This is a genomic window from Phyllobacterium sp. YR531, assembly GCF_000282595.1.
GTDB lineage: Bacteria > Pseudomonadota > Alphaproteobacteria > Rhizobiales > Rhizobiaceae > Phyllobacterium.
This window is the reverse complement of sequence record NZ_AKIZ01000038.1, coordinates 113,849-169,638: the sequence shown is the minus strand read 5'-3', so window position 1 is coordinate 169,638 and position 55,790 is coordinate 113,849. Positions and strand designations below refer to the sequence as shown.

General features: G+C 52.5%; 62 protein-coding genes (2 of these 62 running past the window's edge). 29 read left to right on the top strand and 33 right to left on the bottom strand.

The annotated features are described in order from the left end of the window. The 9 genes from PMI41_RS22275 to panB all read left to right on the top strand — a co-directional run. Window positions 1-1,182, top strand: the 3' portion of a protein-coding gene (locus PMI41_RS22275; protein WP_008128646.1) for a PTS sugar transporter subunit IIC. It extends 222 nt beyond the left edge of the window; only the last 1,182 of its 1,404 coding nucleotides appear in the window; its start codon lies beyond the left edge, outside the window; it ends in the stop codon at window positions 1,180-1,182. Between the two features lie 23 nt (window positions 1,183-1,205). Next, the gene (locus PMI41_RS22270; protein WP_008128644.1) at window positions 1,206-1,667 is read left to right on the top strand and encodes a PTS sugar transporter subunit IIA; all 462 of its coding nucleotides are present in this window, start codon (window positions 1,206-1,208) and stop codon (window positions 1,665-1,667) included. A gap of 28 nt (window positions 1,668-1,695) precedes the next feature. Then, window positions 1,696-1,983, top strand: coding sequence for a PTS sugar transporter subunit IIB (locus tag PMI41_RS22265; RefSeq protein ID WP_008128642.1), 288 nt, complete (start codon window positions 1,696-1,698; stop codon window positions 1,981-1,983). A 121-nt stretch (window positions 1,984-2,104) separates the two neighbouring features. Continuing rightward, complete coding sequence (locus PMI41_RS22260; protein WP_193372109.1) at window positions 2,105-3,283, top strand: cellulase family glycosylhydrolase; 1,179 nt, start codon at window positions 2,105-2,107, stop codon at window positions 3,281-3,283. 569 nt (window positions 3,284-3,852) lie between these two features. After that, window positions 3,853-4,935 carry a quinolinate synthase NadA gene (gene nadA / locus PMI41_RS22255; RefSeq protein WP_008128636.1) on the top strand — a complete coding sequence of 361 codons (1,083 nt, stop codon included), beginning with the start codon at window positions 3,853-3,855 and terminating at the stop codon, window positions 4,933-4,935. 17 nt (window positions 4,936-4,952) lie between these two features. Beyond that, window positions 4,953-6,512 (top strand): L-aspartate oxidase, encoded by a 1,560-nt coding sequence (locus PMI41_RS22250; RefSeq protein WP_008128634.1) that lies wholly within the window; start codon window positions 4,953-4,955, stop codon window positions 6,510-6,512. Next, on the top strand, window positions 6,512-7,381 hold the full coding sequence (gene nadC / locus PMI41_RS22245; protein ID WP_008128632.1) for a carboxylating nicotinate-nucleotide diphosphorylase: 870 nt from the start codon (window positions 6,512-6,514) through the stop codon (window positions 7,379-7,381). The genes PMI41_RS22250 and nadC overlap by 1 nt, the downstream gene beginning before the upstream one ends. Continuing rightward, window positions 7,378-8,223, top strand: coding sequence for a pantoate--beta-alanine ligase (gene panC / locus PMI41_RS22240; RefSeq protein ID WP_008128631.1), 846 nt, complete (start codon window positions 7,378-7,380; stop codon window positions 8,221-8,223). Before nadC ends, panC begins: the two co-directional genes overlap by 4 nt. Before the next feature lie 19 nt (window positions 8,224-8,242). Next, window positions 8,243-9,058, top strand: a complete 816-nt coding sequence (gene panB, locus PMI41_RS22235) for a 3-methyl-2-oxobutanoate hydroxymethyltransferase (RefSeq protein ID WP_008128629.1) — start codon at window positions 8,243-8,245, stop codon at window positions 9,056-9,058. Between the two features lie 4 nt (window positions 9,059-9,062). Here the strand turns inward: panB and PMI41_RS22230 are convergent, their stop codons facing one another. The 5 genes from PMI41_RS22230 to purC form a co-directional block, all read right to left on the bottom strand. Further along, window positions 9,063-9,479: a hypothetical protein gene (locus tag PMI41_RS22230; protein ID WP_008128627.1), complete on the bottom strand. Its 417-nt coding sequence runs from the start codon at window positions 9,477-9,479 to the stop codon at window positions 9,063-9,065. 64 nt (window positions 9,480-9,543) lie between these two features. Continuing rightward, a complete protein-coding gene (locus tag PMI41_RS22225; RefSeq protein ID WP_008128626.1) occupies window positions 9,544-10,203 on the bottom strand; it encodes a glutathione S-transferase family protein in 660 nt (219 codons plus the stop codon). A gap of 79 nt (window positions 10,204-10,282) precedes the next feature. Next, window positions 10,283-10,951, bottom strand: coding sequence for a phosphoribosylformylglycinamidine synthase subunit PurQ (gene purQ, locus PMI41_RS22220; RefSeq protein WP_008128623.1), 669 nt, complete (start codon window positions 10,949-10,951; stop codon window positions 10,283-10,285). Next, entirely contained in the window at window positions 10,952-11,191 is a 240-nt protein-coding gene (gene purS / locus PMI41_RS22215) for a phosphoribosylformylglycinamidine synthase subunit PurS (protein ID WP_008128621.1), read from the bottom strand. Window positions 11,192-11,213: 22 nt separating this feature from the next. Next, the gene (gene purC / locus PMI41_RS22210) at window positions 11,214-11,978 is read right to left on the bottom strand and encodes a phosphoribosylaminoimidazolesuccinocarboxamide synthase (protein WP_008128619.1); all 765 of its coding nucleotides are present in this window, start codon (window positions 11,976-11,978) and stop codon (window positions 11,214-11,216) included. A gap of 302 nt (window positions 11,979-12,280) precedes the next feature. Here purC and PMI41_RS22205 point away from each other — a divergent pair, with 302 nt between their 5' ends. From PMI41_RS22205 to PMI41_RS22195, 3 genes are all read left to right on the top strand, one after another. Beyond that, entirely contained in the window at window positions 12,281-12,601 is a 321-nt protein-coding gene (locus PMI41_RS22205) for a DUF1476 domain-containing protein (protein WP_008128617.1), read from the top strand. A 157-nt stretch (window positions 12,602-12,758) separates the two neighbouring features. Next, window positions 12,759-13,523, top strand: a complete 765-nt coding sequence (locus PMI41_RS22200) for an aldolase/citrate lyase family protein (protein WP_008128616.1) — start codon at window positions 12,759-12,761, stop codon at window positions 13,521-13,523. 8 nt (window positions 13,524-13,531) lie between these two features. Beyond that, the gene (locus PMI41_RS22195) at window positions 13,532-13,981 is read left to right on the top strand and encodes a DCC1-like thiol-disulfide oxidoreductase family protein (protein WP_008128615.1); all 450 of its coding nucleotides are present in this window, start codon (window positions 13,532-13,534) and stop codon (window positions 13,979-13,981) included. Window positions 13,982-14,513: 532 nt separating this feature from the next. On the opposite strand, the gene PMI41_RS22185 is transcribed toward PMI41_RS22195, so the two are convergent. Further along, entirely contained in the window at window positions 14,514-15,062 is a 549-nt protein-coding gene (locus PMI41_RS22185; RefSeq protein ID WP_008128613.1) for an alpha/beta hydrolase, read from the bottom strand. A 266-nt stretch (window positions 15,063-15,328) separates the two neighbouring features. Between PMI41_RS22185 and PMI41_RS22180 the strand changes: the two genes are divergently transcribed. After that, complete coding sequence (locus PMI41_RS22180; RefSeq protein WP_052025964.1) at window positions 15,329-16,132, top strand: VOC family protein; 804 nt, start codon at window positions 15,329-15,331, stop codon at window positions 16,130-16,132. Window positions 16,133-16,440: 308 nt separating this feature from the next. Here PMI41_RS22180 and PMI41_RS22170 read toward each other — a convergent pair whose 3' ends face one another. From PMI41_RS22170 to PMI41_RS22145, 6 genes are all read right to left on the bottom strand, one after another. Next, window positions 16,441-18,465 (bottom strand): EAL domain-containing protein, encoded by a 2,025-nt coding sequence (locus tag PMI41_RS22170; protein ID WP_008128609.1) that lies wholly within the window; start codon window positions 18,463-18,465, stop codon window positions 16,441-16,443. 228 nt (window positions 18,466-18,693) lie between these two features. Further along, on the bottom strand, window positions 18,694-19,212 hold the full coding sequence (locus tag PMI41_RS22165) for a cupin domain-containing protein (RefSeq protein ID WP_008128606.1): 519 nt from the start codon (window positions 19,210-19,212) through the stop codon (window positions 18,694-18,696). Window positions 19,213-19,221: 9 nt separating this feature from the next. Beyond that, window positions 19,222-20,175, bottom strand: coding sequence for a hypothetical protein (locus tag PMI41_RS22160; RefSeq protein ID WP_008128604.1), 954 nt, complete (start codon window positions 20,173-20,175; stop codon window positions 19,222-19,224). Further along, window positions 20,172-20,693: a tyrosine phosphatase family protein gene (locus PMI41_RS22155; RefSeq protein WP_008128602.1), complete on the bottom strand. Its 522-nt coding sequence runs from the start codon at window positions 20,691-20,693 to the stop codon at window positions 20,172-20,174. Before PMI41_RS22155 ends, PMI41_RS22160 begins: the two co-directional genes overlap by 4 nt. Window positions 20,694-20,696: 3 nt before the next feature. After that, window positions 20,697-21,335 (bottom strand): HD family hydrolase, encoded by a 639-nt coding sequence (locus PMI41_RS22150; RefSeq protein ID WP_008128600.1) that lies wholly within the window; start codon window positions 21,333-21,335, stop codon window positions 20,697-20,699. A gap of 13 nt (window positions 21,336-21,348) precedes the next feature. Continuing rightward, window positions 21,349-22,197, bottom strand: a complete 849-nt coding sequence (locus tag PMI41_RS22145) for a folate-binding protein YgfZ (protein ID WP_008128599.1) — start codon at window positions 22,195-22,197, stop codon at window positions 21,349-21,351. A gap of 74 nt (window positions 22,198-22,271) precedes the next feature. On the opposite strand from PMI41_RS22145, the gene PMI41_RS22140 reads away from it, so the two are divergent. From PMI41_RS22140 to PMI41_RS22130, 3 genes are all read left to right on the top strand, one after another. Beyond that, window positions 22,272-23,600, top strand: coding sequence for a dihydroorotase (locus tag PMI41_RS22140; RefSeq protein ID WP_008128597.1), 1,329 nt, complete (start codon window positions 22,272-22,274; stop codon window positions 23,598-23,600). 101 nt (window positions 23,601-23,701) lie between these two features. Beyond that, the gene (locus PMI41_RS22135; RefSeq protein WP_244423995.1) at window positions 23,702-23,956 is read left to right on the top strand and encodes a BrnT family toxin; all 255 of its coding nucleotides are present in this window, start codon (window positions 23,702-23,704) and stop codon (window positions 23,954-23,956) included. Then, window positions 23,916-24,197, top strand: a complete 282-nt coding sequence (locus tag PMI41_RS22130) for a BrnA antitoxin family protein (RefSeq protein ID WP_008128593.1) — start codon at window positions 23,916-23,918, stop codon at window positions 24,195-24,197. The genes PMI41_RS22135 and PMI41_RS22130 overlap by 41 nt, the downstream gene beginning before the upstream one ends. Before the next feature lie 11 nt (window positions 24,198-24,208). Here the strand turns inward: PMI41_RS22130 and PMI41_RS22125 are convergent, their stop codons facing one another. From PMI41_RS22125 to PMI41_RS22095, 7 genes are all read right to left on the bottom strand, one after another. Beyond that, the gene (locus tag PMI41_RS22125; protein ID WP_244423991.1) at window positions 24,209-24,997 is read right to left on the bottom strand and encodes a PhzF family phenazine biosynthesis protein; all 789 of its coding nucleotides are present in this window, start codon (window positions 24,995-24,997) and stop codon (window positions 24,209-24,211) included. 28 nt (window positions 24,998-25,025) lie between these two features. Next, a complete protein-coding gene (locus PMI41_RS22120; protein ID WP_040856374.1) occupies window positions 25,026-25,916 on the bottom strand; it encodes a sigma-70 family RNA polymerase sigma factor in 891 nt (296 codons plus the stop codon). Then, entirely contained in the window at window positions 25,903-26,358 is a 456-nt protein-coding gene (locus PMI41_RS22115) for a carboxymuconolactone decarboxylase family protein (protein WP_008128587.1), read from the bottom strand. The genes PMI41_RS22120 and PMI41_RS22115 overlap by 14 nt, the downstream gene beginning before the upstream one ends. Window positions 26,359-26,449: 91 nt before the next feature. After that, window positions 26,450-27,244 (bottom strand): hypothetical protein, encoded by a 795-nt coding sequence (locus PMI41_RS25520; RefSeq protein WP_244423990.1) that lies wholly within the window; start codon window positions 27,242-27,244, stop codon window positions 26,450-26,452. A 20-nt stretch (window positions 27,245-27,264) separates the two neighbouring features. Next, a complete protein-coding gene (locus PMI41_RS22105; RefSeq protein ID WP_008128585.1) occupies window positions 27,265-27,522 on the bottom strand; it encodes a hypothetical protein in 258 nt (85 codons plus the stop codon). 102 nt (window positions 27,523-27,624) lie between these two features. Further along, complete coding sequence (locus PMI41_RS22100) at window positions 27,625-28,131, bottom strand: TIGR02301 family protein (protein ID WP_008128584.1); 507 nt, start codon at window positions 28,129-28,131, stop codon at window positions 27,625-27,627. Continuing rightward, window positions 28,073-28,504, bottom strand: a complete 432-nt coding sequence (locus tag PMI41_RS22095; protein ID WP_008128583.1) for an NUDIX domain-containing protein — start codon at window positions 28,502-28,504, stop codon at window positions 28,073-28,075. The genes PMI41_RS22100 and PMI41_RS22095 overlap by 59 nt, the downstream gene beginning before the upstream one ends. A gap of 100 nt (window positions 28,505-28,604) precedes the next feature. Between PMI41_RS22095 and PMI41_RS22090 the strand changes: the two genes are divergently transcribed. Beyond that, the gene (locus PMI41_RS22090) at window positions 28,605-29,369 is read left to right on the top strand and encodes an SOS response-associated peptidase (RefSeq protein WP_008128582.1); all 765 of its coding nucleotides are present in this window, start codon (window positions 28,605-28,607) and stop codon (window positions 29,367-29,369) included. 34 nt (window positions 29,370-29,403) lie between these two features. Continuing rightward, entirely contained in the window at window positions 29,404-30,018 is a 615-nt protein-coding gene (locus PMI41_RS22085) for a LysE/ArgO family amino acid transporter (protein WP_008128579.1), read from the top strand. Here the strand turns inward: PMI41_RS22085 and PMI41_RS25135 are convergent. Then, complete coding sequence (locus tag PMI41_RS25135) at window positions 29,995-30,162, bottom strand: hypothetical protein (protein WP_008128578.1); 168 nt, start codon at window positions 30,160-30,162, stop codon at window positions 29,995-29,997. The two genes, PMI41_RS22085 and PMI41_RS25135, sit on opposite strands and share 24 nt — an antisense overlap. A 383-nt stretch (window positions 30,163-30,545) precedes the next feature. Between PMI41_RS25135 and cysS the strand changes: the two genes are divergently transcribed. From cysS to rarD, 4 genes are all read left to right on the top strand, one after another. Beyond that, entirely contained in the window at window positions 30,546-32,000 is a 1,455-nt protein-coding gene (cysS, locus tag PMI41_RS22080; RefSeq protein ID WP_008128577.1) for a cysteine--tRNA ligase, read from the top strand. Continuing rightward, window positions 31,997-32,491: a GFA family protein gene (locus tag PMI41_RS22075; protein WP_008128576.1), complete on the top strand. Its 495-nt coding sequence runs from the start codon at window positions 31,997-31,999 to the stop codon at window positions 32,489-32,491. The genes cysS and PMI41_RS22075 overlap by 4 nt, the downstream gene beginning before the upstream one ends. Further along, complete coding sequence (gene cimA / locus PMI41_RS22070; protein WP_008128575.1) at window positions 32,488-34,101, top strand: citramalate synthase; 1,614 nt, start codon at window positions 32,488-32,490, stop codon at window positions 34,099-34,101. Before PMI41_RS22075 ends, cimA begins: the two co-directional genes overlap by 4 nt. 120 nt (window positions 34,102-34,221) lie before the next feature. After that, complete coding sequence (rarD, locus tag PMI41_RS22065) at window positions 34,222-35,160, top strand: EamA family transporter RarD (protein WP_348225809.1); 939 nt, start codon at window positions 34,222-34,224, stop codon at window positions 35,158-35,160. Here the strand turns inward: rarD and PMI41_RS22060 are convergent. Together PMI41_RS22060 and PMI41_RS22055 are read right to left on the bottom strand one after the other, a co-directional pair. Continuing rightward, window positions 35,149-36,138 carry a CorA family divalent cation transporter gene (locus PMI41_RS22060; protein ID WP_008128573.1) on the bottom strand — a complete coding sequence of 330 codons (990 nt, stop codon included), beginning with the start codon at window positions 36,136-36,138 and terminating at the stop codon, window positions 35,149-35,151. The two genes, rarD and PMI41_RS22060, sit on opposite strands and share 12 nt — an antisense overlap. A gap of 21 nt (window positions 36,139-36,159) precedes the next feature. Continuing rightward, window positions 36,160-36,765 (bottom strand): TIGR00730 family Rossman fold protein, encoded by a 606-nt coding sequence (locus PMI41_RS22055; protein WP_008128572.1) that lies wholly within the window; start codon window positions 36,763-36,765, stop codon window positions 36,160-36,162. Between the two features lie 161 nt (window positions 36,766-36,926). On the opposite strand from PMI41_RS22055, the gene PMI41_RS22050 reads away from it, so the two are divergent. The 5 genes from PMI41_RS22050 to pssA all read left to right on the top strand — a co-directional run bounded on the left by PMI41_RS22050 (window position 36,927) and on the right by pssA (window position 42,161). Further along, window positions 36,927-38,156 (top strand): LysM peptidoglycan-binding domain-containing protein, encoded by a 1,230-nt coding sequence (locus PMI41_RS22050; RefSeq protein WP_008128570.1) that lies wholly within the window; start codon window positions 36,927-36,929, stop codon window positions 38,154-38,156. A gap of 87 nt (window positions 38,157-38,243) precedes the next feature. Continuing rightward, window positions 38,244-38,603, top strand: a complete 360-nt coding sequence (locus PMI41_RS22045) for a metalloregulator ArsR/SmtB family transcription factor (protein WP_008128568.1) — start codon at window positions 38,244-38,246, stop codon at window positions 38,601-38,603. Between the two features lie 71 nt (window positions 38,604-38,674). Continuing rightward, window positions 38,675-40,492: an ABC transporter ATP-binding protein/permease gene (locus tag PMI41_RS22040; RefSeq protein WP_086003546.1), complete on the top strand. Its 1,818-nt coding sequence runs from the start codon at window positions 38,675-38,677 to the stop codon at window positions 40,490-40,492. A 124-nt stretch (window positions 40,493-40,616) separates the two neighbouring features. Then, the gene (locus PMI41_RS22035; protein ID WP_008128565.1) at window positions 40,617-41,315 is read left to right on the top strand and encodes a phosphatidylserine decarboxylase; all 699 of its coding nucleotides are present in this window, start codon (window positions 40,617-40,619) and stop codon (window positions 41,313-41,315) included. Between the two features lie 3 nt (window positions 41,316-41,318). Then, window positions 41,319-42,161 (top strand): CDP-diacylglycerol--serine O-phosphatidyltransferase, encoded by an 843-nt coding sequence (gene pssA, locus PMI41_RS22030; protein WP_008128563.1) that lies wholly within the window; start codon window positions 41,319-41,321, stop codon window positions 42,159-42,161. Window positions 42,162-42,177: 16 nt separating this feature from the next. Here pssA and PMI41_RS22025 read toward each other — a convergent pair whose 3' ends face one another. Together PMI41_RS22025 and PMI41_RS24405 are read right to left on the bottom strand one after the other, a co-directional pair. Further along, window positions 42,178-43,167 (bottom strand): alpha/beta hydrolase, encoded by a 990-nt coding sequence (locus PMI41_RS22025; protein ID WP_008128561.1) that lies wholly within the window; start codon window positions 43,165-43,167, stop codon window positions 42,178-42,180. Window positions 43,168-43,212: 45 nt separating this feature from the next. Further along, entirely contained in the window at window positions 43,213-43,920 is a 708-nt protein-coding gene (locus tag PMI41_RS24405; RefSeq protein WP_008128558.1) for a hypothetical protein, read from the bottom strand. 147 nt (window positions 43,921-44,067) lie between these two features. On the opposite strand from PMI41_RS24405, the gene PMI41_RS22015 reads away from it, so the two are divergent. Further along, a complete protein-coding gene (locus PMI41_RS22015; protein WP_008128556.1) occupies window positions 44,068-45,120 on the top strand; it encodes an AraC family transcriptional regulator in 1,053 nt (350 codons plus the stop codon). Here the strand turns inward: PMI41_RS22015 and PMI41_RS22010 are convergent. The 6 genes from PMI41_RS22010 to PMI41_RS21985 all read right to left on the bottom strand — a co-directional run bounded on the left by PMI41_RS22010 (window position 45,117) and on the right by PMI41_RS21985 (window position 52,210). After that, window positions 45,117-45,869 (bottom strand): SDR family NAD(P)-dependent oxidoreductase, encoded by a 753-nt coding sequence (locus PMI41_RS22010; RefSeq protein ID WP_008128554.1) that lies wholly within the window; start codon window positions 45,867-45,869, stop codon window positions 45,117-45,119. The two genes, PMI41_RS22015 and PMI41_RS22010, sit on opposite strands and share 4 nt — an antisense overlap. Window positions 45,870-45,878: 9 nt before the next feature. After that, a complete protein-coding gene (gene purF / locus PMI41_RS22005) occupies window positions 45,879-47,372 on the bottom strand; it encodes an amidophosphoribosyltransferase (protein ID WP_008128552.1) in 1,494 nt (497 codons plus the stop codon). A gap of 136 nt (window positions 47,373-47,508) precedes the next feature. Then, window positions 47,509-48,108 carry a CvpA family protein gene (locus tag PMI41_RS22000; RefSeq protein ID WP_008128550.1) on the bottom strand — a complete coding sequence of 200 codons (600 nt, stop codon included), beginning with the start codon at window positions 48,106-48,108 and terminating at the stop codon, window positions 47,509-47,511. Window positions 48,109-48,142: 34 nt separating this feature from the next. Beyond that, a complete protein-coding gene (radA, locus tag PMI41_RS21995; protein WP_008128549.1) occupies window positions 48,143-49,543 on the bottom strand; it encodes a DNA repair protein RadA in 1,401 nt (466 codons plus the stop codon). Beyond that, complete coding sequence (gene alr, locus PMI41_RS21990) at window positions 49,543-50,712, bottom strand: alanine racemase (protein ID WP_008128548.1); 1,170 nt, start codon at window positions 50,710-50,712, stop codon at window positions 49,543-49,545. The genes radA and alr overlap by 1 nt, the downstream gene beginning before the upstream one ends. Window positions 50,713-50,716: 4 nt before the next feature. Further along, a complete protein-coding gene (locus tag PMI41_RS21985; protein WP_008128546.1) occupies window positions 50,717-52,210 on the bottom strand; it encodes a replicative DNA helicase in 1,494 nt (497 codons plus the stop codon). A 506-nt stretch (window positions 52,211-52,716) separates the two neighbouring features. Here PMI41_RS21985 and PMI41_RS21980 point away from each other — a divergent pair. Next, window positions 52,717-53,655 carry an IS110 family transposase gene (locus tag PMI41_RS21980; protein WP_008128545.1) on the top strand — a complete coding sequence of 313 codons (939 nt, stop codon included), beginning with the start codon at window positions 52,717-52,719 and terminating at the stop codon, window positions 53,653-53,655. 44 nt (window positions 53,656-53,699) lie between these two features. Here PMI41_RS21980 and PMI41_RS21975 read toward each other — a convergent pair whose 3' ends face one another. From PMI41_RS21975 to PMI41_RS21965, 3 genes are all read right to left on the bottom strand, one after another. Further along, window positions 53,700-54,980: a cyclopropane-fatty-acyl-phospholipid synthase family protein gene (locus PMI41_RS21975; RefSeq protein WP_008128544.1), complete on the bottom strand. Its 1,281-nt coding sequence runs from the start codon at window positions 54,978-54,980 to the stop codon at window positions 53,700-53,702. 188 nt (window positions 54,981-55,168) lie between these two features. Continuing rightward, window positions 55,169-55,738 carry a 50S ribosomal protein L9 gene (rplI, locus tag PMI41_RS21970; RefSeq protein ID WP_008128542.1) on the bottom strand — a complete coding sequence of 190 codons (570 nt, stop codon included), beginning with the start codon at window positions 55,736-55,738 and terminating at the stop codon, window positions 55,169-55,171. A 26-nt stretch (window positions 55,739-55,764) separates the two neighbouring features. Beyond that, on the bottom strand, window positions 55,765-55,790 hold the 3' end of the coding sequence (locus tag PMI41_RS21965) for a DUF2232 domain-containing protein (RefSeq protein ID WP_008128540.1). The gene runs 946 nt beyond the window's last position; the window shows 26 of its 972 coding nt (coding positions 947-972); the start codon falls outside the window, past its right edge; it ends in the stop codon at window positions 55,765-55,767.

The following is a 55,790-nucleotide window of genomic DNA, read 5'->3' as shown; positions in this document are numbered from 1 at the left end:
ACTGGAATTCAGCGAGATATCGTCGATGTGGGCTGGCCGTCTGCTGCCGCCATCGCCTTCGGTTCATCGGTGGGCTTGTGGGTGATTCCCATCGCAATCGCCGTCAACATTGTTCTGCTTCTAACGCGTATGACACGCACGTTGAACGTTGACGTTTGGAATTTCTGGCACTTTGCATTCATCGGATCGCTTGCCGTAGCGGCAACCAACAGTCTTGTTTACGGGTTGATTGTAGCTGCCTTGATGGTGGCGCTTTGCCTGTTGTTTGCTGACTGGTCGGCGAAAGCCGTGCAGAAGTTTTACGGTATTCCCGGCATTTCCGTGCCACATCTGGCATCCGCTCAGATTTTGCCCATCGCTATCGTTCTCAACTGGATCATGGATCGCATTCCGGGCATCAACAAGATCGAACTCAATACCGAAACATTTGAAAAACGCTTTGGTGTTTTCGGTGAGCCGGTCATTCTTGGGCTGATCATTGGTTTGGTGCTCGGCATTATCGCTTACTACAATGCCGGTGATTTTGGTGTTGTTCTCACCAAGGTTCTCCAGACCGGCATGACACTTGCTGCAGTAATGTTGCTATTGCCTCGCATGGTCAAAATCCTCATGGAAGGTCTGCTGCCAGTATCGGATGCTGCACAGGAGTTTGTGCGCAAACGGACCGGTGATCGTGAACTGCTCGTAGGGCTCGACTCAGCTATCCTGATCGGCCATCCAGCGGCAATTTCTTCTTCGCTGATCCTCGTTCCGATTGCCATCATCCTGTCAGTGATTCTGCCCGGAAACCGTGTAATCCTTTTTGCGGATTTGGCAGTTATCCCGTTTATTGTCGCGATGACTGCACCCTTGCTGAAGGGTAATGTGTTCCGCATGGTCATCGTCGGTACATTCACGTTGGCCGTTGGTTTCTACGTCGCCAACGCACTCGCACCACTCTTCACCGCAGCAGCGCAGTCTTCGGGCTTCCAGATGCCTGCAAATGCGGTTCAGATTACCAGCGTGGTCGATGGCTTCCTCTGGATACCTTATGTTGTCATGGCTCTCATCAATAATCTCGGTGCGATTGGCCTTGCTGTTCTGGCGGTCATTATCGCCGGTTCGTTCTGGGCCTATCGCCGTAACACAGCTGCCTGGGAGAGGGCAGCCGGTGCAGATGATGAGATCACTGAAACAAACTGAGTCGTATTGAGTGGAGTTACCAAATGGCGCAAGCCTTAATGAACTACCTCGACCCCGGAGCCATTCTTCTCGGGGTCGAGGCCAAAAGTGATCAAGAGGTGATACGGCTTTTGGCAGAGCGGCTTCATTCCCTCGGGTATGTTAAACCAAGCTTTGCAGAGGCTGTTCTGGCACGGGAAGCCCAACTGCCGACCGGGCTGCCACTGGGCGGCGATAATAATGTTGCCGTACCGCATACAGATCCCGAGCATGTTTTGAAGCCGGGTCTGGCATTTGCCGCGCTGACGGCACCGGTCTCGTTCTCCAATATGGAAGATCCGGATGAAAAGCTGCCGGTCAGACTGGTCTTTCTCATGGCTCTTAATGACAAGGACAAACAGGTTGAAATGCTTCAGGAAATCGCGGGTGCAATTCAGTCACCTGAGACAATTGACGCATTGATTAAATCGAAATCCGTGGAAGACGTTTCACGCTTACTCGGCTAAATTGCAAGCGTGAATCAGGGGGGCATTTATGACCAAGCCGAAGACCGTATTATTTGCTTGTGGGACGGGTATTGCAACATCGACCGTTGTTGCCCATGCCGTAGAGGATGCATTAAAAAAACGCGGCATAAGCATTGCAACACGGCAGTGTAAAACTACAGAAGTTGTCAGCCATCTGGCAGACGTCGATCTTGTTGTATCAACCGCGCAGTTACCGAAAGACCTTGGCAAACCTGCGATCACGACACTTGCCTTCCTCACCGGCATCGGCAAGGATGACGTGCTCGATAAGATTGAAACAATTCTCAAGAGTTAAGCCTGCACAAATCGTCCGGCCGCCGCTCACTGAAATGGGTGGCGGTTCTTTTGCAAAATATTGGCCAAATAAAGCCTTACTCTTCGAGCAATCAACGCCCCTGACCATGGGGGCGGTGTATATGCGTATTCTGGCTGCGATAATTCTTTTCCTTGGCTTGATGTCCAATGTGAAGGCTGCGGACCTCATCAATTTTTGGGACCAGCCGCAGCACGGCGGCAATAGTTTTAACCGGCTTCCACCCGATCAGGCCTATTTCGATGCGTTGCGAAAATACGGGGCAAGCTGGGTTCGCCTGTCTTATGACAAATGGAAGCCTGCCCGGCGCGATTTTTTGATGGGTGATGCAGATCGTTACGACGGAATACCGGCGGAAGATTTGGCAATCTTGAAACAAACCTTATCACGTGCCGACAAAGCCGGTTTGAAAGTCGTCATTGCACCCTTGTCATTGCCATGGATGCGCTGGGCGCAAAACAATAATGGAAAGTTCGATGATCGCCTTTGGCGGGACAGGGCGAGATGGCAGGATGCGGCGCGGTTTTGGCGAGAGTTAGCCGCAGTTCTGAAAGATGATTCATCCATAGCAGCTTACAATCTGATCAATGAACCTGCCCCAGAAAAGATGGGGGGCGTTAAAGAGCATGCCTCCGCCGATGAGATGCAAACATGGTACGATGAGCAAAAAGGTAGTGCGCGTGATCTGCCAGCCTTCTACGAGTTTCTGATATCGGAAATAAGGAAAGTCGATCCTTCAACGCCGATAATGGTGGATGCCGGTTGGTATGCTGCAGCTGATGCATTTGGATACTGGCCATCAGCTCTCACGGACAAGAAGGTTCTTTACAGTTTTCATATGTATGAGCCCTATGAGGCGACAAGCGCACCAAATATGAAACGGGAAAATCCCTATGCTTATCCGGGTTCTGTGCCTTTCGGTGGCTCCAACGTTGAATGGAATGCGCAGAAAGTATCGCAATACCTCGCAATGCCGGTCGATTGGGCAAAGGCGCGTGGGGTGCCGCTTAATCGGTTGGTGGCTGGCGAATTCGGGTGCATGCGCCGCCTTGCGGGATGCAAATCCTATCTGGAGGATGTCCTCACTGCTTTGGATGCTGACAGGCTGCATTGGGCATTTTACAGTTTCCGGGAAGATAGTTGGGATGGCATGGATTACGAGCTGGGTTCCGGGAAAGTGAACTGGAAATACTGGGAGGCCATCGAAGCAAACAAGCCCGATCCGGTAAAACGTCAGGCAACGGCTGAGTTTGAACCCATTAGCAAGCGCCTCAAACCTTGAGGCTGACGGATAATATCAATCTCATGCAATTGAACAGATGTGATTAGGCCCTAAATAGGGATGTAGTGTACCAGAACGGAATGCGTTGTATCTAGCGCTGAAATATTGAGGAAAATGCGATGAAACTAGCTCTGTCAGCTTTAGCTCTGGGAGTTATGACCCTTACGGGCTGTGCCAATTCTGGCAGTGTGAGCCCTTTGGTCTGGTGTGATAGGCCGACTGACAGGAACCCCACAGTGTTCACTGACTGCACCCAGCGTATCGGAGGGGACAGCCCATATAAGCGGGAGCGGGAAAGCAGACGCTATTACGGCAAAAACTACTACAAAACTTCCAGCTAACAGATTTATGAGTTGCAGTGCGGGCGGTCGAAAGTCTGCCGCACGGCAATATTTGCCACTAAAGTTTAGAAATCAGGCTCTTGAAGCCGACGAAATAATCCCCTATTTAGGACGTGACGGCCTTGCCGTTTTTCTTTTGATCATAAATATGCTCATATTGAGTATAAATGATCGATGGTAGGGCCTTCCAAGGTCAAGCCACATTGGATGTCCAGGAGGAATATGGATATGACCAACACTGCCCGCATCAAATCTGCTGTAAAAAGCAGTTCCTCCAGTCAGTCCGCGGCGGACCGTTTTGGCATCCTTGAAATGCCTGACCTGACATATACGCCTGAGGTGGCTGCGGAAACCGAGCACCTTTATGCACGTGTCGCTCATCACATTCCCCGCATTGAATGGCCTGTATATGCGCCTTATGTGGCTGCTATCAATCGTCTCAAGAAGCAGCGCAATGCCGTTATCCTCGCCCATAACTACCAAACGCCGGAAATCTTTCACTGCGTTGCGGATATCGTTGGGGATTCGCTCCAGCTTGCCAAGGAAGCGACAAAGGTCGACGCGGAAATCATTGTGCAATGTGGCGTCCACTTCATGGCCGAGACATCCAAGCTGCTCAATCCATCGAAAACTGTACTGATCCCCGACATGAAAGCGGGTTGTTCACTGGCAGAGTCGATTACCGGCGCCGATGTTCGGCTGCTGCGCGAAACCTATCCTGGTGTTCCGATTGTCACTTACGTCAACACTTCTGCCGAAGTGAAAGCTGAGAGCGATATTTGCTGCACGTCGGCAAATGCCGTGCAGGTCGTTGAGAGCTTCGGTGTAGACCGCGTTCTGTGCATCCCTGACGAATTCCTTGCACAAAACGTTGCGGCGCAGACAGACGTGAAAATTCTGACATGGAAGGGCCACTGTGAAGTGCATGAGCGCTTTACCGCCGATGAACTTCTTGCCTATCGCGCTGCTGACCCTGAAATTCAGATCATTGCGCATCCTGAATGCCCGCCATCAGTCGTTGCAATTGCAGATTACACCGGCTCGACCAAAGGTATGATCGACTATGTTAAAGACAATCGCCCGGCCAAGGTTCTACTTGTGACCGAATGCTCGATGGCATCCAACATCGAGTCGGAAGTGCCGGAGGTGAAGTTCATCAAGCCATGCAATCTCTGCCCGCATATGAAACGTATTACGCTGCCCAATATTCTGGAAAGCCTTGTCTATATGCGCGACGAAATTCACGTTGATCCATTGGTTGGAGAACGTGCGCGGCTTGCCGTTGAACGCATGGTCAATCTGAACAACTAAAGCCGGAGGCGACGCTTATGGCAACTCATTCCGATCCCGTCATCATCATTGGCGGCGGACTGGCCGGCCTGTTTTGTGCCTTGAAACTGGCACCCCGCCCAGTCACCATACTTGCCGCAGCACCGATAGGACGCGGCGCCTCTTCGGCCTGGGCGCAAGCGGGTATCGCCGCTGCCGTTTCCGAGGGTGATACAAAGGAAAAGCACGTTGCTGATACGGTTGCAGCAGGAGATGGCATAGTCGATGAAGCTATCGCATCACTGATGGCCAGCGAGGCAGCCTCGCGCGTTCATGATCTGCTTGGATATGGTGTTCCATTTGACCGGGACCTTGAAGGCAAGCTTCAGGTTTCACGCGAGGCGGCCCATTCGGAAAGCCGCATTGTTCGTGTTCGCGGTGACATGGCGGGCCGTGCCATCATGCAGGCACTGGTAAAGACCGTCGAAAACACGCCCTCAATACGCGTGATGGAAGGTTATGTTGTTGAAGATCTCATAACAAGTCGCGATTCAGTGACTGGCGTTGTCGCCCGCACTGAGGCGGGGCGAGGTTCGCAGGTGAAACTGTCATCACGGACAGTCGTAATCGCCACGGGCGGAATTGGTCACCTTTATGCCGTGACGACAAATCCGTCAGAGGCGAGGGGCGAGGGTATTGGCATGGCCGCCCGCGCCGGTGCCATGATGGCCGATATGGAATTCGTTCAGTTCCACCCAACCGCGCTTGATGTGAACAAAGACCCGGCACCTCTGGCAACGGAAGCATTGCGAGGCCATGGTGCTACGCTGATCAATCGTGATGGCGAGCGCTTTATGCTTGCAATCGATCCTGACGCTGAGCTGGCACCGCGCGACGTTGTAGCACGGGGGATTTATGCTGAAGTCATGAGCGGACGCGGTGCGTGGCTGGATTGCACGAAAGCAGTAGGGGCATCATTCGCCGACGAATTTCCAACAGTGTATAAATACTGTCGCGATGCGGGTATTGATCCGGTGATAGAACCCATTCCTGTTGTTCCCGCCGCGCATTATTTCATGGGTGGCATTCTGACGGATGCGGACGGGCAGACTTCCATTGATGGCTTGTGGGCATGTGGCGAATGTACTTCTACAGGTGCCCATGGTGCCAACAGGCTGGCCTCCAATTCTCTGTTGGAAGCTGTCGTGTTTTCGGCTCGAATTGCCGCCAAAATCGGTGAGGTCAATCAAGGAGTGTCCGCAGATTGGTTCAAAGGGTCTGTTGATCGAGATGATCTGGTGGCTGAAGACGACACGCCAGACATGACGACCCTGCGCAAGACCATGAGTGCGAGCTTTGGCGTGATCCGTGACAGGGACGGCATGATGGCTGGATTGAAAACCATCGTGGAACTGGAGCAGCTGAATTCCGACGCTGCTTTCCGCAATGTACTTGCCACGGCCAAGCTGGTCGCTATAAGCGCTCTGAGGCGGCATGAGAGCCGCGGCGGGCATTTCCGTACGGATTTCCCCGAGAAACGCCCTGAATGGCAGCACAGGACATTTCTGACACTGGCAGATGCCGAGATGACGGTAAGTGAATTGATGGAGTTTGCCTGATGGCTTCGCAACAACAATATCCGCCGTCCCTGCCGCAGTTGCTTGTTGAAGATGCGGTGCGGGCTTCTCTACTGGAAGATCTGGGCCGTGCCGGAGACATCACGACCAATGCCACGCTGCCGGAAGATGCTACGGCCCGGGCTGTGCTTTCCAGCCGGGAGGCGGGGACAATATGCGGCATGGGTTTTGCCCGCACCGCGTTTACTCTGATTGATCCTTCTTTGAAGTTTGTCGCGCTCACCAAAGATGGGGTGCGGGTAGCGCCCGGGGACAACATTGCGCGCATTGAGGGAAATGCCCGGTCAATCCTCTCTGCAGAACGCGTCGCCTTGAACTTTCTCATGCATCTGAGCGGAATTGCGAGCTACACGGCAAAGTTTGCCGATTTGATCGCCCATACGAATGCGAAAGTCTGCGACACCCGGAAGACCATTCCCGGCATGCGCGCCTTTGCCAAATATGCGGTGAAATGCGGGGGGGGATCAAATCATCGCTTTGGCCTCGACGATGCCATTTTGATCAAGGATAATCATATCGCTGTTGCTGGCGGTGTAGCCAAAGCCATCCTTGCTGCACGGGCCTATGCAGGACATTTGGTCAAAATCGAAGTAGAGGTAGATGGGCTGGATCAATTCGAACAGGCACTCAGCGTAAATGCCGATGTGATTCTTCTTGATAACATGGGTGCGGAACTGCTTGAAAAAGCCGTGAAAATTAATGCCGGGCGTGCCAAGCTGGAAGCTTCCGGAGGGATTGCGTTCGACACGATCAAAGCCATTGCGGAAACGGGTGTTGACTACATTTCAACATCGAAAATAACAATGGCGGCACCAACGCTGGATATTGGACTGGACATCGTACTGACATGAAGGTCATCGCTACAATTGCGCAACTTCGCGCTGCGCTGAAGTCTGAACGCCAAAAGGGAAAATCTATCGGCCTGGTTCCAACGATGGGTTATCTGCATGTCGGTCACATGGCGCTGGTGCACGAGGCAAAACGTGTTTGCGACATTACCGTTGTTTCGATTTTCGTCAATCCAACACAGTTTGGCCCAAACGAAGACCTTGCAGCTTATCCGCGTGACATGAAAGGCGATCTTGCCAAGCTGGAGGCAGAGGGCGTGGAATATGTGTTCACGCCCGAAGTTGCTGAAATTTACCGGCCCGGCGCGCATACGATCGTCGATAATCCACTGCTCTCGCGCATACTGATAGGAAAAATCCGGCCGGGGCATTTTCGCGGCGTTACGACAGTTGTCACCAAACTTTTCAACATCGTGCAGCCGGATCATGCCTTCTTCGGCGAAAAGGACTATCAGCAACTGACGATCATTCGCCGCATGGTGGCTGATCTGGATATGCCGATTGAAATCACCGGCGTTGCTACTGTGCGCGAGAATGACGGACTTGCTTGCTCGTCTCGCAATGCGATGTTGAGGCCTGAAGACCGCAAAGCTTCGGTCGTCTTGGCGAAGTCGCTGGCAAAAGCGGAGCAACTGGTAAAAGACGGTCAACGATCTGTGCCGGCGATACGCAATGCCGTGCGCGCTGTGCTCGAAACAGAAAAGCGTGGCGATATTGAATCCGTCGATATCCGGGACGCAACAACACTCGATCCTGTGTCGGGTAAATTCAAACAGCCTGTCGTCGTTCTTTTGACAGTGCGATTTGGGAAAGTACGGCTGATCGATCAGCAGGTTATTGGCTGAGCCAAATCAGGGGAGCACTATGAGCCAGCAGATCGTCACGCGCCGGGTAACTGCGCCGGAAATCAAAAGCCGTAAAGGTGCAACTCCCATTGTTGCCTTGACCTCTTATCATGCCACAACTGCCCGCATTGCCGATGAGCACGCGGATATTCTTCTCGTCGGCGACAGCCTTGGTATGGTGTTATACGCCATGGAATCGACGTTGGGTGTCTCCCTCGACATGATGATCATGCATGGTAAAGCCGTCGTGCGGGGCTCCAGAAAAGCCATGGTCGCCGTCGATATGCCCTTTGGTTCCTATGAAGAAAGCCCCGAAGCTGCTTTTCGCAGTGCGTCCCGTGTCATGCAGGAAACCGGCTGCGGCGCTGTAAAACTTGAGGGCGGAGTACAGATGGCTGAAACCATTCGCTTCCTTACTCAGCGCGGCATACCGGTAATGGCCCATATTGGTCTGACGCCGCAATCGATCAACACACTTGGTGGGTTCAAGACCCAAGGGCGCGACACTGCACTTTGGCCACTCATCAAAGCGGATGCTCAGGCAGTGTCAGATGCCGGAGCGTTTTCAGTGGTTGTCGAAGGTGTTGTCGAACCATTGGCAGCGGAAATCTCACGCGAAATCGCCATTCCCACCATCGGAATCGGGGGTTCGCGCGAGTGCGATGGCCAAATCCTCGTGCTTGAAGACATGCTTGGCTATAATCCAAGGCCGCCGCGTTTCGTCAAAATCTATGGCGCCGTGGGTGAGGCAATCGACCAAGCAGTCAAATCTTACGCTGAAGATGTACGCTCGCGCCAGTTTCCCGGCGATGAGAATGTCTACCCGCTGAAATAGCCTTCTAACCCTTGGCGTTGCAGTCCGATTGACCATCGGCCCAGCGACGCACATCCGTAGCGATGCGATTGCCCAAGGAATTGCCCATCAGAGGGCCAAACGCCTCCACTTTGGCAGGGTTGCCCTCGGCGTGGACAACGAGAAGCGGGCGTCCGCCGGGATTATTGCCGGGTACGACCAAAATACGCGGGCGACCCGAATAGGAGTTTAACTCAGGCGCAAGGCGGTAAGGCTTGAAGCTTGAATCGCCGGATTTGAACCAGCAACTGTTAGCAGCCAATGCAACACGTTCCATGGTAGGAAGAGCTGCCTTGCTGGATGAGAATGCAAGTCCACCGGGGCCCGGCTTACTGCTGGACTGGCACCCGGCAAGCGCCGCAAGTGAAATGAGTACGGCGATGCCGAATGCCGGTGCTTTCATGTTCATTCTCCAGTACCCGGTCAAGTACCGGTCGCCACAGTTGCGGCACAAATTTTATGAGGGTTCAGGCGGGTTCAAGCTCTTTCAGAAACACTTTAAGGCCGTCCGACATCTCGTACCAGACGAGTGATAGGTCCGAATCCTGAACAATAAGTTGCTGATAGGCGTCGAACTTCGGAAAAGCATCAAGCAGATCTTCTCTACCTGACATTTTCCGGAAGTTGTTGAAAACGAAACGGGTAGGGGTGAGCCAGGCATCCGCCAATGTCATCTGATCGCCCAACGCATAAGGACCGGTTCCCAAGACTTTTTCGAGTTCTGTCAGCCCGGTTTCCATCTGCTTGAACAGTTTGGTAATGCGCGCATCATCCTTGGACTTCAGATAGAACAATTCGAATAGCTCCATCACCGGAGCCAGAATTTCCAGTTCAGCAATACGCGTCGTCATCCGCACAATGGCACGGTCACGAGAATCGGCCGGCAATAGTGATGGCTCGGGAAAATGTTCTTCGAGATATTCGGCAATCACCGAGGCTTCGATGATTGTAAGCCCTGAGCCGGTTATCAAAACCGGAATGCGGTTGAAGGGTGATATTGCGCGGAACTCTTCCGGGATCGGAAAGCCCGGCGGCGGCGCAACAACCTTGATCGGAGCTTTTTTATAGTAGGCTATGCAGCGTACGATGGAGGAATAGGGGGATAATGGCCGCGAATAAAGTTTCATGTCTGTTTCCTCCGTTTGAAACGCTGTTCCAACGCACTCCCCGCTGAAACAGCATTCAATCAAACGTATAGGATTCTACTCAGGCGGCAACCCCGAGAATACCTGCAAACAGTGCACGACCGTCCGTTCCACCGTGAGCGGCCTCGATCAGATTTTCCGGGTGAGGCATCAGACCTAGAACATTGCCCTGTTTGTTGATAATTCCGGCAATGTCATTGATCGAGCCGTTTGGATTGGTGCCTTCGGCATAACGGAACACGACCTGACCTTCACCTTCGACGCGGGAAAGTGTCTCGGTATCGGCGAAATAATTGCCATCATGATGAGCAACCGGGCTGCTGATGATCTGCCCTTGCGAATAGCCGCGGGTAAAGGGTGTATTGGCGTTGGTTATTTCGAGCTTGACCTGACGGCAGACAAACTTCAGCGAGGCGTTGCGCATCAATGCTCCCGGCAGAAGGCCTGCTTCGACCAGGATCTGGAAGCCGTTGCAAACGCCCATCACCATGACGCCTTTATCAGCCTTTTCGCGAATTGCCTGCATGACCGGCATGCGCGCAGCAATTGCGCCGCAACGCAGGTAGTCGCCATAGGAAAAGCCGCCAGGAATAACGATCAGATCGACATCCGGGATTTCCGTGTCAGTCTGCCAAACAGTATGTGGCTCGACGCCGGAGATTTTTGTCAGCGCCGCAATCATATCGCGGTCACGATTAAGGCCGGGAAGGAGAACGACTGCGGATTTCATTTAGATAAGCTCCACCGAATAATCTTCGATCACTGTATTTGCGAGCAGCTTTTCGCACATAGCCTTGAGCTTTGTCTCGGCACTCGCCTTGTCGCTGGTATCCAGCTCAACATCGAAGACCTTGCCCTGACGCACGGAACCAACGCCATCAAAACCAAGACTGCCGAGCGCGCCGACAATTGCCTTGCCCTGCGGGTCAAGTACACCATTTTTCAAGGTTACAGTGACACGTGCCTTCATTACCTGTTTCTCCGTCGAGTGCTTATTTAACCAGAACTGGCCCACTCGGGCGCGTCTGATCGTTTTCATTCATTATGCCGAGACGGCGCGCAACTTCCTGATAGGCTTCAATAAGCCCACCCATGTCGCGGCGAAATCGGTCTTTATCCATCTTTTCAGCAGTCTGGCTATCCCAAAGTCTTGCCGAATCCGGCGTGAACTCATCGGCGAGAACGATGCGCATCATGTCGCCTTCATATAGCCTGCCGCATTCGATTTTGAAATCGACAAGCTGGATGCCGACACCAAGAAACAGCCCGCTCAGGAAGTCATTGACCCGAATGGCCAGCGCCATGATGTCATCTATTTCCTGTGGCGCAGCCCATCCGAAAGCCGTAATATGCTCTTCGGATACCATGGGATCGTCAAGTTCGTCATTCTTGTAATAGAATTCGATGATTGAGCGTGGCAATACAGTGCCCTCTTCAATCCCGAGGCGCTTCGCCAGCGATCCTGCCGCAATGTTGCGTACGACTACCTGCAGCGGAATAATCTCGACTTCCTTGATCAACTGCTCGCGCATATTAAGGCGGCGGATGAAATGGGTCGGTATTCCCATGCGATTTAGCTGCGTGAAAATATACTCGGAAATGCGGTTGTTGAGGACACCTTTGCCGTCAATCACTTCGCTTTTCTTCGGGTGGAGCACTGTCGTATCATCTTTGAAGTGCTGCACCAGGGTGCCTGGCTCTGGTCCTTCATAAAGGATTTTGGCTTTGCCTTCGTAGACACGGCGGCGACGGTTCATTTAAAATCTCTGGTATTGGAGTTATCGGTCGGCACTGTTCTACGCCGTCATGTTGGCGCGCTAACTATCGCAAAAGCAAGCATTTCACAATGATCCATTGTATAGCTCCCCCATTTTATGGATTATAGAGGCGCGAAAAGTGCAGTTATCGGTCGGCTGGCAATGAAGTTGAATTGAGACTTCCGATTTTTTGGGAAGTGTTTATATGAGGCTTTGACACGGTCTATATATGGTTCTGCCTGAAAAACGCCGCAAGACCAGATATATAGGGATTACCCAACAATTTGCGGGAGCAATAAAAGATGAGCATGGAAGATCGCAAGAACGCAGCCGAAAACAAATATGCCCATGACGCGGAAGTAAAATTCCGTGCAGAAGCACGGCGTAACAAGCTGCTTGGCCTGTGGGCTGCTGAAAAGCTGGGCAAGACCGGTGAAGAAGCCGAAGCCTATGCCAAGGAAGTCATCATTGCAGATTTTCACGAGGCTGGCGACGAGGACGTATTCCGCAAGATTCGCGCAGATTTTGATGCTGCTGGTGTCGACAAGTCGGATCATCGCATCCGCCGAACCATGGAAGAGCTGATGATTGAAGCGATCCGCCAGATCGAAAGCGCTTCGTAAGCTCAATCCGGATTGTCTGGTTCAGGCCGCCCCACGGGGCGGTTTTTTATTTGGCGGGTTGTTGGCGACGACACCGCTTATGATTTTGTTTCGTTTGACCTTGACCCGCATTCACCCCTGTTCGCAATATGAGCGGTAACAGGGAAGGTAAAGAATCATGTCATTAGCGTCGCGTCTGAGGGCTGGAGAAACCATCTATTCCGGCTGGTCCAATTTGACGGACACACTGGTCATGGAAGCGCTTTGCCGTACCCAGCTTTCCGCTGTTTTGCTTGATATGCAACATGGTGCGCATGATACGGCCAGCATTGTTGCTTTGACCGGCATTCTGCGCAGTGCAGGGAAACACACCATTGTTCGCGTGCCGGTTGGCCGGTTTGATATGGCAAGCAGAGCCTTGGATATCGGGGTTGAGGCTGTCGTTGCACCCATGATCAACACAGTGGCGGATGCAAAGCTATTTGCAGCGGCCATGAAATATCCACCACTGGGACAACGTTCATGGGGCCAATTGCGCGGGCGTCCCGGCGGCTATGTGGCGGGTGGTTCCGGAGGATATTTGGCGCAGACAAATGCTGAAACTCTATCCTTTGCCATGATCGAAACCCGTGCTGCTTATGAGGCATTGGACGATATTCTCGCAGTGGATGGAATTGATGGCGTGTTTGTCGGCCCATCGGATTTCTCTATCGCATGGAGCAATGGTGCCGAAGTTGATGCCGGTTCCAATGCAATCGTAGAGCCTTTGACAGAGATCGCCCGGCGTGCAAAAGCCGCTGGCAAACTTGCCGGAATTTATGCAGGCAATGCGGCACTGGCCAAACGTTTTACCGGGCTGGGCTATACGTTTCTTCCTCTCGCTGTCGACACAACCTATCTGACCGATGGCGTTCAGAGTTTGCTGAATGCAATTGAGGTGTAAACACAATCATGCGCCAAGCCTTCAGCTATCGCGCAGATACATCCATTCCCGACTTTCCTGATGATCGTCCCATCCTGATCTTTGATGGCAACTGCATTCTCTGCTCGGGATTTGTCAACTTCCTTCTGCGTGTCGACAAGCGGCCGCATTTTCGCTTTCTGTCAGCACAATCGCCGCTTGGCAGCGCAATATATCGGCATTACGGGCTGGTTTCTCAGGACTATGATTCAAACATACTGCTCGAGAACGGCTTGGTTCGTATCAAGTCAGATGGGTCTTTGCGGGTTTTGGAACTGTTGGGATTTCCTTGGTCGCTTGCATATGCCGCCAGAATTATCCCTCGTGCAATACGGGATTGGCTTTACGATCTTGTTGCCCGCAATCGCCTCAAATGGTTCGGGGTTCGCAGCACTTGCTATTTACCGGACCAACACGAGGCGGATCGGTTTTTAGGATGAGTGGCGAAGCATTGTTTCAGCGAATTACCGGGCCTGATTGGGCGATTTTGCCGGTGGAAATCCGCGCCCTGCACGATGGAGTTCAGGGCGCTACGGGAACGGCAAGCGTCGAGCGCGGTCGCAACATTCTGGCTCGTTGTGTTGCCTCAATCGCAGGTTTCCCAAGAAGCCTGCAGAGTACGACAGTTACCGTGGATTTCATCAAGGCGGGAAGTGATGAAATCTGGCGGAGAAATTTTGGCGGCCACAGGTTTTCCAGCCGGCAATCTGCGGGAGAGGGGCGCTATCGCAAGTTGCTGTGCGAAAGGTTTGGGCCAATTACTTTTGCAATGGCCTTGCAATGCACGGAGCAACGATTGACACTTGAAATGCGGCATTGGGATATTTGGCGTATTCCAATGCCATTATTTCTATGCCCCGCGTCGAATTCTTATGAGTATACTGAAAACGGTCGTATGCATTTCAACGTGGAAATATCGCACCCGTTAACTGGTCTGATCATACATTATCGAGGGTGGTTGGAGCCTATAAATCAAAGTTTTGATAAAAACTGAGCAAACACCATTGACCCTTCAGGCCACGGGCCGTGGCCTGAATCAGCGTTGATATGCCCAGACTCTCCCGCATCTACGATAAGCGATCCCCAAGCCGCCGCCAGATCATCGGCGACCTCGTAGCTGCAATAATGATCGTTCCGGCTGGCAACAACGATTGAGGGGAATGTAAAAGGTTCACGCGGGTAGGGACCGAAAGTCATGAGATGCTTTGGCCGAATTTTGGGATTGGACACATCGGGCGGTGTGACGAGAAACGCCCCTTTGACCTTGTCGCCAATCTGCGGGATGGCATGGATGAATGTTGGGACGCCCAACGAATGCGCCACTACAACAACTGGCCGCGTCGCTTCATTGACTGCTTTGACGACTTCGGCAATCCAATCGTCGCGAACTGGCTTTGACCATTCAGCCTGTTCAACACGGCGAGCTGTGGAAAGTTTGCTTTCCCAACGGCTTTGCCAGTGATCAGGGCCGGAGTTCGTATAACCTGGAATGATGATGATATCGGTGTCTTTTACTTTCATGGGCCGTATTTAAGAAAGTTGAAGCCGGTACGCAATATCGAACTCGACCGCCGCTCTGATTGGTAAACAATCGCAGCCCTATCGTTCAGTATAAGTGAACAGCTTGTTCGCCTGCGTCTGTCTTGAATTGACAACGCAGAAAGCCGATTTTCACACCAACGAAACAAACATAACGAGGAGTGCAAATGAGATTCACACGCCGCGAATTGGTTGGTGGAGCTATTGCGCTTGTCGGAACGGCGGTAAATATCCGCACGGAGGCAAAAATGAACGATGTATCTTTTGCTGCTAAAGCCCCAACCTATGTCTCAAAGATCGGGATCAAGGCCAAGGATGCTGATTTGCTTTCAACCTATTATCAGGATGTCGTCGGCTTGCGTGAGATTTCGCGCAAAGGTCAATCAATCACCCTTGGTGCCGGTGAAACACCGCTGCTTGAAATAGAACAGGCTACGGTCCGGGCGGATGATCCACAAAGCGCGGGGCTTTATCACACAGCTTTTCTCCTGCCCGAGCGCGCGGATCTTGCACAATGGGCCAAACGCGCAATTGACCGACGCATCCCAATTGTCGGCGCATCAGACCATCTGGTGAGTGAAGCCATTTACCTCACTGACCCTGAAGGCAATGGCATTGAAATATATGCCGACCGCCCCCATGAAAAATGGACATGGAACGGCTCGACAGTGGCGATGGCTACCGAGCCGCTTGACGTGGGTAATCTTCTTGCGGAAACGGATGGCCGGCCTTGGTCTGGTGCTCCTGACGGAACCATGGTGGGCCATCTTCACTTACGTGTAGGTAATGCAAAGGAAGCCGAAACATGGTGGCAGAGTGAACTCGGTCTCGACACGGTTGCTGCTTATGGAGCGGCTGCGGTTTTCATGTCTACCGGTGGTTACCACCACCACGTAGCTGCAAACGCATGGCAAAGTCGTGGTGCTGGTCGTCGCGACAATGACCGTTCCGGTTTGGCTTGGGCGGAATTTACCTCAACGAATGCAAAGGAAGAACGCGAAATCGTTGATCCATGGGGAAACCTTATCAGGATTGTTCCGACCAAAGCTTGAGCAACAGATGTGATCGTTGAAGAGGATGCCAATCAGCCGATTCTGGCTTAGGGTCAGGACCTATTAATATGATCGCAATGGCGCCTACAATGGCATGAAGATGCGAGGAGAAGCGCGAAGGGGGGATCTTCCCTCCGGCCAAGTGGTTCGACACTGCAGCTTCCATTTTGGCGTCCGCAAGATATGGTCTTTTCGCCCGTCCAGTTTGTCGCAAAGTCTCGACAATGAACCACATTGCCTTCGCCTTTTCTCATCCTGGACAACCGAAAAGCTTCATACCATTGCGACCAGATTAACAGGTCCTGACCCTAGGTGACAGCCTTCATAAGCGTCTGCAGGTCGGCCTGTGGTATGGGGCGCCCAAACAAAAAGCCCTGTACTTCGGCACATCCGGCGTCGGACAGAAATGCTATATGATCCTCAGTCTCAACACCTTCAGCTAAAACTGGAATATCGAGATTTAATCCCAGGGTGAGCGTTGCCATCACAATCGCAGCTGAGTGGGTGTCGACGTTGAGAGATTTAATGAACTCCCGATCAATTTTGATCTTGTCGAAGGGAAAATTTCTAAGTGTCGAAAGGGAAGAATACCCTGTACCGTAGTCATCCATCGCAATCTTGACGCCTAACGCTTTGAGCTTTTGCATTGCCTGCAATGCGTGCTCTTGATCGGCAATAATCCCGCTTTCGGTGATTTCAAGTTCGAGACGTTCCGGTTCGAGCCCCGTAAGCCTCAAAACCTCGCTTACTTGATCGGAAAGGTTTCTAGAAGCTAACTGCGTTGGTGCGACATTGACCGCAACTTTCAGTTTTCTGTTCCATGTGGCTGCTTCCTTACAAGCCTCGCTTAACACCCAGACCCCGATATCATGGATTAATCCTGTCTCTTCAGCAATCGGGATAAACTCCAATGGAGAAACCATGCCGCGTTTTGGGTGACGCCATCTAAGTAATGCTTCAAATCCCACAATCTCACGCGATTGCGTATCGTTCTGCGCCTGAAAGTATAGCTCGAATTCTGAGCGCTCCAGTGCAAGCTTCAGGTCAATGGCCAGACCGCTTCGAGAGCGCATCTTCTCGTCCATACTTTTTTCATAAAGACTGTGATTGTTCCGGCCGGTTTCTTTTACGCGGTAAAGAGCCAGATCGGCTTTACTGAGCAGGTCACCGGCGATTATGCCGTCTTCGGGAGCCTGCGCTACTCCCACGCTAGCGGAGATCAATAAATCCTGGCCCTGAAATTGTATGGACTGCAGGGCGATATCGACGATTTTTTGCCCAAGCGGATAGAATGAATCTTCGGATAACGCACTTGTTTGAATTGCGACAAATTCGTCGCCACCGGTTCGCGCAACAAAAATCTCGGGTCCCAGCATTTTTCTCAGACGATACGAAAACTCTCTCAGAACTTCGTCGCCTGCCGGATGGCCGTGAACGTCGTTGATTTCTTTGAACCGGTCAAGATCAATGACGGCAACAGTAATCCGCGAGTTATCGGGACGACTGGAAAGGATGCTAGCAAGATGAACGTTCAGGTGAGCACGATTGGCCAGCCCTGTAAGGGCGTCATGCATAGCCAGCTTCCGGTACTGGTGGGCTGCTTCCTGGGCACTACTGAGATCGATAAGATAGGAAGCTGCCCCGATAACCAGAATAATAGCCATAATCACTGAAATTCCGGCTATCAGTAGATCCGCATGCAAAAGCTCGTTCTTGATGACAACAGTGCTGTCAGGAATGATGGATACCGCGGTCATTCCTGTAAAATGGAGGAGACAAATTGCCAGAAATAGACTGATTGCTCCTCCATATTTTGTAAAGCGGTTGGTTGGCCGTGCAACCAGGCTGGTGGCGAATGCGCCAAAAATTACTGCGAGCAATACTGATGCAGTAACATATACATTATCCCAAACAAACCTCCCTGAAACGGAATAAGCAGCCATGCCAATATAGTGCATGATCGCAATACCGAAGCCCATAAAACCACCACCAATTTCCGGCGCACATCTGGTTTTTCTGAGGGTGGCGTAGGCTAGTCCCATGCCAGCCATGAGCACTGAAACACCCAATGACAACAGGGTAAGAGCAGGGTCAAACCCATATACCAACGAATTCTTGTAGCCGAGCATCGAGATGAAATGCGTTGTCCATATCGTTCCGCCGCACACCAGAGCGCACAGGACAAGCCAATAAGCCTGTGATGCCCCCGAAGTTCTAAGCGTGCGTGCAAATAATCGCATGGCAAGCAATGACCCCGTTCCGCATATTATCACAGCAATGAAAATTGGTAGCGGATGATGTTCCGTTTTCAAACAGGACAGGACGGTAAGCATGGAAAGGTCCGACTATGATAGGTATTTGTTAAAATATTGATCTTCTTAATTAATTCAAAAATATTGCAGTAATTCTGAAGCACAAAGACTGTGAAAAATGTCAGCTTGCGACCTCTATAACTATAAAAAATTCTACCCGCAATGATTGCGCCCAAAAGTGTCCAAGAACGCGCTTCAGTTGTGTCTGAAACAGTATAACAGATAACGGGTAACTATTACAGCTTTTACTCAACGTAATCCGTCAGGCAGGTTATTTATTTCAACACCCTCCCAATATTCTATTTGTGAGGACTTCGAATAACCTTCGCCCAACAAACGAACGCCAACACGTTGATTTTCCGTATAAAACACCACCTCATTCGGATTTTTTTCTCCGATCATGAGAAAACGGCAGGGCGCTTTGCTATGGTTGTAAAACGAATGCCCGACTTTCTGACCCGCTGGAAAGCAAACATGATCTCCCGCTTCCATAACATAGGTCTTGTCGCCTAGCTTCAAGGTCATCTCGCCTTCAAGGACAAAGGCCTGCTCTTCTTCCAGCATGTGATAATGATTGAGACTCGACTCCATGCGTGGAGCAAGCTCCTCAAGCTGAACTCCTACATGGGTCGAGCCGCCATATCCTGAAAGGTACTGGTATTTGCTGCCGAAACGTGTGCCTTGCGACCATTCTTCCACAGGCACATCGCTGGAAGAAAATGGTTCGAAAATCCCATCAGCATTAATGGATGTAGGCTTAACGTTCATCTTCCGCTCCTATGACCGATTTCCCACCCTTAAGCCCGCCACATTGCGCTCTTCAAGAACATTGTGCCTGAATCTGTAAAGTGCGGCGGGGCGCCCGCGCGCTTGCGTCTGTTCGGCACCGGTCGGTTCCACCAATTCCGTCGTTTCGACAAGACGGCGGAAGTTCTGTTTGTGGAGATGACGCCCGGAAATTGCCTCAACAGTTTCCTGAAGCGCCGTCAAAGTGAAAGTAGGTGGCATCAATTCGAAGACTACAGGACGGTATTTCAGCTTGGCGCGTAGCCTGGAAATTGCGGTGGCCAGTATACGCCGATGATCAAAACTCATGGCCAATCCTGGTAGGCAGCTTGAGGGCGGGCGATCAACCCTTCCATCCCGAACCGCTTCTTCAATAAGTCCGGCTTCGTATAGAAGTTCGTAGCGCTCCAGCGCTCGTTCCTCATCCCATGCGATATTCTCATCGCCAAATGCCATACGCAGGCGGCTGAGCCGTGATGGCAATGCATGAGCCCATACCTGCAGTGTTGGACGGATATCCTCGTCAATCATGGCGGGCTTGCCTCCGCGCCAGTCTTCCCATGGCAGGAAAGAATACCAGTTGCGCCAGCGCGCGCCGGACTTACGAAGCTGCTCACTGCTGTTGTCAGTGATGCGGGTGAGGGCCAAATATCCCACCGAGACGACATGTAATCCGCGGTCTTCAATGGTTTTGTGCCTGCCGCGATCGCCAAAAGTATAAAGCTGCTCGACATATCCAAGCTGAAGCGGTGTCTGTTCGGCTACCCACTCACGCAATCCGGTTTCGAACGTGCGGTGCTCAAGCGGATTGAATGGACCAAACGGCAACTCGTCCCGTTCTGGCTCGCCACCGGAAGCAGTTGTAAGGATGAGTGGATCATTATTGGCGACTGCAGCGATTGCTGCACTCAGATTGATTTCAACTGCGTTAAGCGCTGTCGTCATGTGTCGGCCGTCAGCGGCAGTATAAAGGGAGTGCCTTCGAAGGCGTCCTCGCCACGCCCGATGGCCTTGATCGCATCAACCATCCGGCCTTTACGCCCCAGCAGATCGTCGGCAAGAGCAATCAGCAGGGCATTCGGCGTAGCGGAGGGCGCGTTTCGGCGCAGCGTCCGCGCAAGTCTCGTTTCATCCAATTCGGGATTAAGAGCCAGCGCTGTAATATAGGCGCTGGCAGTGGAGCGTGAAACGCCGGCATAGCAATGGATGAGCAGGGGAGCTTTCCGGTCCCAGCGCCGCCCAAATGCTATGAATTGATTTATATGATCGACGGAAGGGTGAATCATTCCCTCAGATGGTTCGTTGATGTCATTGAAACCAATGAATAAATGCCGTGCCTCCTCAATCTCGACCGGGCGGTCGAAACGGGAGCCAACATTCATCAGGGTAAGCATATCGCGCGCACCAAAACGCGTTGCTGTTTCAGCGATACGGGATACAGGTGAAACGACAAGATGAGGCATACTCTATCCTTTGGAGCGCTGTTGATCTAGCGCGGCAAAGCGCAACAAAAATGTGTTTTGGGCATTTTGGGTCGGAAGAGGTTTTAAGTCGAGGCCGTGAGGATCAATATTGCGCGGACGTCCGAAAAACTCGACCGCTTCGTTTGGCGAGAAGCCGGCAAGCAGCGTAGCCTCATAATAGGCAGCTACAGCATCCGCCCGCTTTATCTGCGTGCGAAGTTCCTGTTTGACAGTAGGGCTGAGTGAAAATCGCAAATGTATGGCGTGCTGCAATCGCGTTTCGACTGCTTTGTAATCGCCGCCCACCACTGCTTTGAAGGGGGAAATCATATCGCCAATGACATATTCCGGCGCATCGTGCAAAAGCGCGATCAGCCTTTGCTCGGTGGTTACCTGCGGGAAGAGCCGGCCAAGGATGTCTTCAACAAGCAGCGAGTGTTGAGCGACAGAGTAAGCATGCTCGCCAGTCGTTTGTCCATTCCAGCGAGCGACCCGCGACAAACCCTGCGCAATATCCTCAATCTCGATATCCAGTGGCGAGGGATCGAGCAGATCAAGCCTGCGTCCCGACAACATGCGTTGCCAAGCCCGCATTTCTGGCTTGGCCGTGCGTTCGTCTTTGGGCTTGGCCCTTCCTGACATTAGAACTCCCCGATTACGCTTCTTGCGCAGTCACGGGAAATGTAAATCGGTGTTCGGGCGGAATGGCAAGGTCGATAGCTATATCTCCTGCCAAAATGGGTGTGCCGCTATCCATTGCGTCTTTCACACGGTCTATCCGGACAAGTGCCAGTCCGCACCGCCCTGCAATACTTCCCAGTATACCAAGCTCGCGCCCATTGGCTGCAATGGCTGTTCCGGTTGGCGGTAAATCTGCCAGGCTATCGACGATCAGGATACGCCGTCGCGCAGTTCCCCGATGCTGCATGCGGGAAACGACTTCCTGACCAATGAAGCAGCCCTTCTTGAAGGAAACGCCGCCGGTTTGATCGAAATTGATGTCATGCGGAAATGCATCGCCAAGTGCAAAGTCTGCGGGTGCTTCCGCCACTCCATACACAATTCTCAGGCGCGTCCACGCATCGTTATTCTCTTTGGCGATAGTACCGCTATAATGCCGATAGACATTTGCCGTCTCTGGAAAGCGTTCATCGCGAACAGTTGAATCATAATCTGAAATATCTGATTCACTCTCCCAAGAGACAACCACAAGCGATTCTAAATCCACGGAAATCTGTACTTTTGCGCGAAGTTTATAGAGGCTCAGCCGTTTGGCGAAATCTTCCGCAGCAGACTGCAAAGTGTCCAGACGCAGACCAACAGGTGATCGCGAGATCAGGAACTCAAACATTACCTTGCCTTGAGGGCTGAGCAGAGCACCCGGCCTGAGTTTTCCGGTTTTCAGATTGTCTAGATCGGTGGTGATAAGGTTCTGGAGGAAACTTTCGGCATCCTCGCCCGTAACACTCAGGATCGCTCTTCCGTTTAAAAGTGCCGATGGCATTGCATTATCCTTGCCTTATCTGTTGCTGTTACGTAATCCGCTCAGAACAGGTTCGCAAGGTGAAGGAGATGCAAATGGTGCAAACATTCGACACGATTTATCGAAGCGGCATGGTGGTTAATCAGGATGGCGTCGGTTTGCGCGATATTGGTATCACCAATGGGCGTATTGCAGCCATTGGCAATCTTGGTACGGCATCAGCAGGCGAAATCATTGACGCAACGGGTTTGCATATCCTTCCGGGCGTTGTTGATAGTCAGGTGCATTTCCGCGAGCCGGGACTTGAACACAAGGAAGACCTTGAGACTGGTTCACGCTCCGCTGTTTTGGGCGGTGTAACCGCAGTCTTCGAAATGCCGAATACGAAACCTTTGACGACTTCCGCTGAAACACTGGAAGACAAGATTCGGCGTGGCAAGCATCGCATGCATTGCGATTTCGCTTTCTGGGTTGGCGGTACGCGTGACAATGCGCATGATGTTCCAGAATTGGAGCGCCTACCGGGTGCTGCGGGCATCAAGGTATTTATGGGATCGTCAACAGGTGATCTTCTTGTTGAAGACGATGAGGGCGTTCGTTCAATTCTTAAAAATACCCGCCGCCGCGCGGCTTTCCATTCCGAAGATGAATTCCGTCTGCGTGAGCGAGAAAATTTCCGCATCCCAAACGATCCGTCATCGCATCCGGTTTGGCGCGATGAAACAGCAGCACTTCAATGTACTGAGCGGCTTGTTCGAATTGCCCGCGAAACCGGCGCCCGCATCCACGTTCTGCATATTTCTACCGCTGAAGAGATTGATTTTCTTAGTCAGCATAAGGATGTGGCGAGCTGTGAGGCCACGCCTCATCACCTGACACTTGATGCCAGCCAATATGCGACGCTCGGCACACTGATCCAGATGAATCCACCAGTGCGCGATTCCCGTCATCGTGACGGTGTCTGGAAAGGTATCGGGCAGGGGATCGTGGATGTTCTCGGCTCAGATCATGCGCCGCACACATTGGAGGAAAAGGCAAAACCGTACCCGGCATCTCCTTCGGGCATGACGGGCGTGCAAACCCTTGTCCCAATCATGCTTGATCATGTGAATGCTGGGCGCTTGTCGATTGAACGCTTTGTTGATCTGAGTTCACATGGCCCAAACCGTCTCTTTGGGATGGCGCGCAAAGGGCGCATTGCCGTCGGGTATGATGCAGATTTGACAATTGTGGATATGAAGCGCCGTGAGACCATCACCAACGAACAGGTTGGTTCAAAAGCCGGCTGGACACCCTATGACGGCAAGATTGTTACCGGATGGCCTGTAGGAACGATTGTTCGAGGCATAAGGGTCATGTGGGAAGGTGAAATCGTCACGCCATCACAGGGTGAGCCAGTGCTTTTTGGCGAGGCGCTCGCCTGAACTAAACCAGATAATCATTTTAGAAATTGATATTGTGTACACATTTATGTATATAAAGGTTATGTATATTGCTGAACTTGGAATTGCAGTTCGAATGGGACGTGCACAAGGCTGCGTCCAATTTACTGAAACACGGAGTTTCATTTAAGAATGCTGCGAAGATTTTTGCCAATGAGATTTTAGAGCGAGTTGATGACCGTGAGGATTATGGCGAGATTCGTATTATAGCGCTGGGCCGGGTACTTTACCGCGTCGTTTACACGCGACGAAACAAGACAACGATACGTATCATCAGCGCCCAAAAGGCAGGTAAAAATGAGCAAGAAATCTACTACCGCAAAATACTCTCTCAGTGAAATTGCGAGGACATCAGATAAAGAAGGGCAAGCGGAATATGATTGCGCACCTGAAGCTGAATCCTTGGGAGAGGACTTTTGGGAAAGCGCCCGTGTTATTTTGCCTAAAGGCAAAACTTCTGTCCATTTGCGATTGGACACGGACATCATTGACTGGTTCAAAGCACACGGAAAAGGCCATCTTACACGCATGAACGCGGTGCTGCGGGCTTATGTGGAAGCGCACAGAAAAAGCAAATGATGGCCTGAGACTTACGGCAAATAAATCTCCGCCTTCATGAAGGTCACTGCGGAACCAGTGATCAGAACACGATCACCGGCTAGCTCGCAAAGAAGATGCCCGCCACGTTGCGAGCGTTGGTAGGCCGATAGGTGGTTCTCGCCAAGCTTTGCCGCCCAATAGGGCACAAGCGTCGAGTGAATCGATCCTGTTACAGGATCCTCCGGAATCCCGGCATGTGGAACGAAATAGCGTGATACGAAATCATGCTCATTGCCTTTGCCGGTGATTACTAATCCGAAAGGATCGAGTCTGGCTATCTTTGGCAAATCCGGAATGAAATCGATCACTGCCTGCTCGTCCTCAAGTTCAACGAAAACATTCTCGAAGTTCTGGAATGCGATAATGTTGTCACGTCCCGTTATGTCTTTGAGCGCGGGGAGAAGGTCTGTTACCGGTTCTGGTGCAAAGCTTGGAAAATCCAGCTGATAACCGGCATCCTTTTTGTTGACGCGGAGAGTGCCAACTCTCGTCTCAAATGCCAGCTCACCCTCTACGCCAAGCTCGTGTAGCAACACGTGCGAGGAAGCAAGAGTGGCGTGACCACAAAAATTCACTTCATGTACCGGCGTGAACCAGCGCAAATCCCAACCGTTTACATTGCGCTTCAAGAATGCAGTTTCCGCCAGATTGTTCTCGGCTGCGATATTCTGCATGGTTTCCACTGGAAGCCAGTCATCCAATACCAAAACGGCAGCAGGATTACCGCGGAAAAGCTCGGTGGTAAACGCGTCCACCTGATACATCGTCATCGTTCTCATAAATCACCTTACTTCGCCAAGACGGGTCTCATGCTGTACCTTTTGCTGGCGATTTGGCAAATTGCAAATGCTGCAGTTTTTCAGGGTTACGCATCACATAGATAGCCGTGATCTTCCCGTTCTCGATTTCGAGGGCGGTTGTTTGCGGCAGATCGTCGGACTCCATCGTCGCGAAACCATGCAGTCCATCAATGAGCCCCTCATGCAGCAATGTCGGAAGCTTGAATTCTGCGCGTCGCGAAATTCCTTCAAAGAACCGTGCGATATCTTGCGCCGTATGAATGGGATTGATGACCGAGAGCCTAACACCACCGCCATCTGCATACATGACGACATCATCGGCAAGCAGACTTTGAAGTGTCTTTGTATCTCCCGTGCGTGAGGCGTTGAAAAAAGCAGCCGCAATCTTGCTGCCTTGTTCATCCGAAACCGGAAAACGCGGCTTGGCCTTTTGCACGTGATTGCGCGCTCGACTTGCCAGTTGGCGGCATGTTGCAGCATCCCGTCCAATAGTGTCGGCAATCTGTTTGAAGTCCTGACCAAACACATCGTGCAGAAGAAATGCTGCTCGCTCAAGTGGCGAAAGCCGTTCGAGCGCTATCATCAGGGTCAGGGTAACATCGCCTTCGGGTTCTTCTTCAGTCGGATTGAATATTGGTTCCGGCAGCCAGTCACCTACATATTTTTCCCTGCGAACCCGGGCCGACTTCAGATGATCGAGGCACAGGCGCGTAATTATGCGGACAAGGTAGGCTTCTTCGTTACGCACCTCTGACCTTTCGGTCTGGTGCCAACGAATAAAGCCCTCCTGAACAATGTCCTCCGCCTCAGTAACCGAACCGAGCATGCGATATGCTATCCGGGTCAGTCGCGGTCTGAGGCGGCTGAACGTGTCGACCGTACTGTCAGGCTGCGACACTGGCTTTTGCTACCGGATGGATGGAGCGGAAGCCGATCGCGATGCGATTCCAGCCGTTGATGGTGACGATAAGCATGGTCAGCTTCACAATCTCCTCCTCCGTGAAATGTAGCTTCAAAACTTCATAATCACTGTCTGGCGCATGGGTTTGGGAGACGAGGGTCAATGCCTCTGTCCATGCCAATGCCGCGCGCTCACGCTCACTATATAGTGGCGATTCTCTCCAGCCGTTCAGCAAATAAATGCGCTGTTCAGTTTCCCCATGCTTGCGTGCGTCCTTGGAGTGCATATCAAGGCAATAGGCGCAGCCATTGATTTGCGATGCCCGCATCTTGACGAGTTCTTGCAGGCTTTTCTCGACGCCGTCGCTTTCAACGCTGTCACTCATGATAAGCATTGGCTTGATGGCGTCAAAGCTGATGGGGTTTAATCTGGCTTTCATGATCTTTCTCCTGTTCGGCATTTATTTGCCTGAACACGAGACGAGACAGCCCGTCCGGATGTGACATCGTTTAAAAAATATTTTGAAAAAGTCAGTCGCCGGTTACGAAAAAGCGCCAGCGACCCTTTGGCGTAATGCCCAAACGGTAGAACACATAGGTGCCGAACTGCTTCATTTCATCATAATCGCCTGCGGTCACGATTTGAAACATTTCAACTTTTTGCTTCGCATCAAGTTTGTCTAAAGGATAGGCGAAGAAGTACGGCCAGACATACAACTCATCTGCAGTGCCTGCATCAAGATGCACATAGCCGGATTCCAGCACATCCACCAGAATAGCCAGGATTTCCTGACCATCCGGATCACCTGCCTGGCTTTTCAGATAGGCGAGGGGGTCACCATCAACTTCAGTAAGCGAAAGCATGGTTACGTCATCGCCAGATCCGATAAGCGGACGCAGCGCATCAATATTGCCAGATTTTGCAGCTTCCAGGATCAGCTGGTGCATTTTTTGCACCGGAAAGGGCAGTTTGCTGAGATCATATTGGACCTCAGGAGTTTCTGCACCATCCTTGGCATTCGGCATTGCCGGATTGGTCGCTTTGGCAGTGCCCTCACTATCTTCTGTAGCTGGCTCGGCCGGTGCTGCAGCGGGCTTTTCTGTGGCGGCCGGAGGAGGTGTATGTGTTTCACTCGCGGGCTGATTGCTGTTTGGCTGTGTGGGTTCCGTTGCCTGCGGCAATTCTTCTTTCTTGAGTTCGCTTAACGCGAGCTGTACCGGGTTGCTTGAGCCTGAAGACCATGCAGGTATGCTTAACGCGCATACCGCAGTCGCCAGCATAAAGACTCTGGCGAAGGGATAAGCGGAAAGGCGCTTTTCAAGCATAGGTGTCACCCGGAATTGAACTACTGCAGAATGCGATTCGTCGAAAACTCGCCAGCAGCAATACGTTCGCGCAAAGCTTCGATCAAGGCCAATGCGGACACTTCCCCGTTATCACGGATTAGCTCAACCAATGCAGTCGCAAAAGCGGCTTCCGCCATGATCTCCGGTTCGATGCCCTCGAGCGTACCATCAGCCCAGACTTCATTCTGATATTCGATCGCTACGAGTTTTTTCTCTTCGGCAACCAGCTTATCGAGATCTGTCGAGGTCATGTTCATGGTGTACCATCCTTGGCCGGAGCCAATTCTTAAAGTGCCGCTAAACAATACCATAGGTTTTGCTTAAAATGCGGTTCATTGGCTTCAACAGTTAAAGCCTGGTTAATTTCCATAGCCCGATACGATCTCGGAAGAAAGCTTTGTTCCTTCCTGCTCATAGCGGTCAATCGCCGCAATTGCCTGACTGGTACAGGTCGAATAGGTCTCGTTAAAGGTCCGGTATCCTCGATTGAAACTGGCAATCAGGCGGGCTTTCCGTACGGGATCAGGATTTTCTGCCAGCAGAAGCGCGTCCATCCTGTCGCGCCACTGGCTGCTGCTCTCGCCGCATATGTTGCGTAAAGAATGGATGGAGCCCAAGACCTCTGCAAGTCTTATCAGTTTGGTTTCGTAAAGCGGATCAATTGCATGGGCAGGTGCCGTGCGCGCGATAGCCGTCAATGCCAATATGATAAACGCTATTCGCCGCACAAAACTGCCTTGAGCTGAAATCCCCAAGCCTTTGTCACCCGAAAGCAAGGCAGCTTCAAGGCATGTGTGGTTAATACCCTCAGCTTTTAAAGTCCTGTGCGAGTTCTCTGGCGACATCCAGCACGCTTTCGGTGACATCGAAATGCGCCATCTCTTCTAGCCGGAGCCAATGGACCGCTGCAGCATCGTCAGCTGCAATTCCCTCACCAAAGAAGTCATGGGCACGGAAAACAGCAAGACGAAAGGGTTTGGGGGCGGGAAATTCCGGTGTGGAATAATCGAATGTAACTGTTGTGAGGTAAGTTACCATTGCAGCAACAATACCGGTTTCTTCCTGCAATTCCCTTATTGCGGCCTCTTGTGGTGTCTCGCCATCTTCCCGCCTTCCGCCTGGAAATGCCAGCCAGCCCTTGGAAGGTTCGCGACCTCGTTCAACCAATAGAAAAGCACCATCGCGGATACAGACGGTTGAAACGCCATCAACAGTTGCGGAAAGGGGAATTTGGTCCATATCAAAGCGGTAGGCGCTGAAACTCGATTTGACAAGATGGTGCTACTTGAGCAAGTGGTTCGAGTGCGGAAATTCTGCCGGCACAAAAGCAGGTTAAAACATGTGTGGACGTTTTTCACTCCTCGGAACTCCAGAAGAAATCGCAGCCTATCTTGCGCTCATGGAGCTTGAGGATTTCCCGCCACGCTTCAATATTGCTCCAACGCAACCGATTCTTATGGTGGTTAGTGGCGAAACACCGCCTCCCGGCAGCAATCGCTCTGACCGCCGGGCGCTGCTTGTCCGGTGGGGCTTCATTCCAGGTTGGGTGAAAAATACTGCTGATTATCCTTTGATGATCAATGCGCGATCCGAAACGGCGATTGAAAAAGCATCCTTCAAGACAGCCATGCGGCATCGCCGTGCTCTCATTCCAGCGTCCGGATTTTATGAATGGCGACGTACCGGCGACAAAAAATCCCAAGCCTATTGGATACGCCCCCGCAATGGCGGAATTGTTGCGTTTGCAGGCCTTTATGAACCTTGGGCGAATGCGGAAGGTTCAGAGATGGATACAGGCGCAATTTTGACCACTAGCGCCAGTGAAGATATCCGGCCCATTCACGACCGTATGCCTGTCGTCATCGAGCAGAAGGATTTTGCGCGGTGGCTCGATTGCAAAACGCAGGAGCCGCGCCACGTCGCTGATTTGATGAAGCCCGCACAGGCGGATTTCTTCGAAGCCATTCCAGTATCGGACAAGGTCAACAAAGTTGCCAATAGCGGTCCAGACATTCAGGAGAGGGTGCTGGAAAATTTGAACGATCCCAAAAAATCTGCTCGCACCAAGCCCGTAGAAGCTGATACGCAGATGAAACTATTCTAATCCGCTCCAACCAATCATCAGGATACCTCGCCGAATGTTCTCAGCCGCACTATCCGGATTTCTTCTTGGCGCGTCGCTGATCATCGCCATCGGCGCTCAGAACGCTTTCATATTGCGTCAGGGTTTGCTGCGGGAACACGTCTTCATCTTGAGCTTTATATGTGCCTTGTCTGATGCACTGCTTATCACGGCTGGGGTGGCAGGTCTGGGGACGCTGATTGCCCAGTCGCCCAAACTTATTTCAATCGTTACCCTCGGCGGGGCAGTATTTCTTTTCTGGTACGCCTCAGTGGCGTTCAGGCGCGCTTTACATCCCGAAGCGATGCAGGCTGCTCGCGCAGGCAGTGGGTCATTGAAAGTCGCCATCGGCACAGTGCTTGCGCTGACTTTCCTCAACCCTCACGTCTACCTTGATACGGTGGTTTTGCTCGGCGGCCTTTCGGCGCGCTTTGAAGGAGCCAACCGCGCGGCATATGGCGCTGGCGCGGCGATAGCGTCTTTCGTCTGGTTTTTCGGCCTCGGCTATGGCGCGAGGCTTTTGCAGCCGGTCTTTGCCAGGCCTGCTGCCTGGCGTGTGCTTGACGTCATCATCGGCCTGGTGATGGCCGGTATAGCAATTAGTCTGTTAGTCCGTTTCCTGAACAATTGAAGCAAGCTTCAAAGGCGGACGCTGGCGGATGGAATTGAGAACGGCAGCCTGAATGGCAGCGGGTCCGATCGCGCGGTATTGTGAGGCAAGGTGGTCAGCAAAGATGCTTTCTCGCGGCTTGGCTGTTTGTTGTGTCGGGATCATCAGTCTGGTCCTTTGATACAGGGGACTATTCCCCTTTATTTCGAGGCTCAGGAATCCCGGTCAAATTGGCCGGAAAAAAGGCACTTTCCGGGAGGATTTTAGGCTTTCCGGTTAATTTGCATTAACGATTATGATCCTGACAAATATGCCACACAGGGATTGCGGTGGCAGACGCTTGACGATTGCCACGCGCTCAATCATAAAGACGCCCATGAAAACGTTGCCAGTCACGATTATTATTACCTGTCGGAACATTATCAGCTAGCGCTTGCTGGCCCGGCCGTTTTCATCTCAAATTTTCAGTACCAAAGATGCGAATAAGCCGGTCAAGCGACCCGTCCGTTGATATCGTCTATTCTTGAACCTGAACATTGAGACGACCCATGCCGCATCACATCAGCCTCTACAATACACTGACCCGTTCGAAGGAAAGTTTCGAACCAATCGATAATAAGAATGTGCGCATGTACGTCTGCGGACCGACGGTCTATGACTACGCTCATATCGGTAATGCCCGCCCGGTAATCGTATTTGACGTATTGTTCCGGTTGTTGCGCCACACCTATGGCGAAAATCACGTTACCTATGTGCGCAACATCACGGATGTGGACGACAAGATCAACGCGCGTGCCGCTCGGGATTTTCCAGAGCTTCCCTTGAACGAGGCTATCCGCAAAGTCACGGAAGCCACAAATGCCCAGTTTCAGGCGGATGTCACTGCTCTCGGTAATCTGCAGCCATCGTCCCAGCCCCGCGCGACAGAATATATCGCCGAGATGGTCGCGATGATTGATCGTCTGGTAGAACGCGGCGTTGCCTATGTGGCTGACGGGCATGTGCTGTTTTCGCCATCTGCAATGAATGCTGCAAAGGGCCCGCGCTATGGCTTACTGGCACGCCGCTCCGCCGACGATATGCTGGCTGGTGCGCGTGTCGATGTTGCATCATACAAGCGTGATGAAATGGACTTCGTGTTGTGGAAGCCCTCAAAGCTGGACGAGCCAGGTTGGCCATCACCGGCAGGAATCGATGGGCTGGGCCGTCCCGGTTGGCATATTGAATGCTCTGCCATGTCGATGGCCAAGCTTCTGGAGCCATTCGGGGGCGGATTGCAGTGTGATGATCCCATGAAGAATGTCTTTGATATTCACGCGGGCGGCATTGATCTCGTCTTTCCGCACCATGAGAACGAAATAGCGCAGTCGTGCTGCGCATTCGGCACGGAACGCATGGCAAATATCTGGATGCATAACGGTTTTCTTCAGGTCGAAGGCCAGAAGATGGCCAAGAGCGTCGGCAATTTCTTCACCATCAATGAATTGTTGGAGACAACGACGTTCGGTGACCGGAAGTGGCCGGGTGCTGTGCTGCGCCTTGCCATGCTGATGACCAATTACCGCGAGCCGATCGACTTCAGCATAAACCGGCTGGAGGAGGCAGAAAACATTCTTGCAAAGTCGCGGGAATATGCTGGCTCTGCGGCAGTCGGATGGATACCCGATGAAGCTCTGGAGATATTGTCAGATGACCTCGCGACGCCGGGTCTTATCAACTGGCTGGCATCTGCTCGCAAATCAAAGTCGTTGGACCCTGCTGCGTACAAGGCAACGTTCGCCTTGCTTGGAATCGATCTGAGCAGTGATGCTGAAGAAATGTCAGCCGAATTCGTTGCTGAAATCGAGGCAAAGGTTAAACAAAGGCTCGATTTGCTGGGTGCCAAGGATTTTGCTGAGGCAGACGCCATCCGTTATGAATTGCTGGAAAAAGGCATTCAACTGAAGGACGGCAAGGATGCCGCTACTGGTGAGCGGGTGACAACCTGGGAGGTGAAGAGGTGAGTTTGGACAACAGACCAATCTACACCGGCGGATGTCAGTGCGGCGCTGTGCGTTTTCGCGTCGAAGGCGCGCTGGGAAAACCATCCATCTGTCATTGCCGAATGTGTCAGAAAGCATTCGGCAACTTCTTTGCACCGCTTGTTTCAGTGACCAATTCGGATTTGAAGTGGACTCGCGGTGAGCCAAAGCGTTTTCAGTCTTCCAATCATGTAAAACGCGGCTTCTGTTCTGAATGCGGAACTCCACTCACTTACGAAGCGCCTGATGGCATAGCGCTTGCCATCGGCGCATTTGACGAACCGGAAGACCTCGCGCCGACTGTCCAATGGGGGCTTGAGGACAAGCTTCCATACGTTGATACACTGCATGATCTCCCGGGATATACCTCGGAAAGTGATCCGGACTCCGTGGAGTTTGTTAAAACGATGAGATCGTATCAGCATCCTGATTATGATACGGACGAATGGCCTGTGAAAGAGACGGGCAAATGACCAAAGAACGCATTTATCTTTTCGACACGACTTTGCGTGATGGGCAGCAGACACCCGGGATCGATTTTTCAGTCGAGGACAAGAAAGTCATTGCTGCAATGCTTGATGAGTTTGGCTTTGACTATGTCGAAGGCGGTTATCCCGGCGCAAACCCCACGGATACGGCTTTCTTCGCGGAAAAGCGGACAAACAGCGCAAAGTTTGCTGCATTCGGCATGACAAAGCGCGCTGGCGTCTCTGTTTCCAATGATCCGGGTGTCGCCGCGCTTATCGGCTCATCAGCCGATACAGTATGTTTCGTTGGCAAAAGCTGGGACTATCATGTTCGCGTCGCGTTGGGCTGCACAAACGAAGAGAACATTGAATCCATCGACGCATCTGTAAAAGCAGCCGTCAATGCCGGCAAGGAAGCCATTGTCGACTGCGAACATTTCTTCGATGGTTACAAGGCGAACCCTGACTATGCTTTAGCATGTGCGAAAACCGCTTATGATGCAGGCGCACGATGGGTCGTCCTTTGCGATACGAATGGTGGCACGCAGCCTGCCGAGATAACGCAAATTGTTAAAGCAGTTACAAAGCTCATTCCGGGCGACCATCTCGGCATTCATGCGCATAATGATACGGAACAAGCTGTTGCTAATTCGCTTGCCGCAATCGATGCAGGCGTTCGCCACGTTCAGGGCACCCTCAATGGCATCGGTGAGCGCTGCGGCAACGCCAATCTCATAACAATTATCCCGACATTGATGCTCAAGCCTGCGTGGGCGGACCGGTTCGAAACGGGTATAAGCCTTGAAAAATTGAAAGGCCTGTCGCGCCTGTCACGCAGCTTCGACGAGCTGCTTAACCGTGCACCGAATGCACAAGGCGCGTTTGTCGGCTCATCGGCCTTTGCCACAAAGGCCGGTATTCATGCCTCTGCCTTGATCAAGGAACCGGCTACTTATGAACACGTGCCGCCGGAAACGGTCGGCAATCGCCGCAAGGTCATGATCTCGGATCAGGGCGGTAAGTCGAATTTCATCAACGAGCTTGAGCGGCGGGGCATACCCGTCAGCAAGACTGACCCGCGGCTTGATACGCTGATCTCGCTTGTCAAAGAACATGAAGCGGAAGGTTACGCCTATGAAGGTGCCGATGCGAGTTTTGAACTGCTCGCAAGGCGTACACTCGGCACCGTGCCGGAGTTTTTTAAGGTGGATTCTTTTCGCTGTATGGTTGAACGCCGCTTCGACTCCAACGGGAATATCAAGACTGTTTCGGAAGCTGTTGTCCGCATGGAAGTCGATGGTGAAATGCGCATGTCAGTGGCGGAAGGCCACGGACCCGTGAACGCACTCGACTTGGCCTTGCGAAAGGATATGGGCAGTTATCAGGATGAGATAAACGATCTCGTTTTGGCGGATTTCAAGGTTCGTATCCTCAATGGTGGTACCGAGGCGATCACCCGCGTTCTGATCGAATCGACGGATTCGAGCAATGTGCGCTGGTGGACTGTCGGCGTATCCGACAACATCATAGATGCGTCTTTTCAGGCGTTGATGGACTCCGTAGTCTATAAACTGATGAAAAATCGCGATCTTGCTGGCAAAATTGCAGCGGAATAATCAATTCTGCTTAGAAAAATGATCAAAACATCAAACAGCTTGATGTTTTGATCAGGCGAATTCAATGGACGCAATGCAGGCTGACCGCTAGGACTTCGCACCATGAGCGAACAAGCAAAAATGAATGCCGCAATTGGTGCCGCGCCTTTGCCGGGCATGTCCGATGGTAGGAAGGGCTTTATTTTCGCTCTCTCCGCTTACCTTCTATGGGGCATTCTTCCATTCTACCTGAAAACGGTCGCACATATGCCCGCGCTTGAAGTCGTGGCGCATCGCATTGTCTGGTCCGTTCCGATTGCGGGTATCCTGCTTTGGTGGCTTGGCTTGTTCGGCGATCTCAAGATCGCTTTGACCACGCCGCGTATGCTGGCGATGGCCACACTTACGGCCTGCCTTATCACTATTAACTGGGGCACTTATGTCTGGGCGATTGGCTCCGGCCATGCGATTGATACGGCACTGGGCTACTACATAAACCCGCTGGTCAATGTTGTTCTCGGTGCAGTGTTCCTGAGTGAGCGCCTCTCCAAGCCGCAGATGGTCGCCGTTGCGCTTGCAGCCTGTGCCGTAATCCTGCTCACGGTCTATTCAGGCGGACTGCCATGGATATCGCTGGTGCTCGCTTTCAGCTTCGGCTTCTATGGTTTCTTCCGCAAGACCTTGCCGATTGGCCCGACCCAAGGTTTCATGCTGGAGGTTCTGATCCTTTCGATCCCTTCACTTGCCCTTATCGGCTGGACTGTCATGCAGGGTACGAGCCACTTCGTGCATGGCAGTGCCCATGATATTGGCCTGTTGCTTTTTGCAGGTCCGGCAACTGCAGTGCCCCTTATCCTTTACGCCTTCGGTGCAAAGCTGCTCCGCTACACCACCATTGGCCTTATGCAATATATCGCACCAACCATCGTATTTTTGAGTGCGATCTTCGTGTTCGGTGAGCCGTTCTCGCACATTCAGTTCATAGCATTCGCTTTAATCTGGTCAGCCTTGGCGATTTATACGTGGTCGATGCTGCACGACGCACGAAAGGCGCGTATTGCAGCTCAGCTAACGCCGTGATCCGCCGATCTTGCGGACAAACAGATAAACCATCACCGAGATAAACAGCGCCACAAAAGCCACTATCCAGAAGCCGTGCGGGCTTTCCAGAAATGGCAGTCCGCCGGTGTTCATGCCAAAAAGGCCGCTGATAACAGTAGTCGGCAGCAAAACAGCTGTCATGATCGACAATATGTAAAGAAACTGATTCGACTGATCTGACAGCTTTGCCATCAGTTCGTCCTGCAGCAGCCGGGCACGTTGCTGCAACTGCTCGCCTTCCGCGTGCAGTGTCTCCGCTCTGCGTGACAATCCTTCGATCAGATCATCCAGTTTTTCTGGAAAGGCACGCCGGTCGGCATGGTCTATATGCCGGAAAAGACTTGTCGCTGCGGTAAGATGGCGATGAAAAAGTACAATCTGGCGTCGCACAGGCACAAGCCGTTCGCGCTCACCTTGCCAGTTTTCACCAACGATATGATCTTCGATTGCGTCCAGCGTCTCTGAAAGCTTGGCGATTTCCGCTTTCAGCAACTCCAGAAAGCGTCTGAATATGGCATTGAACAGATCAAGAGGCGTCTCAAGCCTGATTTTGTCACGCAATATGGACTGCCTGACATCGTCGACCGACTGCAGTGGATACCTGCGCCCGCTGATGAAAAGCTTGTCGTTCAAGGCGAACCGGAAATAGCCAAGTTTGCCCGCATCACCATAATGCTCATGCTGCAGATCAGGAAGCTCGCCGAACAGCCAGCCGTCTTCATAGCTAATCTGATATTGATCACCGGCAGCGAGCAGGGTTTCCTTCACAGCTTCCGGAATTTCGGGGTGAATTTCCAGATTGCGTTTCGCACGGACGTCTACCAGTGCGTAACTTTTCCATGCCCAATTCGTCTGTGTAGCGGACTTGGTGACAAGCGCACCATCAAAGTCAAAGTCATGAATGATGACGAAATCATCTGTCTTGAGTGAAGCAGATTTGGGATCGAGCGCGTCCATAATGCTGATCCCTTCATCCTGTCAGAGCCGTTCGATTATAGCTTCGTTGCCTTCCCGATCACCCTTTGACGCAGCATTAAGGATCGCAGGAACAATATCTTCGGCTTTGTCTACCACAATCGGATTGACCAAATGTGACGTATGAACAAATCCTTCGGCCTTCATGTGATCGATCAAGGCCAGCATTGGATTCCAGAACCCGTTAATATTGGCGAACACCATTGGCTTCCTGTGGCGGCCGAGTTGCGCCCAGGTCATGATCTCTACGATTTCTTCAACTGTCCCAATACCGCCGGGGAGGGTAACAAAGGCATCAGAGCGTTCAAACATTTTGTGCTTACGCTCATGCATATCTTCGGTGACGATCAATTCCGACAATTGCTGCAGGGAATGTTCGGTCGCTTCCTTGTTCATAAGGAATTTCGGGATGATACCTGTAACTTTACCGCCGGCAGACATGACGCCGTCTGCAACTGCGCCCATTATGCCCTTGGTGCCACCACCATAGACAAGCTCAAGCCCGTGTTCAGCAATCGAATTGCCAAGCAGCTTGCCGCTGTGTTTGTAAATGGGATCACGGCCCGGCGATGAACCGCAGTAAACACAAATGGATCGAATCTTGCTCATGTATTATTTGGTGCCTTTTGCTTCGCCCACAGTCAAGCGCGACAAATCGGGACACCCTACCGCTTCATCTAGATAAAAGGTATAATAGGCTGAATTTGCGTCGTTTCTTGTAGAGGAGCATAAAAGACGCTAGAGCAAAAAGAAGAAGAGGGTAAAAAACAATGCTCAGCACACGATTAGCATTATTGGGGTTCAGTGCCGTTGTAGCGGCGGGTCTGGTCGCGCTTTATGTGGCAGATATTTCAGGTAAAATAGGGTCTGATAGACCGGCAGCTATCGCCGATATTGATACATCAGCAAAACCCGCAACACCCGCCGTGCCCGCGACACAACCTGCACCCGCCGCGCAAGATGCGCCAACGCAGCAGGCGGCAATACCGCAGGCCGATCCGGCACCTGCACCAGCAACTGCCAGTGCTCCTACTTTTGATGTGCTGCGGGTCGAGCCCTCGGGCTCTATCGTCATTGCTGGCAAGGCTGCTCCCAACGCAAGCGTTGATCTTCTTTCACGCTCAAAAATCATCGGCACCACAAAATCCAATGACAGCGGTGATTTTGTAATCGCTCTCGATGATCCATTAAAGCCGGGCGATTATCAGCTCGTGCTGCGTTCTACAGGAACCAATGGGACTGCAATGACTTCGGTTGAAACGGCGATTGTCTCTATTCCCGAGACCAAGACCGGACAGGTTCTGGCTCTTGTTGAGCAATCAGGTCAGCCAAGCCGCATGATTACGACCCCCGAAGCCACGCTTGCACCCGATGCAGCACCAGCCATCGCTACAGCTGCTCCAAAAGGCGACAAGCCAGCCGTTCAGCCAGCTGTAAAAGCGAGAATTGCTGTGGAAGCTGTTGAAATTGAAGGTAATAAACTTTTCATCGCGGGAACTGCGGAAGCTGGTTCAACAGTAAAAGTATATGCAAACAGCGATCTGCTCGGCTCGACCATGACGACGCCAGAGGGGCGGTTTCTGGTGCAAACTGTCAAGGAACTGGCTGTCGGCGATTACATCGTGCGGGCTGATATGCTTGCAGCAGATGGAGTGACTGTCCTTGCAAGATCGGCAGTCCCATTCAAGCGTGAGGCAGGCGAGCGTGTTTCGGCGGTTGCGCCTGCACCTGCTGCCAATGAAGCGGCGGCACCCGCAGTTGAGAGCACGACAGCGCAAGTCGCCACGGGCGACGCGACAGCTCCCCTGCAAAGCGTCGAGGGTTCGGTCATCATCCGCCGTGGTGATAATCTGTGGCGAATTTCACGCCGCACCTATGGCGAGGGTGTGCGTTACACCACCATATATCTTGCCAATAAAGAGCAGATAAGAAACCCGGATCGCATTTTCCCGGGACAGGTTTTCGCGTTGCCGGAAAAAGACAAGCCGGCGATTCAATAGAAAGATTTGCTTCAAGCGCAGGTTTTTACGCAAAACATTTGCAATAGTGTTGCATCGAACACATATATCGTCTATCGACGATGAACGATGACTTGCCAGAAAATCCTTGAAGATATTGAAACCGCGCGCGTACTGGCGGCTCTTGCCCATCCAGCACGATTGCGCATAGTCCGCCAGCTATCTTGTCGTGATGCATCATGCTGCAAAGATATCGTTGCTGGTCTTGACCTTGCTCAGTCAACTGTTTCGCAGCATCTCAAGATTTTGGTGGAAGCCGGTTTGGTTCGTTACCGTCAATCGGGTCAAAGCTCGCATTACAGCATTGATCCGGCGGCATTTGCTCGCGTCGCGAAGCTTGTAAACAATATGGCGCAGCTCTGCTGCCCGCCAGAGAAAAGCGTTCCATCGCAGCCGCAAGTTCGGCGCGAAAACGTGTTTGAGGATTAGAAGTGCCCGATAAGACCGTATCTTCAGAGTCCGGAAAGACCCTCCAGACAATTCGCAACTTGTGGCCTTATATGTGGCCATCAGAACGTCCTGATCTGCGCATGCGCGTCGTATGGGCAACTTTTTACCTCATTATCTCCAAGGTCGTGCTGATCCTCGTTCCCTATTTCTTCAAGTGGGCGACCGATGCGCTAAACGGCAAGTTGGAGGTTTCCGAACTGCTGCCAGTTTTGCTCATCGGCCCGCTTATGCTGGTCGCCGCCTATAATCTCGCGCGTATTGTGCAGGCCGGGCTCAACCAGTTGCGCGATGCGCTTTTCGCCAGCGTTGGGCAATATGCCGTCCGCAAGCTCGCCTATAAAACCTTCGTGCACATGCACCAACTGTCCCTGCGCTTTCATGTGGAGCGACGCACGGGTGGGCTTTCGCGCATTATCGAACGTGGAACCAAGGGCATTGAAACCATTGTCCGTTTTACGATCCTCAACACGGCACCGACAATCATCGAATTCTTGATGACTGCTGTGATTTTTGCAGTCACATATGGCTTATCTTACGTGGCGGTCGTGGTTGCCACGGTGTGGCTCTATACGTGGTTCACAGTGCGCGCCAGCGATTGGCGTATCAATATCCGTCGCGATATGAACGAGTCCGATACCGACGCCAATTCCAAGGCGATAGACTCACTGTTGAATTTCGAGACAGTTAAATATTTCGGCAACGAGACCATGGAGGCTACCCGCTTCGATGGTGCAATGGCGCGATACGAAGTCTCTGCCACCCGTATCTGGACGTCGCTTGGATGGCTGAACTTCGGTCAGGCGGTGATCTTCGGCATCGGCATGGCCGTGATGATGATCATGTCGGGCAGGGAAGTCATGGCCGGTACGCAAACGATTGGCGATTTTGTTTTCATCAATGCCATGCTGATGCAGCTATCCATTCCGCTCAACTTTATCGGGTTCATATATCGCGAAGTGCGTCAGGGATTGACCGACATTGAACAGATGTTTGATCTGCTTGATGTCGAACAGGAGGTAATGGATAAACCCGATGCCAAGCCATTGGTTATCGATCATGGCACTGTCCGCTTTGACAATGTGCAATTTGCCTATGACCCAAAACGGCCAATTCTGAAGGGCGTCAGCTTCGAGGTACCAGCAGGCAAGACAGTCGCAATCGTTGGACCATCTGGTGCAGGCAAGTCGACACTATCACGTCTGTTGTTCCGTTTTTACGATATCCAAAATGGCTCCATCAGCATCGATGGGCAAGATATCCGCGACGTAACCCAGGAAAGCCTGCGCTCTGTTATCGGCATGGTGCCGCAGGACACAGTCCTGTTTAATGATACGATTGCCTATAACATCCGTTATGGCCGCATAAGCGCCAATGATGAGGAAATGCGTAACGCTGCAGAACTTGCGCAGATTGGGCCGTTTATCGATACTTTGCCTGAAGGCTATCAGGCCATGGTCGGCGAACGTGGGCTCAAGCTTTCCGGCGGTGAAAAGCAGCGTGTCGCCATTGCGCGGACGATCTTGAAAGCACCACCGATTCTCATACTTGATGAGGCTACCTCTGCTCTCGACAGCGCTACGGAACACGAGATCCAGTCTGCGCTCGATCTGGTCAGCCGCGACCGCACGACGCTGGTTATTGCCCATAGGCTTTCAACGATTATCGGCGCTGATGAGATCATCGTTTTGAAAGATGGTGTCATTGCTGAGCGCGGTACGCACACCAGGCTTTTGAAGATCAAGGGCCTTTATGCTTCGATGTGGAATCGTCAGCGTGAAGCGACAGAGGCCGAAGAACGTCTGCGCCGCGTACAGGCTGAGGATGATCTTGGTGTTGTTGTCCGTGGAAAGCCTGCTCTGCCAGCGTGAATGGTTTGCTCCGGCTGCCAATCTCCGATATGAACGCGCAAACTCGTTGAAAAATAGCCGTCTTGTTACGACATGACAGGCGGCACTAAACGACATTTGATGCTGCTAAATCAGGGATAGATGAATGAGCCTCGTTGATACGATCCGCAATACCTTCGTACCCATACACAAGGAAGGCTATCCGTTCATCGCGGGTTTCGCCGTTGCGACACTCATCCTTGGCTATCTCTGGGGACCGCTATTCTGGATCGGTTTGATTCTCACCGCGTGGTGCATTTATTTCTATCGCGATCCGCAGCGCGTAACACCAACCGACGACAAGCTTGTGGTAAGCCCAGCTGACGGCCTCGTTTCTGCAGTCGGTCCAGCAGTGCCACCGCGGGAACTTGGAATGGGCGATGCGGAGATGACCCGCATTTCTGTATTCATGAACGTGTTTTCCTGCCACATCAACCGCGCGCCCGTGCGTGGGAAGATTTCTACCATCGTTCACAAGCCCGGTAAGTTCCTGAATGCCGAGCTTGATAAGGCGAGTGCCGAAAACGAACGCAATGGGCTGGTAATCGAAAGCCCGAACGGCGAAGTTGCGGTTGTGCAGGTTGCTGGTTTGGTTGCCCGCCGCATTGTATGCTGGGTCGACGAGAACAATGCAATTTCCATCGGCGAGCGCTTTGGCCTGATCCGTTTCGGTTCGCGTGTTGACGTTTACCTGCCGCAGGGCTTCGTACCTCGCGTTGCCGTCGGCCAGACTGCCGTCGGCGGTGAATCTGTTCTCGCTGAATTTGGCGGCGTGCCAAACGCTCCGCTTGTCCGGATAAGCTGATCAATGTTGCCAGAAACGGAAACAGACCCATTGTTTGACGAGAATCGTCAGAACGTCGAGCCGAAAGGCGCGCGCATTCCGATGCGTTATCTTGCGCCTAATGTCATTACAGTTCTGGCGATATGTGCGGGACTGACAGGCATAAGGTTGGCTTTTGAGAACAGGTTTGAGCTAGCCGTTTCGATGGTGCTGCTTGCTGCATTTTTGGATGGTATTGATGGCCGAATTGCCCGGATGATGAAGGGATCGTCCAAGTTCGGTGCACAAATGGATTCGCTTGCTGATATCGTCAATTTCGGTGTTGCCCCGGCCTTGGTGCTTTATGCCTATATGCTGGATCAGGCTCGGTCCTTCGGTTGGATTGCGGCACTGCTTTACTGCATTGCCTGCTGTCTGCGGCTTGCCAGATTCAACGTGATGCTTGACGTTGTGGGCAAACCTCTTTGGCAGAATAATTTCTTTACCGGTGTTCCGGCACCGGCTGGCGCGATGCTTGTCATGTTGCCTGTATATCTCGGTTTTCTCGGCCTCGTACCTACGCGCACATTTGCTTTTGTTGCCGCCGCTTACACTGTCGGTGTTGCGGTACTGATGATCAGCCGCCTGCCGGTTTACAGCGGCAAGGCAGCGGGAACCAAACTGCGTTCCGATTGGGTCATGCCGACATTCCTGTTCATTGTTGTCTATGTTGCCTTCCTGATGAGCTACACTTGGGAAACGCTGACCCTTACCACCATTGTTTTCTTTCTCTCGCTGCCTTTCAGCTACAGAGCCTGGAAACGCTTTGAAGCCGCGGATGCTGCCGCTGTCCCGACAGAGGAAGAGGCGACGGAAGCCTCTTCCTGAGACCAAGCCGGTCGGGTCATTCACTCAAATGCTTACTGAAGAATGCGAGAATGTCGGCATTGAACTGCTTGTGAAATGCGACGCGATCAAAGCCCGGATCGTCGCTACAAAGCTCTGTATCGCCTGATTCAGCCGCGAGTTTTGCAAAATCAGAAGTGCAGGGAGGCAGAAATGAGAAGTGGTTGGATTTTGGCACAGACTGAAAATCAGGCTTCGTTGACATATTGCGGATGATATTTGCAGTGTCTTCGGGCGAAACTCCATCCACGCCACGCTCTGAGCCCCACAATTGAACGGGGACGGATATTCCTTTTAAACCTTCGGCAGTAAAGAGGCTTCCACCTGCGGGATCCACAATAACAGCGGCCTTGATGCGGGCATCACTTTCCATTTCCACGACGGAACCCGCTTTGATCTGCTCGCAAAAGCGGTTGCCAGGGTAGATCGGGCAATTATTAAGCAGCAACTTCCAGTCGGGCTTCCCGCCAATCATTGCAAGTCCCGTATTGCCGCCTCTCGAAAAGCCAAACACACCTATACGCGATGCATCGATTTGATTTGCGTAAGATCCGGGACCAACAAGATAATCGATCAACCTTTTCATGTCGGTAGGACGCTGTGTCATGGCGGCGATGTCGCCAGGATCGCGGGTTTTGGACTGACCGCTATCGCGCGGATGGTTGATCGCGGCGACGACAAATCCATTATCTGCAAGCATTTCAGCAAGTCCGTGATAATTGCCTATCCATCCGCCTACGCCGTGCGAGATGACTATAAGCGGGCGATTTTTGCCACTCACGGGGCAGTCTTTCACTGCCAGTGAATAGTCGAATCCGATGTCCACTTTTTCCGGTTTGCCGTTGCATGGATACCAGACTGCTCCAGTCAGTGTCGGCCCGTGATTGTCAGAAGGTATTTCCATGAATTTCAATCCGGCAGACTGGGCCTGCTGAAAAGTGGTGCATGTGGCAAATGCGAGGAAGGCCGCTACTTTAAGAGCTTTCATGATTGGAGTTCCATCTTGTTAATTGCGGATGTTTCGGCGGGATTCTCAACGGATGGTCGCGCGGACGTAATCGCTCGTGATGTCGATTGAAGGTTTCGCACCGGGTGTGTTGGTAAGTTTGCTGTCGATGAAAGATGCTTTGGCATTCACCGCATAGCTGATCGGTGTGTCTTTCAAAAAGCTGAACGTGGCATCTAGCGCGCGAGAATCCAGATGGATCGTTTCGCTATTGCTGCTTCGGTCAAACCGAACATCGCTGCGTACCGCGTCGCCTTTGATATCCAGTTTGGAGACATAGCCATCCAACGAAAAGTCCGCAGCATTCCCACGGATGTGAATACTGCGATAATCGCCGGAGAAATGGGCAAGTAGTGCATGTTGTTCGATATCGATGTCAGCGCCCTTGGGCAGATTGACGATAATCCGAACCTCGCAATCTGAGACGCTAAGAAGTGGAGTCTCAGTAACGTCAATCGTTAATGTCTGATCTTTGATTTCAGTTGTTGTTTTCGTATCGCAGCGGTTCGAGAACCAATTGGAATACCAACTGGCAAGCCAGCTTGTCCGAGTGCCTGTGACAGTCGCGGTATAGGCAGCTGTGTTTGAGGTGGTGAAATCCACACGGCTGCTGTCGCCGGTAATATTCACCTGCTTGATTGCGGTCACATCCAATTGGGCTGCAGTTTCAGCTTGTGCCGCAACGGGTGTGAGAGTGGTGAAGAGCAGGATAAGTGAAGCAAAAAATCCCGGCATTTTGATCTCCTTGAAGTGCGGCGCTTGGATTAGCGCCAACAGCAGGGAGCGGCATTGCTTGGATATTTTCGACCTTGATCATAATTCAGGTCGTCCGCGATCACGATTAAGGTCATATTGAGCCCAAGTCTCATGCGGAACTGACGTATGCTTTTTGTGCCATTGCCCTTTGTTGTCGCCCTGTTGCTTTTCATACTGCTGATCCAAATGATCCGGCGGCAGGACGAAGGAGGCTCACACCCGTTTTTTCTGGCTTGGCTGATCGTCGCTGCTGTACAATCGGTCGTTATCGGAGTGCGCTGGGGTTACGACCTTGTAGAAATTTTGCCGCTTCAGGCGATATTGGCCGCTGCCGCCCCGACACTCGCGTGGCTCAGTTTTGATAGTCTGCGGACTGAACGACCGCCTTCACAGCGACCCTATCTGTTGTTGCATACCATTCCGACATTGCTGGTTGCCGGTTTCGTAGCGTTCTGGCCGGACCCCATTTCACTGACGATCATTCTGATTTTCCTGGGTTATGGGGCAGCACTTGTGCAGCTCGCCTGGGCTGGCCCCAACGTGCTTGGCGCGTCACGACTGGATGGTGTCATCACATCCTATCGCGCGTTGCAGTTGACTGCTTTTTCCACTGTGGGCTCAGCTGTGATCGATCTTTTGGTAACTTTCGACTTTGCCGAAACGGGAGGCATCTATTCCGGTCGTATCGTCGCTATAGCCAACATTATTGGCTTGCTGGTGCTTGGAACTGCCGCAACCGTCGCAGGTGCCAGTCAACCGGCAGTTGATGAAAGCGTGGAAGAGGCGGTGCTATCCAGCCAACCAACATCGGATGATGCAGCGGTTGCCACAGCGCTCGATGAGTTGATGCAATCGCGTCAGCCATATCGCGATGTTGATCTCAACTTAAACCGGCTGGCACGGAAAATGGGGCTTTCAGTAAGGCAGGTATCCAACGCCATTAATCGCGTCAAAGCGATGAGTGTTTCGCAATATGTCAATGATTATCGCGTGAAGGAGGCTTGCAAACTTCTTGCAGAAACCGATGAGCCCATCACCCGCATCATGTTTGATGCAGGCTTTCAAACCAAGTCAAATTTCAATCGGGAGTTTCTGCGTGTCACCGGTATGAGCCCTAAAGCGTGGCGTGCCCGAAACAATCATCTCGACGAAACCAATATTATTCGCCTCGCCGGTTAACCGGGATTATTGTAGCTGAGCAATTTGCCGGAGCGCACATTGTAAAGCTTGCCGGTTTCATCGATGGCCGGATCGCAGAGCAAGGCAATCTTTGCAGCAACCTCGGCCGGCGTTGGCAAGGTATCCGGATCTTCGCCTGGAACAGCCTGCGCACGCATAGCGGTGCGCGTCGCACCCGGGTCGACTGAATGGACCCGCAATTTTGTCTGTCTGGTTTCCTCGGCCCAGCTACGTGCAAACACCTCAACGGCAGCCTTGGAGGCGGCATAGGGAGCCCAATAGGCGCGCGCTGAATGGGCAACGCTGGAAGAGAGCAACAGAGCCCTCCCGGCATCAGAAAGCTTCAGCAGAGGGTCTGTTGTCCGTATGAGCCGCCAGACGCTGGAGACATTTATTGTCATCAGCTTGTCGAACACTTTGGCTTCGACATGGCCGATTGGCGAAATGGTGCCCAATACGCCAGCATTAGCAATCATGATATCGAGCTTGCCCCAGCGCTCATGGATCGATCCGCCCAGACGGTCGATGGCAGGCAGGTCGGTCAGGTCAAGCGGAACCAGCGTTGCCGAGCCACCGGCCTTGGTGATTTCGTCATCCAGTTCTTCGAGTCCGCCAACTGTGCGGGCAACGGCAATCACATGCGCGCCACGTCCGGCAAGTTCTTTTGCAAGGTAATAGCCAATGCCACGCGATGCGCCGGTGACAAGCGCAAGCTTGCCGTCCAGCCGAAAACTGCCGTCAGAAATCATGAAGAGAACTCAACCGTTATTTGCGAGAAGCGAAAACTGACGAACATTGTCCGGACCATCCTTGTCGAGGAGGCGGGTCGGATAGTCACCAGTAAAATAGTGATCGGTGAACAGCGGAGCGCGGGCATCACGCGGTGCTCCGCTCACTGCCTTGTAAAGCCCGTCAATTGACAGGAAAGCCAGTGAGTCTGCGCCGATATAAGCGCACATTGCATCCAGATCAGCATATTGGTTTGCCAACAGCTTATCCGCGTCCGGCGTATCGATGCCGTAAAAGTCCGGGTGGAAAATCATCGGGCTGGCGACGCGAATATGTACCTCGCTGGCACCGGCGTCGCGGATCATCTGAACGATTTTCACTGAAGTAGTACCGCGAACAATGGAATCATCCACCAGCACAACACGTTTGCCTTCAATAACGGCGCGATTTGCGGAATGTTTCAATTTCACGCCAAACGCCCGAATGGACTGTGTTGGCTCGATGAAAGTGCGGCCGACGTAATGATTGCGGATAATGCCGAGTTCGAACGGAATACCGCTCGCTTGCGCAAAACCGATTGCCGCCGGTGTACCGCCATCCGGAACAGGAACGACAACGTCCGCCTCAAGCGCAGCTTCCCTGGCAAGGTTGATGCCCATATTCTTGCGGGCAGTATAGACATTGCGGCCACCGACAATGGAATCAGGGCGGGCAAAGTAAACATATTCAAACAGGCAAAGACGTTCGCGTTTTGGATTTTGCGGCTTGAAGGAATCGATACTGATCGAGCCATCAGCCTGAATTTCGCAAACCACAACTTCGCCGTTCTCGATGTCACGAACAAATTTTGCACCGATGATATCCAGCGCACAGCTCTCAGAAGCGAAGATTGGCTTGCCGTCGAGGTCACCCATCACGAGCGGGCGAATACCGATAGGATCGCGCGCAGCAATCAGCTTGGTACGGGTGAGGGCGAGCATCGCATAACCGCCCTCCATCTGGCGGATAGCGTCAATGAAGCGATCGCTGGATGAAGTGCTGCGCGAACGGGCGATAAGATGCAGCACAACTTCCGTATCGGAATTGGACTGGCAGATAGCGCCATCGGCAATGAGCTTGCGGCGCATTGTCAAGCCGTTGGTGAAATTGCCGTTGTGGGCAATGGCAATGCCGCCAATTTCCAGTTCAGCAAAAAGCGGTTGGACGTTGCGCAGCGCTGCATCACCTGTCGTAGAGTAGCGAACATGGCCAATAGCCCGATCGCCAGGCAGCTGGGCTAATGTAGCAGGGTTGGTGTAGTGGTCGCCAACAAGGCCCATACGGCGCTCTGAGCAGAACTGATTTCCGTCGTAGGAAACGATACCCGCTGCCTCCTGGCCGCGATGCTGTAGCGCATGTAGCCCCAAGGCTGTCAGCGTCGCCGCATCGGAATGCCCCAAAATGCCAAACACACCGCACTCTTCATGCAGTGTGTCATCATCGAGGGACATCAATTGGTTATCGTCACGAGAAATGTCGGTCATTACCGCCAGCCCTTCCGCCCCAAGATAACTTGGGATCGAGTCAATTGTGCCTAGTTTGTATTATGCCACACTATATGGGGTATTACCAAGCAAACCCCAATAGCGGAATTGACGCAGTTTCATGCTTTTTGCCTGATTACTCAGGAGTTGTGCCTTCCGGCGGAATGTCTTCCTTCGGTTCAGCTGTCGTTGTTCCGTCCGGTGCGGCATCCGTTGCCGCAGGTGTGCCAGGTTTCAGACGCTTGAGAATGGTCGATTCCGGATCTTCCGGAAGCAAAGCGACCAGCTTTGCACCAAGTTCGTCAATCATCGGCTTTGACTTGGCCTGCGCTACCCAGGCAGGCTGATTTTCTGTGACGAGCCAGTTGAAGAACAGCATGGCGACCACAACGAGAAGAACGCCGCGCGCTGCACCAAACAGAAAGCCGAGTGTGCGATCCAGCGCACCAATGCGGCTATCGATGATGAAATCTGCAATTTTCATCGTGATAATGGAGACGACAATCAGCGTGACAATGAATACCAGACCGGCGGCAGCAATCTGCGCGATTGTTTCATTGCTGATATAGGGTGCCAAAAAGGGCACGACAGGCTTGTAAAACAAATAGGCTGCGACAGCTGCAGCAGCCCAGGACACAACGGAAAGCACTTCGCGCGAAAAGCCGCGGACCATGGCAAGGACCGCCGAGACGAGGGTGATGCCCAATAGTATTCCGTCAAGCAACGTTATCGGCATTTCGTTTAGTCCTCATATCAAAACCGATCATTGATCAGTCTTCGCGTTGTTTTTTGCCCGGTCCCGACGCCGCAATCCCGGCCACAAGGTCCGGTAGCGAAGCGGTTTCCGTCAGACGAGCATTGCCGTTCTTTGCGACATCGTTGCTTCCCTTGGGAAGAACAGCCTGCTTGAACCCAAGCTTATCTGCTTCTTTCAGTCTCTGCACGGCATGGGCCACAGGGCGAACCGCGCCAGAAAGACTGACTTCGCCGAAATAGACGCAATCTGCGGGAAGGGCAATACCGGCAATAGAGGAAACCAGTGCAGATGCGACAGCAAGATCAGCGGCAGGCTCTGTTATTCGGTATCCACCGGCAACATTCAGGTAAACATCATGCTGCCCGAACCTTACACCGCAATGGGCTTCAAGCACGGCTAGAATCATCGAAAGGCGGTTTCCATCCCAACCAACAACGGCGCGGCGCGGCGTGCCAAGTGTTGACGGTGCAACCAATGCCTGTATCTCAACAAGAATTGGCCTCGTGCCTTCCATGCCAGCGAAAACAGCAGCACCGGGCGATTTGTCATTGCGCTCACCCAGAAACAGCTCGGATGGATTGGCGACCTGACGCAACCCTTTATCCGACATTTCAAACACGCCGATTTCGTCCGTCGGTCCGAAGCGGTTCTTTACTGTACGCAATATTCGGTAATGGTGCCCGCCTTCGCCTTCAAAGTAGAGCACTGCGTCAACCATGTGTTCGATAACGCGCGGGCCAGCAATTTGCCCCTCTTTGGTAACGTGACCGACGAGCACCACAGCCGCACCTGTCTGCTTGGCATAGCGGATCATTGCCTGCGCTCCGGCGCGTACCTGAGTAACCGTGCCGGGCGCAGAATCAGCTGCATCAGTCCAAAGCGTCTGAATCGAATCGATAATGATCAGGTCGGGGCGCTTGGCATCGGAAATGGTCGCGAGGATATCTTCGACATTGGTTTCTGCTGCGAGCAACACATCGGTATCTGCGGCGTTCAGCCTTTGTGCCCGCAGGCGAATCTGAGCAACCGCTTCTTCGCCTGATACATAGACCACGCGATGGCCCTGACGTGAAAGCGCAGCCGCTGCCTGCGTCAGCAATGTGGATTTGCCGATACCCGGATCGCCGCCGATCAAGATGGCGGAACCACGTACGAACCCTCCACCAGTGACACGATCAAGCTCGCCAATTCCTGATTGTATGCGTGGTGCGTCTTCAATTTCACCGGACAATGTAGTCAGTGCAACAGCGCGGCCTTTGCGACCGGAAAGCTTGCCGGGGCCACTGCCGATACCGCCGGACGTACCTTCCTCGACAAGCGTGTTCCACTCGCCGCAAGCATCGCATTTACCGGCCCAGCGGGTGTGAACAGCACCGCAATTCTGGCAGATGAATTGAATTCTAGCCTTGGCCATCAAATCTCGTTTCCGCTGTAGACGTAGCGGCGGTGATAGCGGTTTCCAAGGCTGGTAAGCAACTCATATCCAATTGTGCCTGCAGCGCGGGCTGCGTCGTCCAGGCTGATATTGGTGCCGAACAGTTCTATATAATCCCCTTCGCGAACATCAGTTTCCTCCAGATCGCTGATGTCAAAGGATGTCATATCCATTGTTACACGGCCTATCACCGGCACTTTCTTGCCCGCAATGAAGCCGATGCCGCCACTATTCAGCGTCTGTCTCAGGGGCACACCACTACCGGATGCGGAACGCAAATAACCATCCGCATAGCCTATTGAGCAAATGGCGATACGTGTGTCGCGGGTAAGGGTTGCTGTAGCGCCATAACCTGCGGTTTCTCCTTCAAGTCCGGTACGGATCTGAATGATTCTTGCTTCTGAGGTAACAACCGGGCGCATTGGGTTGGTTATGCCGGAAACAGGCTCGCCGCCATACATGGCAACGCCGGGGCGGCTCAACTCATATCCTGCATTCAAACTATGGAAGATACCGGGTGAATTGGCGATGCTTGATTCAATTCCGGAGAAATTGGCACGAAGCTTTTGAAATGATTCAAACTGACGCTGGCTAAGGGCATGGGTCTGATCATCTGCCGTGGCAAGATGCGTCAGCAGCAGCACCGGGCTGTGGTCTGCGGCATCCCCTGCAAAACGGATCGCTTCGTTGACGGTCAAACCCAACCGGTTCATCCCGGTGTCTACGTGCAGCGCGTAAGGCAGTTTTTCTGTGCGAGTGGCGTTGGCGTTTTGCCATACCGCAAGTTCGCGCAATGAGCCGAGCACCGGAATGAGATTTGATTGTTCGTAAACGGGCAAAGCTTCTGCGAAAAAACCATTAAGTACAAATACCTGCGCATCAGGCGCTACTGCTTTTACACGCAGTCCTTCCTCGGCCACGGCCACAAAGAATGTGCGGCATCCCGCTTTCCATAAAACCGGAACAACATGAACAATGCCAAGACCATATGCGTCGGCCTTGACGACAGCCCCGGTACGGGCTGGCTTGGATCTCTCCGCAAGGAGAAGCCAGTTTGCAACGAGCGCGTCGAGATCAATGGTAAGACGTCCACCAGCAAGCCGGGGGTCGGCGCCAGCTGTCGTTATATTTGGAGTTCTAGCAGTCAAATTATTACTCAAAACGTTCTGGTATATGTGAATCCTCGGCAAGATCGGTAAAGCGCGTGAATTCCGCCTGGAAAGCCAGTCGTACAGTTCCGGTTGGACCGTGACGCTGTTTGGCGACAATGACTTCCGCCTTGCCGGTTGCCTCGTTCAAATCGGCCTGCCATTTAAAATGCTCTTCGGTTCCGGCCTTCGGTTCCTTGTTCTTGATATAATATTCATCGCGGTACACGAACAGCACGACGTCCGCGTCCTGCTCGATAGAACCTGATTCACGCAAGTCGGAGAGCTGCGGGTGCTTGTCTTCGCGGCTTTCCACCTGACGGGATAGCTGGGAGAGGGCGATGATTGGAGTATTCAACTCCTTGCCCAGAGCCTTCAAACCGGTGGTGATTTCGGTGATTTCCTGCACGCGGTTTTCCGAAGCGCGCTTGGATGATCCCTGCATCAGCTGAATATAGTCGATGACGATCACATCAAGGCCACGCTGACGCTTCAATCGCCGGGCACGGGCCGCCAACTGTGCAATGGAGATACCACCCGTCTGATCGATATAAAGCGGTACGCGCTGCATATGCTGCGAACAGGCAACCAGCTTTTCAAAATCAGCCTCGCTGATTTCACCGCGTCGGATTTTCGAAGAACTGATTTCCGACTGCTCTGAAATAATACGCGTTGCCAGCTGTTCGGACGACATTTCCAGCGAGAAGAAGCCGACAACGCCGCCATTCTTCGCTTTGAACGTACCGTCTGCCAATTGTTCAGGTTCATAGGCTGCGGCAATGTTGAAGGCGATGTTGGTGGCAAGTGATGTTTTGCCCATGCCCGGGCGTCCGGCAAGTACAATCAAATCCGATGGCTGCAACCCACCCATGCGGGCATCAAGAGCACGAATGCCGGTGGAAACACCGGAAAGATGGCCGTCACGCATAAATGCGGCGTTGGCCATGTCTACGGCGTTTTTGACCGCATCGGTAAATGTCTGGAAGCCGCCATCATAGCGGCCGGTTTCCGCAAGCTCGAAAAGTCGCCGTTCTGCATCTTCGATCTGGCCTTGCGGAGCGACATCTACCGGCGCGTCATAGGCGATATTCACCATGTCTTCGCCGATTGTAATCAGGGCGCGGCGTGTGGCCAGATCATAGATCGCGCGGCCATAATCTTCGGCATTGATAATCGTTACTGCTTCCGCAGCCAGACGCGCGAGATACTGCATGACAGTCATATCGCCGATCTTTGCATCGGCAGGCATGAATGTCTTGAGTGTGACAGGATTGGCCATCTTGCCCATCCGAATCATATCGGAAGCGACGTCGAAGATTTTCCTGTGCAGCGGTTCGTTGAAATGCGTTGGCTTCAGAAAGTCGGAAACTCGGTAAAACGCGTCATTGTTTACGAGGATAGCTCCGAGCAAGGCCTGTTCAGCCTCGATATTATTCGGGGCCTCACGATAAAGCGTGCCCTGCGCCTCGTTGATCTTGCGTACCGTAGCTTCAGCCATTTTATATTTTCCCGTTCATAGAGACTATGGCCATGAGGTCAGCGTGGATGCAATGCAAGGTTTCACATTGGGTGATGCGACTTGCATAATTATCGCTGGAACATCCGATGCAGCTAAATTATGCACTGCAATCCACAGTGATAAAAACGCTCAACCAAGGTTCAACCTTGACACTCATCGTTAAAATCTAGCTGAGTCGCAAAATAAAATACAAAATATTACTTGGCGAGGAGGATAAGGTTGGTTGTGCCAACAATTCGCCTCGCCGTCATCCTCGGGTCAAGAGCCCGAGGGTTGTTTGTTTGAAATGATGTAGTTTGCTGGTGCGGCTGCGGGCTCATTGACAGCCCGCAGCCGCTGCGGCAAGCGACCGTCCCGAGGTTTGGGCAACACCCGATGTCATCAAGGTTTCCTGCCGCATTCCGCCATCGCTTGGAGAGTTGATGGGGCCGCTGTTCGTCACGCCCGCAAACAATCCGAAGCTACTTTGAGAGGATAGCATCAGCATGGCTTTCTTGCATCATCCACCTCGCCATTGTTTTGGCTTCGACATCTCCAAAGACACGATCACCGTTTGCGATGGAGCCACCACCACCATCATTGCAAACCAGCAAGCCAGCATCAGGCGCTTCCTGCGCCAATGCAATGCAGACTTTGCCGTCTGCGAGCCCACTGGCGGCTACGAAACCATCCTGCTCAAGGAATGTCTGCGGGCCGGCCTTTGCGTGCATCGCGTTGATACGATCAAGCTCAAAGCCTTCATCCGTTCCCGTGGACGTCTGGGCAAGAGCGACGCAATCGACGCACGCGAACTATCCGCCTATGGACTGGAGCGTTGGGCATGCCTTACCCTGTGGCAGGCACCCGACCCTTGCCAGACAAGGCTCAAGGCTTTTATACGCCGCCGTGCCGATCTGGTGGCCATCCGGGTGGCCGAGCGCAATCGTGCAGGCGCACCTGGCAACCGCGAACTTGCAGTCACCTTCAAGGCCATGATTGCCGTTATCGACCGGCAGATCAAAAACCTTGATCAGGCAATCGAGACATTGATGCATACCGATGAGGCCCTCAGACATAGGGCTGATGTCGTAACCGCCATGAAAGGCATTGGCATAACAACCGCAGCAGCTCTTATCGCTACCCTGCCGGAATTGGGGCAAATGCACCGCAGACAAGCTGCGGCACTTGCCGGACTGGCACCCCATCCCAAAGAGAGTGGAAAGACCCTCGGATATCGCAGAATGCGCGGTGGGCGACCAGAGGTTCGAACAATCCTGTTCATGCCCGCAATGCAGGCAGCACAAGGACGGGGAGAGTTTGCTTCCTTCTACAAACGTCTCCTCGCTGCTGGCAAAAAGCCAATCCTCGCTCTCGCAGCTGTCATGCGCAAGATGATCGTAACCCTCAATGCAAGGATCAGAGACAACTGTCTTCAACAGAGTTGATGACGGAGAAATGGTTGGTTCCACTCAAGACACGTAGGATTTAATCACCTTCCAGCAATTGATTCCTGCGTTTTCACCTGACTGTTTGCAGAGCTTCGTTCGCACTCCAGCCGCTTGAGCCGCTTTTCTTCCTGCTCAATATAGTTTCGGGTGAACGGCACAGCTTCCTGCCGATGTGCCAACTGAATCTGGAACACCATCAGGTTCTGCCAGCGGAATGCTGATTCCGATGCCGCGAGATAGAATTCCCACATGCGACAGAATCTTTCATCGTAGATCGCCTTTGCTCTGTCGCGATTTGCCATGAAGCGCTCACGCCAGATGCGCAGTGTATCGGCATAGTGAAGACGCAGGATCTCGATATCCGTGACGTAAAGACCAGCCTTTTCGATATGCGGAAGCACTTCCGACAGGGCAGGGATATAGCCACCGGGGAAGATGTATTTCTGTATGAACGCATTCGTATAGGAAGGTCCATCCGAACGGCCGATGGAATGCAGCAGGAATACGCCATCCTTCTTCAACAGGCGGGCTGTGTGCTGGAAATACTCGGAAAAGTGACCGATTCCAACATGTTCGAACATTCCAACCGAAACGATCCGGTCGAAACTGTCGTTGATGGTACGGTAATCCTGCAGGTTGAACTGTGCCTGTGAAGAAAGGCCTTCTTCGAACGCGCGCTTGTTGGCAATGCCGTGCTGTTCCTGGGAGAGGGTAACGCCTGTGACATTGGCTTCGAGATGTCTCGCAAGATAGAGCCCCATTCCGCCCCAGCCGCAGCCGATATCGAGCGTCTTGTGACCCTTCTCGACCAGCAATTTTGCAGCTATATGGCGTTTCTTGGCGAGTTGCGCTTCCTCCAGCGTTGCGTCCGGCCTTTCGAAATAGGCGCAGGAATACTGCATGTCAGTATCAAGGAACAGCCGGTACAAATCTTCAGAAAGATCATAGTGCCGCTGCACATTGCTGGAGGCACGTGTCAGATTGTTCATCTGATGCAGACGCCGCGTGGCACGGCGGATGCCTTCCAGTGCAAGCATCCAAGGTTCCTTGGCTGCTGTAGCTCCTGTATTTTCGAAGATCAACTTCAGGACATCGTAGATATCCCCCTGCAGAACATCGATCTCGCTGTTCATATAGGCTTCAGCAAAATGCAGGGAGGGATCAAACGCGATCCGACGTTCTGCTGCTGCAGTATTGATACGGAAGTGGAATTCCTCGCCGGTTCCGTCACCAAATGTGCGGGTTTTGCCGGCTGAGTCAGTTATTTTCAAAGTTCCAGTGTGAATCATCCGCGAAAGTGCGGCGCGTAGAAGTGCATTCATGAACAATCTCCATCAGACGATAGAGCTCGGCCATTGCGGGGCTCGGGAGACGAGCCGTGGTCGGGCATGGGACTCAATAAATCTAATTGATTTTTTTAATCTGAAAAGCAAAAAAATACCCGGCATAGCTGCCGGGTACTTTTAATAAACAAAAACAACTCTTTCGAGTGCTTTGTATCTTCTTTAAATTAGGCGTTTTCTTCGCCGTCTTCGTCTTCATCAAAGAATTCGTCCGAAAGTGGAGTTTCTTCAATGCCATAAATTGCTTCGGCAGAAGTAAGATCTTCACCCTTAACCTGACGCTCTGCTTCATCAGCAGTACGTGCAATGTTGATTGTTACTGTTGCTTCAACTTCAGGATGAAGCGAAAGAACGATCTTGTGCAGGCCGATTGTCTTGATCGGTGTGTTCAGTTCAACCTGGTTACGGTTGAGTGAGAAGCCTTCTGCTGTGATCAGGTCGGCAATGTCGCGGGTCGAAACTGAACCGTACAGCTGACCGGTTTCACCGGCAGAACGAACTGCTACGAATGACTTGCCATCAAGCTTGTCAGCAATTGCCTGAGCTTCTGTCTTGCGTTCGAGGTTGCGTGCTTCGAGCTGAGCGCGCTGGCCTTCGAACTTCTTCTTGTTGGCTTCGTTGGCACGAAGAGCCTTGCCCTGCGGCAGAAGGAAGTTACGAGCAAAGCCGTCCTTGACCTTGACTGTGTCACCCATCTGACCGAGGCGGCCGATGCGTTCTAGTAGAATAACGTCCATTTGAGTTTCCTTATTCGTTAGTGTCTTCAATTGTCATTGCTGCGTGGAGTAT

Coding starts and splice junctions, on each gene's coding strand:
- PMI41_RS22270 (WP_008128644.1), top strand. CDS start 1,206: ATGGCGCAAGCCTTAATGAACTACCTCGACCCCGGAGCCATTCTTCTC.
- PMI41_RS22050 (WP_008128570.1), top strand. CDS start 36,927: ATGCTCAGCACACGATTAGCATTATTGGGGTTCAGTGCCGTTGTAGCG.
- rplI (WP_008128542.1), bottom strand. CDS start 55,738: ATGGACGTTATTCTACTAGAACGCATCGGCCGCCTCGGTCAGATGGGT.
- PMI41_RS22040 (WP_086003546.1), top strand. CDS start 38,675: ATGTGGCCATCAGAACGTCCTGATCTGCGCATGCGCGTCGTATGGGCA.
- PMI41_RS24405 (WP_008128558.1), bottom strand. CDS start 43,920: ATGCCGGGATTTTTTGCTTCACTTATCCTGCTCTTCACCACTCTCACA.
- PMI41_RS25520 (WP_244423990.1), bottom strand. CDS start 27,244: ATGCTTGAAAAGCGCCTTTCCGCTTATCCCTTCGCCAGAGTCTTTATG.
- nadA (WP_008128636.1), top strand. CDS start 3,853: ATGACCAACACTGCCCGCATCAAATCTGCTGTAAAAAGCAGTTCCTCC.
- purC (WP_008128619.1), bottom strand. CDS start 11,978: ATGAACCGTCGCCGCCGTGTCTACGAAGGCAAAGCCAAAATCCTTTAT.
- PMI41_RS22105 (WP_008128585.1), bottom strand. CDS start 27,522: ATGAACATGACCTCGACAGATCTCGATAAGCTGGTTGCCGAAGAGAAA.
- PMI41_RS22085 (WP_008128579.1), top strand. CDS start 29,404: ATGTTCTCAGCCGCACTATCCGGATTTCTTCTTGGCGCGTCGCTGATC.
- PMI41_RS22090 (WP_008128582.1), top strand. CDS start 28,605: ATGTGTGGACGTTTTTCACTCCTCGGAACTCCAGAAGAAATCGCAGCC.
- PMI41_RS22265 (WP_008128642.1), top strand. CDS start 1,696: ATGACCAAGCCGAAGACCGTATTATTTGCTTGTGGGACGGGTATTGCA.
- PMI41_RS22015 (WP_008128556.1), top strand. CDS start 44,068: ATGCTTTTTGTGCCATTGCCCTTTGTTGTCGCCCTGTTGCTTTTCATA.
- PMI41_RS21980 (WP_008128545.1), top strand. CDS start 52,717: ATGGCTTTCTTGCATCATCCACCTCGCCATTGTTTTGGCTTCGACATC.
- rarD (WP_348225809.1), top strand. CDS start 34,222: ATGAATGCCGCAATTGGTGCCGCGCCTTTGCCGGGCATGTCCGATGGT.
- PMI41_RS22150 (WP_008128600.1), bottom strand. CDS start 21,335: ATGTCAGGAAGGGCCAAGCCCAAAGACGAACGCACGGCCAAGCCAGAA.
- PMI41_RS22145 (WP_008128599.1), bottom strand. CDS start 22,197: ATGCCATCGGCACTTTTAAACGGAAGAGCGATCCTGAGTGTTACGGGC.
- pssA (WP_008128563.1), top strand. CDS start 41,319: ATGTTGCCAGAAACGGAAACAGACCCATTGTTTGACGAGAATCGTCAG.
- panB (WP_008128629.1), top strand. CDS start 8,243: ATGAGCCAGCAGATCGTCACGCGCCGGGTAACTGCGCCGGAAATCAAA.
- radA (WP_008128549.1), bottom strand. CDS start 49,543: ATGGCCAAGGCTAGAATTCAATTCATCTGCCAGAATTGCGGTGCTGTT.
- PMI41_RS22185 (WP_008128613.1), bottom strand. CDS start 15,062: ATGAAAGTAAAAGACACCGATATCATCATCATTCCAGGTTATACGAAC.
- PMI41_RS22180 (WP_052025964.1), top strand. CDS start 15,329: ATGAACGATGTATCTTTTGCTGCTAAAGCCCCAACCTATGTCTCAAAG.
- PMI41_RS22155 (WP_008128602.1), bottom strand. CDS start 20,693: ATGCCTCATCTTGTCGTTTCACCTGTATCCCGTATCGCTGAAACAGCA.
- nadC (WP_008128632.1), top strand. CDS start 6,512: ATGGCTTCGCAACAACAATATCCGCCGTCCCTGCCGCAGTTGCTTGTT.
- PMI41_RS22130 (WP_008128593.1), top strand. CDS start 23,916: ATGAGCAAGAAATCTACTACCGCAAAATACTCTCTCAGTGAAATTGCG.
- purQ (WP_008128623.1), bottom strand. CDS start 10,951: ATGAAATCCGCAGTCGTTCTCCTTCCCGGCCTTAATCGTGACCGCGAT.
- PMI41_RS21985 (WP_008128546.1), bottom strand. CDS start 52,210: ATGGCTGAAGCTACGGTACGCAAGATCAACGAGGCGCAGGGCACGCTT.
- PMI41_RS22100 (WP_008128584.1), bottom strand. CDS start 28,131: ATGTCACCGAAAGCGTGCTGGATGTCGCCAGAGAACTCGCACAGGACT.
- PMI41_RS22160 (WP_008128604.1), bottom strand. CDS start 20,175: ATGACGACAGCGCTTAACGCAGTTGAAATCAATCTGAGTGCAGCAATC.
- PMI41_RS22115 (WP_008128587.1), bottom strand. CDS start 26,358: ATGAAAGCCAGATTAAACCCCATCAGCTTTGACGCCATCAAGCCAATG.
- PMI41_RS21975 (WP_008128544.1), bottom strand. CDS start 54,980: ATGAATGCACTTCTACGCGCCGCACTTTCGCGGATGATTCACACTGGA.
- PMI41_RS22025 (WP_008128561.1), bottom strand. CDS start 43,167: ATGAAAGCTCTTAAAGTAGCGGCCTTCCTCGCATTTGCCACATGCACC.
- PMI41_RS22225 (WP_008128626.1), bottom strand. CDS start 10,203: ATGAAACTTTATTCGCGGCCATTATCCCCCTATTCCTCCATCGTACGC.
- purF (WP_008128552.1), bottom strand. CDS start 47,372: ATGACCGACATTTCTCGTGACGATAACCAATTGATGTCCCTCGATGAT.
- PMI41_RS22200 (WP_008128616.1), top strand. CDS start 12,759: ATGTCATTAGCGTCGCGTCTGAGGGCTGGAGAAACCATCTATTCCGGC.
- purS (WP_008128621.1), bottom strand. CDS start 11,191: ATGAAGGCACGTGTCACTGTAACCTTGAAAAATGGTGTACTTGACCCG.
- cimA (WP_008128575.1), top strand. CDS start 32,488: ATGACCAAAGAACGCATTTATCTTTTCGACACGACTTTGCGTGATGGG.
- PMI41_RS22010 (WP_008128554.1), bottom strand. CDS start 45,869: ATGATTTCTGACGGCAGTTTTCGGCTGGACGGCAAGCTTGCGCTTGTC.
- PMI41_RS22170 (WP_008128609.1), bottom strand. CDS start 18,465: ATGCTTACCGTCCTGTCCTGTTTGAAAACGGAACATCATCCGCTACCA.
- PMI41_RS22035 (WP_008128565.1), top strand. CDS start 40,617: ATGAGCCTCGTTGATACGATCCGCAATACCTTCGTACCCATACACAAG.
- PMI41_RS22125 (WP_244423991.1), bottom strand. CDS start 24,997: ATGAGAACGATGACGATGTATCAGGTGGACGCGTTTACCACCGAGCTT.
- PMI41_RS25135 (WP_008128578.1), bottom strand. CDS start 30,162: ATGATCCCGACACAACAAACAGCCAAGCCGCGAGAAAGCATCTTTGCT.
- PMI41_RS22055 (WP_008128572.1), bottom strand. CDS start 36,765: ATGAGCAAGATTCGATCCATTTGTGTTTACTGCGGTTCATCGCCGGGC.
- PMI41_RS22140 (WP_008128597.1), top strand. CDS start 22,272: ATGGTGCAAACATTCGACACGATTTATCGAAGCGGCATGGTGGTTAAT.
- PMI41_RS22060 (WP_008128573.1), bottom strand. CDS start 36,138: ATGGACGCGCTCGATCCCAAATCTGCTTCACTCAAGACAGATGATTTC.
- PMI41_RS22165 (WP_008128606.1), bottom strand. CDS start 19,212: ATGAACGTTAAGCCTACATCCATTAATGCTGATGGGATTTTCGAACCA.
- panC (WP_008128631.1), top strand. CDS start 7,378: ATGAAGGTCATCGCTACAATTGCGCAACTTCGCGCTGCGCTGAAGTCT.
- PMI41_RS22205 (WP_008128617.1), top strand. CDS start 12,281: ATGAGCATGGAAGATCGCAAGAACGCAGCCGAAAACAAATATGCCCAT.
- PMI41_RS22195 (WP_008128615.1), top strand. CDS start 13,532: ATGCGCCAAGCCTTCAGCTATCGCGCAGATACATCCATTCCCGACTTT.
- PMI41_RS22260 (WP_193372109.1), top strand. CDS start 2,105: ATGCGTATTCTGGCTGCGATAATTCTTTTCCTTGGCTTGATGTCCAAT.
- PMI41_RS22250 (WP_008128634.1), top strand. CDS start 4,953: ATGGCAACTCATTCCGATCCCGTCATCATCATTGGCGGCGGACTGGCC.
- PMI41_RS22095 (WP_008128583.1), bottom strand. CDS start 28,504: ATGGACCAAATTCCCCTTTCCGCAACTGTTGATGGCGTTTCAACCGTC.
- PMI41_RS22045 (WP_008128568.1), top strand. CDS start 38,244: ATGACTTGCCAGAAAATCCTTGAAGATATTGAAACCGCGCGCGTACTG.
- PMI41_RS22230 (WP_008128627.1), bottom strand. CDS start 9,479: ATGAAAGCACCGGCATTCGGCATCGCCGTACTCATTTCACTTGCGGCG.
- cysS (WP_008128577.1), top strand. CDS start 30,546: ATGCCGCATCACATCAGCCTCTACAATACACTGACCCGTTCGAAGGAA.
- PMI41_RS22000 (WP_008128550.1), bottom strand. CDS start 48,108: ATGCCGATAACGTTGCTTGACGGAATACTATTGGGCATCACCCTCGTC.